Here is a 57,671-nt window from a genome sequence, read left to right as displayed (position 1 = left end):
CACCCGGCCCGCTCGCCGCAGGGCCGGATCCCCCCCCGGCGGGGGCCGATCCGGGGCTTTCCGGGGGCGTGGGCCGTCGCGGCCGTCTCGCGGGCGGGCCAGGCGATGTCGTCGACGGCGAGGAACGGCTCGCGGGCCACGCCCGCGGGGGTCGCCCCGGTGAGCGCCATGACGTCCCGGTGCAGGTGGGACTGGTCGGCGTAGCCGGTGGCGGCCGCGACCCGGGCCGCGCCCTCGCCCGCCACCAGGCGGTGGGCGGCGTGATCGAAACGGACCAGCTTCGCGGCGCGCTTGGGCGGCAGGCCGAGTTGTGACCGGAAGCGGGACCACAGCCGCTTCCGGCTCCACCCGACCTCGGTCGCGAGCCCGTCGATCCGTGCCAGGCCACGGCTGACGACGATCCGGTGCCACGCCCAGGCCACCTCCGGGTCGACCGCCGGCCCCGCCTCGTACCGGCGTGCCAGCAGCAGGTCCGCCAGCCCGAAGCGCTCCTGCCACGAGGAGGTCTCGGCGAGTCGCTCGCGGATCCGGGACGTCTCCCGACCCCACAGGCCGTCCAGCGGCACGACGGCACCGTCGAGGTCGGCGGGAGAGGCGCCCAGCACCGCGCCCGCGATCACCGGGGACAGGCGCACCTGCACGCACTCGACGTTCTCCCCCCGCACCCGGACCGCCCCTCCGGACCCGAGCCCGGGGCCCGCGACGAGGCTTCCCCGCTGCCGCCCCGCGGCACCGTCGAGGACGGGGGTCCCGTCGCCGAAGTCCAGGAGCAGCGTCACGGCCGGGTGCGGGACCATCCGGAGCGCGTCCAGGTCAGGGACGCGGAAGCCGGCCATGGTGACACCGGCGACCCGGCTGGGCCGCCGCGGGCACTCGACGTCCCACGCGGCCGCACCGTGCACGAACGTCTGCATGGGCCCATGATGCTACGCGGGCCGGCCGGGGGGAACATTCGTCCAATACGCCGGCGCGTGCCGGCGGAGACAGTGGGTCCATGACTGTTTTCGACAGGGACCCGTCCCTGAACGGCGCCGCCGGGGCCACCGAGGGTTCGCTCCTGCCGCTGGACGACGGCGACGTGTACGTGTGCCAGGACGGCCCCCGCGACGCCCCCGCCCTCCTGCTCGTCCACGGGTCAGCCTCCTCGACCCGCTCGTGGAACCCGATGGTCCCGCTGCTGACCGGAGCCCACCGCGTCATCCGGATCGACCTGCCCGGGCACGGGCGCTCGGCCGAACCGGCCGACCGCGGTTACGCGGTCCCGGACCAGGCACGCCGGGTCGGCGAGGCGCTGGACCGGCTCGGCGCCGAGCACGCCGTGGTCGTCGGCCATTCCAGCGGCGGCGCCGTCGCCACCGCCCTCGCCGAACACCGGCCCGACCTGGTGACCGCGCTCGCGCTCGTCAACACCGGCCCCGGCCTGGGCGCCTTCATCGCACCGCAGCCCGCCGCCACCGGCCCCTCGGGGTGGCCGCCGAGCGACGAGCAGCTCCGCCACTTCGCGAGCAGCGCGGTCGGCCGCGTCGGCTACCGGCTCCCGGATGAACTCCTGGACGACGTACGCGCCATGACCCCTCACGCGTTCACCGCGGCGACGCTGGCCACGCGTTCCTACCTGGAGCAGCGGACGCTGCCGGACCGGCTGGCGGTCCTGGACAAGCCGCTGCTCGTGCTCTTCGGCGAGGACGACCGCAGGTGGCGCTCCTCGTCCGCCTCCGACTACCGCGTCGTCCCGGGCGCGGAGGTCGAGCTGCTGCCCGGCCTCGGACACTCGCCCCTGCTGGAGGACCCGCCGCGGACCGCCGCCCGGCTGCTGGCCTTCACCACGATCCACGCCGTACGGGCGGACTGAGGGAAAGGAGGGGTGCCATGCGGATCCTCGTCTCCGGCGCCGGCATCGCCGGTCCGGTCCTGGCCCACTGGCTCACCAGGCACGGCTTCTCCGTCACCGTCGTCGAGCGCGCCCCGGCCCCGCGCACGACCGGCGGCCACGCGGTCGACCTCTTCCGGCCCGCGATGAACATCTCCGAGAAGATGGGCGTGCTCCCGCGCATCGAGGAGCGGGCCACCGGCACGCGCCGGATGACCGTCCATCAGGAGGGCTCACGGCGTCCCGTCCGGGTGGACCTCGCCAGGATCTTCGACGCCACCTCGGACCGGCACGTCGAGATCATGCGCGACGACCTGAGCGAGATCTACCACGACGCCGCTCGCGACGGCGTCGAGTACCTCTTCGGCGACTCGATCACCGAGGTCTCGCCCGACGGCGAGGTGCGGTTCGAGGACGCAGCGCCGCGCCGCTTCGACCTCGTCGTGGGGGCGGACGGACTGCACTCCCGAGTGCGCCGCCTCGTCTTCGGCGAGGAGTCCCGCTTCAGCGCCTTCATCGGGGCGCATTTCGGGGTGCTGACCCTGCCGAACGTCCCGGGCCTCGACGGCGAGCTCCGCATGCACGTCGGCGTCGGCCGCACCGCCGGCATGTACGGCGCGCGCCACCTCGGCGACGCGCGGGTGCTGTTCCTGTTCCGGAGCGAGCGCGAGCTCGACCACCACCGTGACGTGCCGCGGCAGAAGGAGCTGCTGCGCGGCGCGTTCGCGGGCATGCACGCCGACGTGGACCGCTGGCTGGACGAGCTCGACCGCACCCCGGCGTTCTACTTCGACTCGATCACCCAGCTGCGCATGGACACCTGGTCGCGGGGGAGGGTCACGCTCGTCGGCGACGCGGGCTACTGCCCCGGACCGGCCGTCGGCGGCAGCACCAGCCTGGCCGTCGTCGGCGCGTACGTCCTCGCCGGGGAACTGGCGCGGGCGGGCGGCGACCACGAACGCGCCTTCCCCGCCTACGAACGCGCGATGGCGGAGCACGTGAGGGGCAGCCGCGCGGGCGCGCTGAGCGCGGCGAGGACCCTGGTCCCCGCCTCCCGTCTCGGGGTGCGGGGACTGGCCCAGGGCGCCCGTCTGATCTCCTCCCTGCCCGCGGGCCCCGGCCGCGCCCTGCTCCGTCTCGCCGCCACGAGCGCACGCCGCCACGACTCCGTGACCGTCGACGACTACCCGCCGTCGCCCGCCGCACCGGGAAGCCGGCACGGCTTCTGACGCCTGAGACGGCGGGGGCCCGCGCCACCGTTCCCGGTGCCGCGGGCCCCCCGCTCGGGGGCCGGTGCTCAGCCGGCGATGCGGATGGCCTTCCGGTTCGCGGACCTGTCGACCTCGCGGCCCCGTCGACGCCGTGGCGGCCGGGCGCCCGGCCGAAGCCGGACCGCTCGACACCGCCGAACGGCAGCCCGCCGTTCCGCCGAGCCCCGTCCCGCCCGCGCCGAGTGGCCTGACGAGGGGGAGCCGTCCGTCGGGAGGCCGCCGACCGGATCTTCGGCCTCGCCTTCGAGAACTCCCGGGCCGGCGACGAGGACACGATCGAGGAGGCGCGCCGTCTCATGACCGCGTACCTCGGGACGTACGCCGCCGGGCGACGCCGCTGGGGGACCGACCGTGTCCGCGGCGGAGGGGCGCCTGAGGGGCCGGCCGCCGGCGACCGCCAACGGCCGCACGGTCCCCGAGCGGTTGCCGGACGCCGCCCGCGAGGTTTTCGCGGAGAAGGGCTTCGACGGGACGTCGGTCCAGGACGTGGTGCGCGCCACGGAGGTCACCAAGGGCGCCGTGTACCGCTGCTTCCCCTCCAAGGACGACCTGCTCCACGAGATCTGCCTGCGGGTGCTGCGGATGCAGAACGAGCGCCTCGACGCCGTGGTGACGACGGACCTGCCGGTGGCGGAGCGCGTCCACGCGGCGGTGGTGGACGTCGTGGGGACGACGCTCGAGAACCTTCGGAGCACCACGATCTTCTTCCGGCCGCTGCACCGGCTCGCCGAGGAGAACCAGCGACAGGTGCGACGGGAGCGCGGGCCCTACCGCGAGACCTTCCGGGCGCTCGTCGTCGGGGGGCAGCGCGAGGGCGTGTTCCGCGACGACGTCGGCGCCGAGCCGGCCGTCGACTACTGCTTCGGGTCGGTCCGCCACCTTCCGATGGGGTGGCGCTCCGAGGGCGGGGCCTCGGCCGACGAGGTCGCCCGCGCGTTCGCCGACCTCTTCCCCGCGGACATCGCGGGCATCGCGGCCCGCTGACCACGACCGGGGCGTCGCCGACCCCGCTGTCGACATGACATAAGTCATTCCGCCCCCTCCCTGGCGCCTGTTGACGGCCTTCCGCCGCCCGTTGCACAGTGGGCCACCGCGAGTAAGCAACCGCTTAGCATGTGAAGGGAGAGCCCCATGCCCGAAGCAGTGATCGTCTCGATCACCCGGTCCCCGATCGGCCGTGCCGGCAAGGGGTCCCTGAAGGACCTGCGCGCCGACGAGCTGACCGTGCAGATGGTCCGGGCGGCCCTGGCGAAGGTGCCCGAGCTCGACCCCCGCGAGATCACCGACCTGATGCTCGGCTGCGGTCTGCCCGGCGGAGAGCAGGGCTGGAACATGGGGCGCAACGTCGCCGTGCTCCTGGGGTACGACCACCTCCCCGGCACGACGATCACCCGGTACTGCTCGTCCTCGCTGCAGACCACCCGGATGGCGTTCCACGCGATCAAGGCCGGCGAGGGCCACGCGTACGTCTCCGCCGGCGTGGAGTCGGTCAGCCACTTCGACAACGGCACCAGCGACCACGTCCCGGGCCACGACATCCTCAACCCGGCCTTCGGCGACGCCGGCAAGCGCACCCACGAGCGCACGCAGGGCGGCGGGCCCGCGTGGACCGACCCCCGCGAGAGCGGCGCGCTGCCGGACGTCTACATGTCCATGGGCCAGACCGCCGAGAACGTGCAGCAGGTCCTCGGCATGTCGCGCGAGGAGCAGGACGCCTTCGCCGTCCGCAGCCAGAACCTCGCCGTCCAGCGTATCGAGGAGGGCTTCTGGGCCCGCGAGATCACCCCGGTCACGCGCCCCGACGGCAGCGTCGTCACCGCCGACGACGGCCCCCGCCCCGGCACCACGCTCGAAGGCGTCAGCGGGCTCAAGCCGGTCTTCCGCCCCGACGGCACCGTGACCGCCGGCAACGCCTGCCCGCTCAACGACGGCGCCGCCGCCCTGGTGATCATGAGCGACGTCCGGGCCAGGGAGCTGGGCCTCACCCCGCTCGCCCGGATCGTCTCCACGGCCGTCACCGGCCTCTCCCCGGAGATCATGGGCCTCGGTCCGGTCGAGGCGATCCCGGCCGCGCTGAGGAGCGCCGGCCTCGGCCTCGACGACATCGACCTCTACGAGATCAACGAGGCGTTCGCCGTGCAGTCGCTCGGCTCCGCCCAGCAGCTCGGCATCCCGCTGGAGAAGCTCAACGTCAACGGCGGCGCCATCGCCGTCGGCCACCCCTTCGGCATGACCGGCGCCCGCATCACCGCCACCCTCGTCAACTCGCTCCAGTGGCACGACAAGCAGTTCGGCGTCGAGTCCATGTGCGTCGGCGGCGGCATGGGCATGGCCATGGTCATCGAGCGCCTGAGCTGAGCACGGCCGAGCGATCACGTCCGAACGATCACGTCCGAGCGATCACGTCCGAGTCGAGAAGGAGTACGGAGAACATGAAGCGTTTCGAGGGAAAGACCGCGATCGTCACCGGCGCCAGCCGAGGGATCGGCCTGGCCGTCGCCGAGCGGCTCGTCGCCGAGGGGGCCCGGGTCGTCGTCACCGGCCGCACCAAGGACACGCTCGACCAGGCGGTCGCCGCCCTGGGCGGCCCCGTGCACGCGCTCGGCGTCGCCGGCAAGGCCGACGACCCCGCGCACCAGACCGACACCGTCCGCCGGGCGATCGAGGCGTTCGGGAGCGTGGACCTGCTGGTGAACAACACCGGCATCAACCCGGTGTACGGCCCGATGATCGAGCTCGACCTGGCGGCCGCGCGCAAGATCGTGGAGACCAACTGCCTCGCCGCGCTCTCCTGGACCCAGGCGGTCCACGGCGCGTGGATGAAGGAGCACGGCGGCGCCGTCGTCAACGTCTCCTCGGTCTCCGGCGTCCAGCCGGCGCCCATGATCGGCATGTACGGCGCCAGCAAGGCGATGCTGATCTCGATGACCGAGCTCCTGGCCGTCGAGCTGGGCCCGGACATCCGGGTCAACGCCATCGCGCCGGCCGTCGTCAAGACGAAGTTCGCCACCGCCCTGTACGAGGGCCGCGAGGAGGCGCTCGCGTCCCGCTACCCGCTCAAGCGGCTGGGCGAGCCCGAGGACATCGGCGGCGTCGTCGCGTTCCTGCTCTCCGAGGACGCCGCCTGGCTCACCGGCCAGACCGTCGTCGTCGACGGGGGCGTCACGCGCGTCGGAGCAGCCGAGTGACCGGCGCCCCGACGACCGCACCGGTCGAGGCCGTCGTCCTCGACTACGGCGGTGTGCTCACCGTGCCCGTGAGGGAGTCGATCGCGGCCTGGACCGAGGCCGACGGCATCGAGCCGGGGTCGTTCTCCCGGGCCCTCAAAACCTGGATGTCCCGCGACGCGCCCGCCGGCACCCCGGTCCACCGCCTGGAGACCGGCGAGCTGACCGTCGCGGAGTTCGACGCCCTCCTCGCCGCGGAGCTCACCACCGTCGACGGCCGGCCGGTCGACCCGGTCGGGGTGCTCTCCCGGCTCTTCGCCGGGATGCGGCCCGACCCGGCGATGTTCGCGCTCGTCGAGGAGCTTCGCGCGCTCGGCGTCCGGGTCGCCCTCCTGTCCAACAGCTGGGGCAACACCTATCCGCGCGAGCGGATCGACGGGCTGCTCGACCCCGTCGTCATCTCCGGCGAGGTCGGCCTGCGCAAGCCGGAGGCCCCGATCTACGAGCTGACCCTCGCGCGCCTCGGCGTCGCCGCCGGGAGCGCGGTCTTCGTCGACGACGCCGAGCCCAACGTGCTCGGCGCGCGAGCCGTCGGGATGCGGGCCCACCTGCACGTCGACGCCCCCTCCACCCGCGCGGCCCTCGCCGCGCTCGTCCCGGGGCTGCGCCCCACCCCGGACGGAGACCCCGCGTGACCGCCCCGGGAACGCTCGACGGCGTCGCCGAGCTGGAGAAGGCGGCCCGGGGCCCCTCGGCACCACCGTCGCGCACGGCCACCTCACGCTCAGCCCGATGCCGATCCCGATGCCGATCCCGATGCCGTGCCGGGAGGGGTACGAGCTGCGGGGCGTGCGCATGAGCGTGAACCAAGGGGCGAAGAAGGTCAGGTTCCCCGCGCCGAGGAGCGCGTCGCGGCCGTCGGCGGCGCCTGGCGGGGGAGGAGCGTAGGAGCGCGACGAGTCGCGCGTCAATATGAGCTATCCCCTTCGGACCGCCGGTGTCGTGAGGGGACCGCAGACCCCTAACGTGAGCCCGTCCTCGACCAGAGGGCTCCGGCGAGTCCGCCACGCCCGCGGAGCGGTCGCTCGCGATGGGTAGGTGGAGTGGTGTGGCATGGAGCACCGCCGGAACGCTTCCGGTCGAGGTGGGAGCGGCCCGATTCCGATGGGGACCAAACCCGGATCTGAGTCGAAGTAGAGAACAGTCGTCGACGGCAACTGCAGCGAACGGAGAACACTCGTGATTGTCGGAGTCCTCAAGGAGGCGCGGGCAGGTGAGAACCGCGTCTCGGCCACACCCGCCACGATCGAACCGATCCGCAAACTGGGGTACGACGTGGTCGTCGACTCCGGCGCGGGTGTCGCGGCGGGCTTCACCGACGGCGCCTACGAGGCCGCCGGCGCGCGCATCGGCGACGCGACGGCCGCCGACGTGGTCCTCGGGGTCAACGCCCCCAGCCCCGCTCAGCTGGACGGGGTACGGCCGGAGGCGACGGTGATCGCCCTGTTCGCCCCGGCGTTCGACCCCGCGATGGTCGAGGAGCTGGGCCGCAGGCCGTTCACGGCGCTGTCGATGGACGCCGTGCCGCGCATCAGCCGGGCGCAGTCGATGGACGTGCTGTCGTCGATGGCGAACATCGCCGGCTACCGGGCCGTGGTCGAGGCGGCGCACACCTTCGGCCGGTTCTTCACCGGCCAGGTGACGGCGGCGGGCAAGGTGCCGCCGGCGAAGGTGCTCGTGGCGGGCACGGGCGTCGCGGGCCTGGCCGCGATCGGCGCGGCGGGCTCGCTCGGCGCGATCGTACGGGCGACCGACCCCCGGCCCGAAGTGGCCGACCAGGTGCGGTCGCTGGGCGGCGAGTACCTGTCGATCGAGTCCCCGGAGGTCGAGGTCTCGAAGACGGGCTACGCCAAGGAGATGGGCGACGACTACAAGGCGCGCGAGGCCGAGCTCTACGCCGCGCAGTGCCGCGAGGCCGACATCGTCATCACCACCGCGCTGATCCCCGGCCGTCCCGCGCCGACGCTGATCACCGCGGAGATGGTGGCGAGCATGAAGCCGGGCTCCGTGATCGTCGACATGGCGGCCGCCAACGGCGGCAACGTCGTGGGCACCGTGAAGGGAGAGAAGGTCGTCACGGAGAACGGCGTGACGATCATCGGCTACACCGACCTGGCGGGCCGGCTGCCGGCCCAGGCCTCCCAGCTGTACGGCACGAACCTGGTGAACCTGCTGAAGCTGATGACGCCCGACAAGGACGGGCGGCTCGTCCTCGACTGGGACGACCCGGTGCAGCGCTCGATCACCGTCGTCCGCGAGGGCGAGTCGGCCTGGCCGCCCCCGCCGGTCCAGGTCTCGGCCGCCCCGGCCCCCGCGCCCGCGGCGGCGGAGACGAAGCCGTCGCCGAAGAAGGAGCCGATGACGCCGGCCCGGCGCTTCGGCGGGGTGGCCGTCGCCGCGCTGGCGCTGTTCCTCGCCGCCGGGTTCGCCCCGGCGGCCCTGCTGCCCCACGTGACCGTCTTCGTGCTCGCCATCGTGATCGGCTACTACGTGATCGGCCATGTGCACCACGCCCTGCACACGCCGCTCATGTCGGTGACCAACGCGATCTCCGGAATCATCGTCGTCGGCGCGCTGCTGCAGATCGGGCACTCGAGCACCGCGGTCACGGTGCTGTCGTCCGTGGCGATCCTCCTGGCCAGTATCAATGTCTTCGGCGGCTTCGCGGTGACGCGTCGCATGCTCGCCATGTTCAACCGGAGCTGACATGTCTGCGACCATCGCCGCACAGGCGGCCTACCTCGTTGCCGCGCTGCTGTTCATCCTCGCGCTGGCAGGACTCTCCAAGCACGAGTCCGCCCGGCTCGGCAACGCCTTCGGCATGCTCGGCATGGGCGTCGCGCTCGTCGCGACGATCGTGCTCGCGATCGACGGCGACATCAGCACCGCCGGCCTCGGGCTGATGGCCGTGGCCATGCTGATCGGCGCGCTGATCGGTCTGCAGCGCGCCCGTGGCGTCGAGATGACCGGCATGCCCGAACTGATCGCGCTGCTGCACTCCTTCGTCGGCCTCGCGGCCGTGCTGGTCAGCTGGAACGGCTTCCTGAACGTCGAGCACGAGCCCGACGGCCACGAGGCCGCGGCCCTGGACGCCCTCGGCACGCTGGGCATCCACCACGCCGAGGTCTTCATCGGGCTGTTCATCGGAGCGGTGACCTTCACCGGCTCCATCGTCGCCTACCTGAAGCTCTCGGCGAAGATCGACTCCAAGCCGCTCGTGCTGCCGGGCAAGAACGCGCTGAACCTCGGTGCCCTCGGTCTGTTCCTCGTCCTGACCGTGTGGTTCGTGATCACGCCGCAGCTGTGGCTGCTGATCACCGTGACGGTCCTGGCGCTCGCCCTCGGCTGGCACCTGGTGGCCTCGATCGGCGGCGGCGACATGCCGGTCGTGGTCTCGATGCTCAACAGCTACTCCGGCTGGGCCGCGGCGGCCTCCGGCTTCCTGCTCGGCAACGACCTGCTGATCATCACCGGCGCGCTGGTCGGCTCCTCGGGTGCCTACCTGTCCTACATCATGTGCAAGGCGATGAACCGCTCGTTCCTCTCCGTCATCGCCGGCGGCTTCGGCATCGAGGCGCCCTCGGCCTCGGACGTCGACTACGGCGAGCACCACGAGATCACCGCCCAGGCCGCCGCCGAACTCCTCGGCGCGGCCCGCTCGGTGGTCATCACGCCCGGCTACGGCATGGCCGTGGCGCAGGCGCAGTACCCGGTCGCGGAGCTCACCTCGAAGCTGCGGGCGAAGGGCGTCGACGTGCGGTTCGGCATCCACCCGGTCGCCGGCCGCCTGCCCGGCCACATGAACGTGCTCCTCGCCGAGGCCAAGGTGCCGTACGACATCGTGCTGGAGATGGACGAGATCAACGAGGACTTCGCCGACACCGACGTCGTCCTCGTGATCGGCGCCAACGACACGGTCAACCCGGCCGGCGCCGAGGACCCCGGCAGCCCGATCGCCGGCATGCCGGTCCTCACCGTCTGGGAGGCGAACAAGGTCATCGTCTTCAAGCGCTCGATGGCCTCCGGCTACGCGGGCGTGCAGAACCCGCTGTTCTTCCGCGAGAACACCTCGATGCTCTTCGGCGACGCGAAGGACCGGGTCGAGGACATCGTCGGCGCGCTCTGAGGGGCGCGGACGGAGGGCCGTCCTCCTCCACGGAGGACGGCCCTCCCCCCATGCGGCGGAAGACGGAGCCTAGGAAACCATCCCCTGCTCCTCCAGTTCGGTGAGGCGCACGGTGCACAGTCCGCCGCGCTCGGTCCTCACGTCCGTCACCTTCAGCTGGGTGCCCGGGGTCAGGATGTACTCCTCCTCGCCCGTGAACGCGGAGAACCGGCGGATCCCCACCGCGCGCGCCGGCGTCACCTCGAACAGGGTCCGCCGGCCGCGGCTCCCGAGGAAGGCCCGGGCCACGCTCGGCTCGGACGTGCACGACGAGACGCCCCACCACGTCACCGTGCGCCCCAGCGGATACTGGGACCGCAGGTCGAGCGCCACACCGCGCCACAGCGGCCGCGTCTGCGGCGGCAGCTCGGCGACGGCCGAGAACAGCAGGCGCAGGTACGGCAGGTACGGCACGAGCCGCTCCCGGTCCGGGGACCGCAGCACCGCGTTGATCTCGCGGTAGAACGCCGACTCGCACGTGTACAGGTACAGCGCCGAGATCGCGTCGGCGGACAGGCCGCCCGCGGCCTCCGGCTGCGCCGTCTTCGTCTCCGCGAACCGGGTCGACCGCTCGACGTACCCGTCCAGGTTCGCCAGCACCCGCGTCACCGGCTCCACGGCCTTCCGGAAGTCCATCAGCGGCGTGTCGAACACCCCGGTGATCGGCGGCAGGACGAGCCCCTCGTCCTTGACGCTCGTGAGCCGCTCCAGATAGAGCTGGTGCAGCTCCATCGTCGACGCGATGAACGCCCCCATGCGCTCCGAGCCGGCGGCGTCGGTCGTGTGCTGGTCCCAGCCCTTGCTCGGCAGCCAGTCGACCGGCTCCGCTCCCACCGCCGCCAGGGCGTCGTTCACCCGGGCGAAGTGGTCCCCCTCGCAGAAGAGGTCCCCCTGCGCCGCCGGGTTCGCGTGGTCCAGGTGCCGGACCTCCACCCCCGGGTACTTCTTCTCCAGCCGCTGGACGACCCGCTTCAGGCTCCGGGCGTGCGCGCCCCACCAGGCGAACACCACCCCGCGGTCCTCCTCCTCGGCGTCCTGCTTCGCCCGGAGGATCTCCTCGACGATCTGCTCGGCCACGGGCCGCCAGAAGGACGTGTGCTGCTCGGTCGGCACCGCCCCGTCCGCGCTCGCCGTGAGCGAGGCGTTCAGCAGGAGCACGCCCTGGGTGAGCATCGCCTGGAACCACTCCGGCGGCTGGACCGTGTCCTCCTTCTTCAGCAACGCCCGGACGTCGGCGATCGGCGTCTTCTTGGCGATGCCGTACTTCCACATCGCGGCCGCCTTGATGAGGCAGCGGATGCTGACCACCCGGCCGAACTGGCTGTCCTTCCAGTCGTGGAAGGTGTTGTCGAACATCGCGATGCCGGTCGCGCTCTCCGCCCGCGGATACGGGTTCTGCCCGAAGGCGACCACCTTCCACTTGTGCGGCGGATGCGGCTTCAGCGCCTGGAAGGTCAGCTCCCGCACCGGAACCACCTCCGGGCTCCGCTTCGGGCCGATGAAGGAGGCGGCCCCCGGCTGCGCCTCGATCACCGGGCCGAGCAGCGGCAGCCACGGCTCGCCACCGCCCTCGAACAGCTCGGCGAGACCCAGGGGGTCGTCCGAGGGCGCGGGGGAGGGCGTCGGGGCCGGCACCTTGATCCGCACCCGCTGCGCCGGGCCCGCGCCCTCGATGTCGGCGAGCTGTCCGAGCACCGCGGCCCGCAGCTCGTCGTAGTCCGTGAACCCGTGGTCGTGGAACAGCGTGTACCCCGTCCACATCAGATTGGCGCACACCTGCGCCGGCACCCGGCCCGTCCGCGCGCCCATCCCGACGAGCGCCACCGACCGGATGCTGCCGGGCTTCGCCAGGTTCTGCAGGTGCACCGCCTGGAACGCCGCCGCGCACGCCAGCGCCACGTTCATCGTGTCGCTGACGTTCTGCGAGGACTGCCGCATCGTCGGCGTCGAGATCAGATAGCGCGGCACGGACGCCCCCGAGGGGACGCAGACCGCGCTGCCCACCGGCAGGCTCCCGCCGAACCGCTCGCGGATCGCCCGCTGCACCCGCACCTGGACACCGGCACCGAGGTGCCGCTTGACGACGGCGTCGACCCCTCCGTCCATCCGGCCCTTCGCGTTCGTGGGGGAGACCCACGCGTCGACGTCCACGTCGAGGAGGGAGCCCCGCCGGATCTCGACCCCGGGCGTGTCCGCGAACGCGGACTTCCAGGCCGCCACCACCTCGTCGTTGACGTCGACGAGAACGACCTTCAACACACGCTCGACACCCATGAATTCCCCCTGTCGTGCCGTCTTCCGAACGATCTCGAAGCTATCGCCCACCACTGACAACGCCCGTGAGCCGTGTCTCACCGGCCCGCTCCGTCTTGCTATGCAACTCGTTGCATAGCAAGATCGGGCGCATGGCGCTCGACCACGCGATCCTCGTGTCCCTGCTGGAGAAGCCCGGATCCGGCTACGAGCTGGCCCGGCGCTTCGAGCGGTCCATCGGATACTTCTGGACCGCCACCCACCAGCAGATCTACCGCGTGCTCAAGCGCATGGAGAGCGACGGCTGGGTGGACGTCCGGGACGTCCCCCAGCAGGGGCGCCCGGACAAGAAGGAGTACTCCGTCGCCGGCCCCGGCCGGGACGCGCTCTCCGCGTGGCTGGCCGCACCGATCGAGCCCGAGAGCGTGCGGCACGACCTCGCGGTGAAGATCCGGGGCGCCGCCTTCGACGATCCGGCCGCGCTGATCGGCGAGGTCGAGCGGCACAGGCGGGCGCACACCGACCGCCTGGAGCACTATCTCGCGGGCGAGTCCCGGGACTTCCCGGCGTCCGGCGCCGACGGCCCGCTCGACGCCGAGCGGGAGCTCCAGCACGCCGTGCTGCGCGGCGGCATCGCGTACGAGCGGATGATGATCGCCTGGCTCGACGACGTCCTCGCCACGCTCGCCCGGTTCGAAGCCGAGCGCTGAACCGGGCCGCACCACCCACTCCCGAGCCCGTACCACCCACCCCTCGTCCCGAGCCGGAAAGGCGGACGTCATGGCCGACCCGCTGCTGTTCAACCCGCACACCTACGATCCCGCCCACTTCGACCCGGAGACCCGCCGGCTGCTGCGCGCCACCGTGGACTGGTTCGAGGCGCGCGGCAAGCGACGGATCATCGAGGACTACCGGACCCGGGCCTGGCTCGGCGACTTCCTCGCCTTCGCCGCGGAGGAAGGGCTCTTCGCGACCTTCCTGACGCCGTCCTCCGCCGCGGGCGAGGACGAGGGCGACAAGCGCTGGGACACCGCCCGCATCGCCGCCCTCAACGAGATCCTCGGTTTCTACGGCCTCGACTACTGGTACGCCTGGCAGGTCACCATCCTCGGCCTCGGCCCGGTCTGGCAGAGCGACAACGCCGCCGCCCGCGCCCGCGCCGCCGAACTCCTCGCGCAGGGGGAGGTGTTCGCCTTCGGCCTCTCCGAGAAGTCCCACGGCGCCGACATCTACTCCACCGACATGCTCCTGGAACCCGACGACGAGGGCGGCTTCCGCGCCACCGGCTCCAAGTACTACATCGGCAACGGCAACGCCGCCGGGCTCGTCTCCGTCTTCGGCCGCCGCACCGACGTCGAGGGCCCCGACGGCTACGTCTTCTTCGCCGCCGACAGCCGCCACCCGGCGTACCACCTCGTCAAGAACGTCGTCGACTCGTCGAAGTTCGTCAGCGAGTTCCGCCTGGAGGACTACCCCGTCGCCGCCGAGGACGTCCTGCACACCGGGCGCGCCGCCTTCGACGCCGCCCTCAACACCGTCAACGTCGGCAAGTTCAACCTCTGCACCGCCTCCATCGGCATCTGCGAGCACGCGATGTACGAGGCCGTCACGCACGCGCAGAACCGCGTCCTCTACGGCCGCCCGGTCACGGCCTTCCCGCACGTGCGGCGCGAGCTGACCGACGCCTACGTCCGGCTCGTCGGCATGAAGCTCTTCAGCGACCGCGCCGTCGACTACTTCCGCACCGCCGGTCCCGAGGACCGCCGCTACCTCCTCTTCAACCCGATGACGAAGATGAAGGTGACCACGGAGGGCGAGAAGGTCATCGACCTGATGTGGGACGTGATCGCCGCCAAGGGCTTCGAGAAGGACAACTACTTCGCGGAGGCCGCCGTGGAGATCCGCGGTCTGCCGAAGCTGGAGGGCACGGTCCACGTCAATCTGGCGCTGATCCTGAAGTTCATGCGCAACCACCTGCTCGACCCGGTCGCGTACGAGCCCGTCCCGACCCGTCTGGACGCGGCCGACGACGCGTTCCTCTTCCGGCAGGGCCCGGCGCGGGGGCTCGGCTCGGTCCGCTTCCACGACTGGCGGCCGGCCTACGAGGCGTACGCCCATGTGTCCAACGTGGCCCGCTTCCGCGAACAGGCCGACGCGCTCTGCGAGTTCGTGCTCAAGGCCGCGCCCGACGAGGAGCAGAGCCGTGACCTCGACCTGCTCCTGGCCGTCGGCCAGCTCTTCGCGCTCGTCGTCCACGGTCAGCTGGTCCTGGAGCAGGCCGCCCTGACCGGCCTCGACGAGGACGTGCTCGACGAGCTGTTCGCCGTCCTCGTCCGGGACTTCTCCGCGCACGCGGTCGAGCTGCACGGCAAGGACTCCGCGACCGAGCAGCAGCAGCTCTGGGCGCTCGGTGCCGTCCGGCGCCCCGTCGTCGACGAGGCGCGGTCGGAGCGCGTGTGGCAGCGCGTCGAGGCGCTGTCGGGCTCCTACGAGATGGCGCCCTGACGGCCGGTCAGTCCCGCACCACCCGGCCCTCGGCGTCGAAGACGGTCGTGGACCAGTGGCGGTCCCACTCGTCGTCGACCCACTCGGGCACCTGGCCCGCCGGGTAGCGGACCCAGCCCTCGGGCGGCTCCTGGCCGTCCGCCACGCAGTCGCCGCCGGTGGCGTTGCCGACGGCCTTGACCGGGTACTGGCCGGGGCTGCAGACCCGGTCGTGGATCTGGAACCCGCAGCCCGTCAGGAGGAGGGCCGAGGTCAGGCCCGCGGCGACGAGGCCGGGGAGGGAACGACGGGCGAACGCCCCGCCGGTCGTGCGGGGGCGTGGACGGGGTCGTCGGGTCTGCTGCGTGGTCACGGTCACGGGCCTCTCTCGCTGGTGGACACAGTCTCGGCGAGTCCGAGGTCTCCGTGATGAGTACGCGTACTCAATCGGCCGTGAGTGGGACGGCGCCTCCGCCGGCCGCCCGGACAGGGGCGGCCGGCGGAGACGGCCGGGGCGTTACGGCTTGGGCAGGGTGCAGCCCGGGCGGTTGAGGTCGATCACGTTGCCGGCGCCGATGCAGGGGACGATCGTGTACGTCTCCTGGGCGTAGTTGATGCCCTGGCGGACCGTGACGGCGCCGCTCTCGTCGATCTCGCACGGGTTGTTCACGGTGCAGCTCTCACCGCTCTCGTTGCCCGTGTTGTTGACGGCGACGACCTTGCCGGTGGTGGTGTCGATGACGGGCGAGCCGGAGGTGCCGCCGATCGTGTTGCACGCCGAGGTGTAGCGGACCGAGTCCTTCCAGGTCCAGTCGCCCTCCTTCATGCGGTACACGAAGCCGTCGACGTTGCAGCTGTAGATCCGCTTCCAGTAGCCGGAGACGACCTTGATCGACGAACCCTGGACCGGGTGGGCGTCGTTGAGGGTCAGGGCGCTGATGCCGTACGTGCTCTGGATCTGCGCGTACGTCTTGGTCAGCTGGTAGATCGAGATGTCCGTGTCGGTCATCGTGCCGTACGCGATCTTGCTCGCGCGCAGGGTGCCGACGCCGGTGCCGGCCGAGTTGAGCAGGGTGAACGAGCGGCTGGAGCGCCGGTCCTTGACGACCTGGCCGGGCCCCGGCATGCCGGTCTCCAGGCAGTGGCCGTTGGAGAGGACGAGCGCGGGGTCGCTCGGCAGGGAGCTCGGGGTGCGGACGACGGAGCCGGAACAGTTGCTGAGCGCGACCGTTCCCGCGAAGTCGACGGCGGTCACGGCCTGCGCCTGGGGTGCGGAGGCCGGGGCCGGGGCCTGTGCGACCGTCTCCCGGGGTGCGGAGGCCGCGGCCGGGACCGCTGTCGCGCCTGCCAGGAGCAGGGCGAGCAGGGCGCCGGCGAGAGGCTTCTTCATGTGGGGGTTCCCCTCTGATGGCTGTGCAACCGAAGATCCTTCGGTTGTCATGCACATTCTTTGAAGGAGGAACCCCAACTGGCAAGACCACGGCCAGGGTTGAGCCGAAACGCGTCAGGGCCGCTTCGGAACGGTCCGAAGCGGCCCCGGGGGCGTCGCGGCGATCAGGCGGCCGGCGGCCCCTCGGCGGGAGTCCCGCCGCCCGACAGGTGCGCGCCGGGGGAGAAGAGGATCTTCACGGCGCCGTCGCGCTTGGCCTGGAACATGTCGTAGGCCTCGGGCGCCGCGTCCAACGGCAGCCGGTGCGTGGCGAAGCCCTCCACGCCCAGGGGATCGTCGTCGGTGAGCAGGGGAAGCAGGTCGTCGACCCACCGCAGCACGTTGGCCTGCCCCATGTGGAGCCGGATCTGCTTGTCGAACATGGCGAACAACGGCATCGGGTCCGCGGCGCCCCCGTACACCCCGGAGAGCGACACGGTCCCGCCGCGCCTCACCAGCTCCACCGCCAGGTGGAGCGCGGACAACCGGTCCACGCCGAAGCGCCGCATCATGCGCCCGGCGAGCCCGTCCGGAAGCAGGGCGACCATCGTGTGCAGCCCCTTGGCCACCGGGGCGCCGTGCGCCTCCATGCCGACCGCGTCGATCACCGCGTCGGGGCCCCGCCCGTCCGTGAGGTCCCGCACCCGGTCGATCAGCTCGTCGGACAGGTCCAGGGCCCGCACCCCGCGGGCCGCCGCGCGGTCCCGCCGACCGGGCACGGGGTCGATGCCGACGACGAGGCCGGCGCCCCGCAGCAGGGCGATCCGCGACGCCATGTCGCCGATCGGACCGAGGCCCAGGACCGCGACCGAACCGCCCGGCGGGATCTCGGCGTACTCGACGGCCTGCCAGGCCGTCGGCAGCACGTCCGAGAGATAGACGAAGCGGTCGTCCGGCGGTCCGTCCGGCACCTGGATCGGCAGGGTGTCCCCGAACGGCACGCGCAGGTACTCGGCCTGGGCGCCCGGCACCTGCCCGTACAGCTTCGTGTAGCCGAACAGGGCGGCGCCCGTGTCGTACGCGTGCACCTGCGTGGTCTCGCACTGGGAGTGCAGCCCCCGCGAGCACATCGCGCAGGTGCCGCAGGACACGTTGAACGGCACCACGACCCGCGTGCCCGGCCGCAGCCGCCGCACGTCCGCGCCCACCTCCTCCACCACGCCCATCGGCTCGTGCCCGAGGACGTCGCCGGCGTCGAGGAACGGTCCGAGGACCTCGTACAGATGCAGGTCGGAACCGCACAGCCCGCTCGACGTGATCCGAACGATCACGTCCGTGGGCTTCCGCAGCACGGGGTCCGGCACCTGCTCCACCGAGACCTTCCGTCGGCCCTGCCACGTGACGGCCTTCATGGCGGCCACCTTCCCGTCCGTCCGGGACGAGGGACGCTCCCCCGGCCCGGGAGCTCGGCGATGTCGCTGCGGCGGCTACCCGGGGCGAGCGGGCCTACTCGCCCCGCCCCGGAGCGGCTCGTCGTCCGCGGGGACGACCGGCCACCGGCACCCGCCACGGCCGCCGCACGCACCACGCGGCGGCCCCGCCCGTGCCCACCGGCGCGGGGCCGGTGGGCACGGGCGGGGCCGGTGGTACGGAGCCGGTGGCCCGGCGCGGTGACGCGATGACACGAAGAGGCGGACCGTCTCAGCCCGGCACGGCCGGGCCGAGGACGAAGAGGCCCTCCGTGCCCGTGAGCTCCAGCAGCCGCACCATCTGATGGCTGGGCGCCGCGAGCCTGAGCGTGTGCCCCGAGACCCACGCCCGCTCCCTGGCGGCCAGCAGCGCGTTGAGCCCCGCGGAGTCGCAGAACGACGAGTTCCGCAGGTCGACGACGACCTCGGAACCGGGGGGTGTCCCTTCGACGGCCTTCAGGAGCGCGGCGCGCAGCTCCTCCGCACTGTTGAGGTCCATGTCGCCGATCACACGGATGACGTACGGATCGTCACGGACTGTCATCACAAGCCTCCTCGTACGTCCGGCACCTGCCCGCCACGGCCCGCTTCACGCCTCGCGCGGCCGGCCGCGCGGGACTCCCGCCCGACTCGTACGTATCGACGAGTGGATCACTCGTTGGTGAGTTCCGCCGCTCCGCCCGCCGCCCGGCCGTCACGCTGGGCGCGAAGGGTGACAGGGGACCGGGGAGTGGACGTGACGCGAGGATCGGGAGCCCGTGGGGGTCTGGACGAGCGGGCGGTGTTACTGGCGGCGGGGCTCGCGGATCTGGCGGTGAGCACCCTCGGCTCGGGGCTCGGGCTCGTGCGGGGGCTGCTGAGGCGGTCGGACGCCGCCGAGATGGCGGCCGAGGCCGAGCGGGACCTGGAGGCGCGCGGCCGTCTCGTGCTCGACCGGTACGTGTCCCCACCGCTGGCGCACCTGGAGGTTCTCGCCCGGCACGTGCTGGCGCGGCGGGCCGGCGATGGCGGCTGAGCGCTGGGACCCGGCCGCGTTCAAGGCGCGCGTCGACGAGGTGCTGCGGAGCCACGTCGCCCTGGAGGCAGAGGAGCTCACGGCGGTCGACCCGGCCCTGAGCCCGGTGGCGGACCAGCTGGAGGCGGCGGTCGCGGACGGCAAACGGCTGCGGGCCGCGTTCTGCTACTGGGGCTGGCGCGCGGCCGGGCAGCCCGACAGCGACGCGCTGGTGCGGGCGGCGGCGTCCATGGAGCTCGTGCACGCGGCCGCCGTCGTGCACGACGACCTGATCGACGACAGCCCGCTGCGGCACGGCCGGCCCACCGCGCACGTGGCCCTGCGCGGCGCGGTGGAACACCACCCGCGGCCCGCCGCGGGAGCCAGGTCGCTCGCGATGCTGGTCGGCGACCTGCTCATGTCGCTCGCCGGGCAGCTCTTCGTCACCAGCGGCCTGCCCGCCGCCTATCTCGGCCGGGCCCGACCGCTCTGGGCGGCGCTCGCCCGGGACCTCGTCGCGGGGGAGTCCCTGGAGATCCTGCGGACGGGCGCCGCCCCCGACACGACGGCCTCGCTGAAGGTGATCCGCTACAAGACCGCCAAGTACACCGTCGAGCAGCCCCTGCTGATCGGCGGCGCCCTGGCCGGGGCGGGCGGGCGCCTGCGCGAGGGCTGCTCCGCGTACGGGGTGCCGCTGGGCGAGGCGTTCCAGCTGAGGGACGACCTGCTCGGCCTGTTCGGGGATCCCGGCGCCACCGGCAAGGCCGACGCCGACGACGTGCGCGGACACCGGCCCACGACCCTGCTCGCCGAGACCTGGCGGCTCGCCGACGACGGGGAACGCGGACGGCTGCGCGAGCTGCTCGGCCGGCGCGAACCCGACGGGGACGCCCTGGAGGCCGTACGCGAGGTGATGCGGCGGCTGAAGGCGCCCGACCGGGTCGAGGCCATGATCGCCGAGCGGGTCGGGGAGGCCCTCCGCGTCCTCGACGAGCTGAACCTGCCCGCGGCCCCCGCCGCCGCGCTCACCGCCCTGGCGCACTCGGCCACGGTCCGCCGTTCCTGACGCAGAACAAGGAGCCCTGCCCATGACCCCCACCGAGGCGTCCATGGACGCCCTGCGGCACACCGGCGACGAACTCGCCGACGCCACGGTCGCCACCCTCTTCGAGCGGGGGGAGGTCGGCACGTTCAACACCCTCATGCGGTACGTCTCCACCGCCGGCTCCCCCCTGCCGGACGGGCTGCCCGAGGTCGCCCGGGAGTACCTCCACGCCACGAGCACCCCGCCGTCCTGGGTGGACTGGGGGGAGATGGAGAAGGCCCGGCTGTTCTTCGTCGACAACAACGTGCACATCTCCACCGCGCTCTCCTTCGCCTCCATGCCCGCCTGCTACCTCGTCCCGCACGTGGCGAGGCTGCTGTCGGCGACGCACGGTCTGAAGTACCCCTCCAAGCGGATGGCGGAGACCGGCCAGTTCACCGTCTACCTCATGCGGCCCGACGCCTTCGAGGCCGGTGGCCGTTTCGTCCCGGCCGCGCAGAAGGTCCGGCTGCTGCACGCCTCCATCCGGCACCACCTCCGGCGCGAGAACCGCTGGGACGTCGAGGCCTCGGGGGTGCCGATCTGTCAGGAGGACATGATCGGCGGGCAGATGTTCTTCTCGATGCTCGTCCTCGACAGCCTGCACCGCCTCGGCATCCACCTGTCCTCCGAGGGCGCCGACGCCTACTACTACGCCTGGCGCGTGGTCGGCGCGATGCTGGGCGTCGACCAGGACGCCGTCCCCAAGACCCTCGAAGAGGCCCGCCGCTTCCTCGACCTGTACATGATCCGCCACATGGGGCCGTCCCCCGAGGGCGTCCACCTGACCCGGCAGCTCATCGACCTCTACGAGGAGGTCGTCCCCGGCACCTTCTTCGACCCGATCGTCTCCGCGCTCATCCGCTACCTCGTCGGCGACACCTGCGGCGACTGGCTGGAGGTCCCCCGCACGCCCTGGGACACCGTCGTCAAGTCCGTCCCCCACCTCCTCGGCGTCCTGGAGACCATCGAGGACCGCTCCCCGCTCGGTGCCTGGGCCCTGGACCGCCTCGGCCACCTCACCACCGTCCTCGAACTGTCCTCCCTCACCCGCGGCCGCGTCATGCACTACGCCATCCCCGAGCACCTCAAGAAGGACTACGGCCTCCCGACGGGACCGCCGCGCACCCACCGCTGGACCCCGCCGCCCGCCACGGTCTCCCCCTGACACCCGCCCCGCCCCGCTGACCACCGGAAACGTGGGTGAAGAGCACCCCGAAGGCCTGGTAGATTGTTCTCTGTCGCCGCGGGGGAAGCCCCGGAGCGACAATCACCCGTCCGGGTGGCGGAATGGCAGACGCGCTAGCTTGAGGTGCTAGTGCCCTTTATCGGGCGTGGGGGTTCAAGTCCCCCCTCGGACACAAGAGAAGCACCACGTGGTGGTCGGGAATCCCGGCCACCACGTGGTGCTTCCGTGCGTCGGCACATGACAACGGGGGTGGCCGATGGGTCCGAGTGGTCCGCGCCGAACGGCGGTCGGGGTCCTGATGGCGCTGAGTCTGGTCGGCGGCTGCGGCGGCGCGACCGGACCACAGGCCCGTTCGGCCTCGCAGCGGCCTCCGGAGGCGGAGGTCAGGACGGACCGGGAACCGGTCGAGAGGCGGTTCCCGCAGTTCGGGAGGTTCACCGGCGTCGAGTGGGCGGCAGCGCCCCTCGGTCATGCGGATTCCCGCGTGCCCGGCCCCACCGACGTCCGGCTCTCCGGTGTGGCGACCCTCGCGAAGGCGGACGTGGAGCGGCTCCTGAAGGAGTACCGCTGGGTGCCCGCCGAAGAACCGCCGACCGTCCTGGGAGGCATCGCGCCCAGGGTGCCGGAGGGCGCGAAGTGGCGGACGAGCGAGGAGTTCACCTCCGAGGTCACCCGGAACGTGTACAGCGGCGAGTTCCACCTGGATGCCGCGGCGGGCCTCATGGTCTTCGACGCCGTCAACGCCACCGAACCCAAGGGGTCCTGACGGGCCGTGTGCCCCGACCGGACGGTCGGACGAAAATGCTTGGACCGCGAGGGCGCCCGCACGGGAGACTCCTTTTGCTCACCTTCGGTACGACAGCACAGGGTTGGGTATGGGATCACCTGAATCGCACGAAGGTCTACCGAACAAAGGCTCGGTACTCCTCGCGGTCCGCTTCTACGCACGGGAACTGGCCCGCCTCCGACGGCTGGCCGCTCCCGCCCTCCTCCTACCGGCACTCGGCAACATCGCCATCAACTACATCGCCCCTCTGATCGTCGCCAAGCTCGTCGGCCATCTCGCCGACGGCGGCACCGGCGGCCTCGGCCCGCTGCTCCCGTACGTCCTCGGCTTCGCCGGCGTCCTGCTGCTCGGAGAGGCCCTGTGGCGCGTCGGGCTGCACTGCCTGAACCGCGTCGACGCCCACGGCATCGAGAACCTGTACGTCATCGGCATGGACGAACTCTTCGCCAAGGACGCCGCGTTCTTCCACGACAACTTCGCCGGATCGCTCACCAAGCGCGTCCTCAGCTTCGCCTCCCGCTTCGAGGAGTGCGTCGACACCCTGACCTTCTCGGTCATGGGCAGCTTCGTGCCGCTCGTCTTCGCCTCGGTGGTGCTCTGGCGGTACGACCCGCTGCTCGTCGTCGGACTGCTGCTCCTCATCGCGGTCACCGGCGTGGGCGTGGTGCCGCTGGTCCGCCGTCGGCAGGCGCTCGTCGCCCGGCGCGAACAGGCGATCGCCCGGGTCTCGGGCCACGTCGCCGACAGCCTGACCAACATGGACACGGTCCGGTCCTTCGGCGCCGAGCGCCGCGAGGCCGCCGAGCACCGCTCCCGCGTCGCGGAGTCGCGGAAGCTCACCCTGCGCTCCTGGGACTACGGCAACCTGCGCATCGACACGCTCGTCGCGCCGATGTCCGTCCTGACCAACGTCCTCGGACTCGTCCTCGCCGTCGCCCTCGGCGGGGGAGACCACGGCGTGGAGGCCGTCATCGTCGCCTTCACGTACTACGCCAACGCCACCCGGATCATGTTCGAGTTCAACCAGATCTACCGGCGCCTGGAGAGTTCGATGACGGAGGCCGCGCAGTTCACCGAACTCCTCCTCGACGAGCCGACCGTCCTCGACCCGGAGACCCCGGAACCCCTCCGGCCCGCGGACGCCGAGGTCCGGTTCGAGAAGGTCACCTTCGCCCACGCGGGAGCCGAGCCGCTCTTCGAGGACCTCGACCTGGACGTGCCCAGCGGCGCGAAGATCGGATTCGTCGGCCGGTCCGGAGGCGGCAAGACCACCCTCACCCGGCTGCTCCTGCGGATGACGGACATCGACGGCGGCCGGATCACCATCGGCGGCCAGGACATCAGCCGGCTCCGGCAGGCCGAACTGCGCGGCATGATCGCGTACGTGCCGCAGGACCCCGCCATGTTCCACCGCACCCTGCGGGACAACATCGCCTTCGCCCGGCCGGAGGCCACCGAGGCCGAGATCCGGCGCGCGGCCGAGGCGGCACACGTCACGGAGTTCGCGGACGCCCTCCCCGAGGGCTTCGACACCATGGTCGGCGAGCGGGGCGTGAAGCTGTCCGGCGGCCAGCGCCAGCGGGTCGCCCTCGCCCGGGCGATCCTGCGCGACGCCCCGATCCTGCTGCTCGACGAGGCGACCAGCGCCCTGGACTCCGAGAGCGAGATGCTCGTGCAGGACGCGCTGTGGCGGCTCATGGAGGGACGGACGGCGCTCGTGGTCGCCCACCGGCTGAGCACGGTGGCCACGATGGACCGGCTCGTCGTCCTCGACCGCGGACGGATCGTCGAGCAGGGCACGCACCAGGAGCTGCTCACCGCCGAGGGCGCCTACGCGAAGCTGTGGCAGCACCAGTCGGGCGGCTTCATCGACGACGCCCCCGCGGGGGCCGGCGTGCGCTGACGCCGGCCCCTCGGGGGTTTTCCACAGGTTGCTCCGGGCCGGGCCGGGGTGTCGGCGCGGACGGATAGGCTTCAGAAATGGTCCTTCCCGACGCCTCTGCCGCTCCTGACGCTCCCGCCGCCCCCGACGCCTCCGCCGAGACCTCCGACGCCGCCCGGGTGCTGCACCGCGTCTTCGGCTACAGCTCCTTCCGCGGGGAGCAGCAGGAGATCATCGAGCAGGTCGTCGGCGGTGGCGACGCGCTCGTCCTGATGCCGACGGGCGGCGGCAAGTCGCTCTGCTACCAGATCCCGGCCCTCGTCAGAGCGGGCACGGGCGTCGTGATCTCGCCCCTCATCGCCCTGATGCAGGACCAGGTGGACGCGCTCAGAGCGCTCGGGGTGCGGGCCGGCTTCCTGAACTCGACGCAGGACCCGTACGAGCGGCAGGCCGTCGAGCAGGCGTTCCTCGCGGACGAGCTGGACCTGCTCTACCTCGCCCCCGAGCGGCTCCGCACCGAGGGCACCCAGCGGCTCCTCGACCGGGGCACGGTGTCGCTCTTCGCGATCGACGAGGCACACTGCGTCGCCCAGTGGGGCCACGACTTCCGGCCCGACTACCTCGCCCTCTCCATGCTCCACGAGCGGTGGCCGAAGGTGCCGCGGATCGCCCTGACGGCGACCGCCACCGAGGCCACCCACGCCGAGATCGCGAAGCGGCTGGGCCTGGAGGACGCCCGGCACTTCGTCGCCGGCTTCGACCGGCCGAACATCCAGTACCGCATCGTCCCGAAGAACAACCCCCTCAAGCAGCTCCTGGAGCTGATCAGGACCGAGCACGACGGGGACGCGGGCGTCGTCTACTGCCTCTCGCGGGCCTCGGTGGAGAAGACGGCCGCCGCCCTCGTGGAGCACGGCATCGACGCCGTGCCGTACCACGCGGGCATGGACGCCCGGACGCGCGCGGAGAACCAGGCCCGCTTCCTGCGGGAGGACGGGGTCGTCGTGGTGGCGACCATCGCCTTCGGCATGGGCATCGACAAGCCGGACGTGCGCTTCGTGGCCCACCTCGACCTGCCCAAGTCGGTCGAGGGCTACTACCAGGAGACCGGCCGCGCGGGCCGCGACGGGGAGCCGGCCACGGCATGGCTGGCGTACGGCCTCCAGGACGTCGTCCAGCAGCGCAAGCTCATCGACGGCTCCGAGGGCGACGAGACGCACCGCCGCTCCCTGGCCATGCACCTGGACGCCATGCTCGCCCTCTGCGAGACGGTCGACTGCCGCCGCGTGCGGCTCCTGGAGTACTTCGGGCAGACCGGCAAGCCCTGCGGCAACTGCGACACCTGCCTGACGCCGGGGGAGTCCTGGGACGGGACCGTCGCCGCGCAGAAGCTGCTGTCCACCGTGTGGCGGCTGGCGAAGGAACGGCGGCAGAAGTTCGGCGCCGGTCAGATCATCGACATCCTCCAGGGCAAGAGGACGGCCAAGGTCATCCAGTTCGACCACGACCAGCTGTCCGTCTTCGGCGTCGGGTCGGAGCTGGGCACCGCCGAGTGGCGCGGGGTCGTCCGCCAGCTCCTCGCGCAGCGGCTGCTCGCGGTGGAGGGCGACTACGGCACGCTCGTGCTCACCGAGGACAGCGGCGAGGTCCTCGGCGGACGCCGCCAGGTCCCGATGCGCAAGGAGAAGGCCCCCGCCCCCGCCCGCAAGGAGCCCGGGGCCCGCTCCGGCAAGGGCGCGCGCGTGCCGGTCGATCTGCCCGCGGCCGCCGTGCCGGTCTTCGAGGCCCTCCGCGCCTGGCGGGCCGCGACGGCGCGCGAGCAGGGCGTGCCGGCGTACGTCGTCTTCCACGACGCGACCCTCCGCGAGATCGCGACCCGCATGCCCGCCGGCGTCGAGGAGCTCGGCACCATCGGCGGCGTCGGCGAGGCCAAGCTCGCCAAGTACGCCGAGGGCGTCCTCGCCACCCTGGCGCAGTCCGGGGGCGCGGGGACGGACGGCGCGGGTCCCGGTGATGCCACCGCCTCCTCCGCGTCCGCCGGTCCGGCCGCGTCCGCGCCCGCCGCCGGGGCAGTCTCCGGTGCCACGGCCCCGGCCGCCTCCGTGCCGTCGGCGCGCAGGGCGGAGCCGGACCTTCCGCCCTCCTACGACGAGGAGCCGCCGTGGGACGAGGACGAGCTCGAACCGCCGTGGGACGAGGACGAGTAGCCCGGGGCGTCCCGCGCGCCGGAGGCCGTATGGAGACACCAGCTTCCGCCCCGACACCGGCTCGGGCAGCGGCCAGGTCGCCGGCGACAACGCGGCCTCCGCCTACGACTGGTACGACGGCTGCTCCGCCGACGTGTACCACGGCGCCGGCTACGAGGGCGCCTGCGACCACGTCGGCAGCCGGTCCGGCGTCTCCACGCCGGTGAACACCTGAACACCCGGAACGACAACCGGTCCGTCCGGTTCGGCGCCTCCTGGTGCTCGCTCACTCGGGCTGCGGCGTGAGGCGCCGCAGCCCCCTGCGGTCGTAGTAGTGGGTCATGGCGAAGCCGAACGCCAGGGCCCCCGCCGTGCCGACCGCGATCATGATCCAGCCGCGGGCGAGCCCCGCGTCGGCCTGGGCGTCGAAGTACAGGATGGACCGGACGCCCGAGCTGAGCTGGTGCATCGGCTCGAAGATCCCCAGGAACCGGTAGAAGGCGGGGGTGGCCTCCAGGGGGACGGTCGCCCCGGAGGAGGGGAGGGCCAGCGCGATGAAGACGAACATGGACACGAGCTGGCCGATGCCGCCGAAGGCCGCGTTGATGGCCTGGACGCCCAGGCCGACGGCGACCGTCGCGCAGTAGGAGAAGAGCCACAGCATCGGCAGGTGGTCGGCGTCCATGTCCAGGATCCCGATGGTGGCGACCATGACGAGCGTGGTGGTCAGGAGCGAGATCCCGGCGGTCATCAGCATCTTCAGGACGAGCGTCTGGGTGCGGCTGACGGGAACGGTGGGACGGCGGGTGTGCCAGGGGCCGATCTCGCTGTCGGCGTAGCCGAGCGCGGTGTCGACGCCGCTGTTGACGAGGTTGCCTCCGATGAAGCCGCCCAGGACGAGCAGCAGCGTGTAGTAGAAGGCGGTCAGGCCCAGGCCGCTGTGCCGGCCGATCGGATGGCCGACGCGGGTGACGACCGCGACGGGGTCGGACAGGAGCACCCGCGTGGTCGGCACGGCGGAGGTGGCCGCGAGCCGCTTGCCGATGGTCAGCGAGGCCTGGTGGGCCGCGCTCTGGTTGATCTGGGACGCCAGGGACGAGCCCAGGCTGCCGAGGCCGGGGTTGGTGAGCACGGTCAGCGTCGGACGGGTCGTCGCCCGGTTCGTGGTCAGGGCCGCGACGGACGCGGTGAAGTCCGCCGGGACGACCAGGGCGCCGAAGACCTTGCCGGAGGCCAGCGCGTCCTGGGCGGCGGCGCTGCCGAGGCGGCGCCAGTCGATGGTGGTCTTCGAGGAGCCCACCGCGGCGACCGAGTCGGTGATCTGCTTCCCCAGGTTCTCCCGCTGCCCCGGCAGCGGGCGGCCCTCGTCCTCGTCGACCAGGGCGATGGGCAGCCGGTCCAGGTGGTCGCTCGGGCTGAGGATGCCGCCCATGTAGAGGAGCGACAGCAGCAGCGACACCAGGGCGCACAGGACGGTCGGCACGAGCCACAGCCTGGCGTTCCGCACGAGCGCGGAGGCGCGGACCTGGGGCCCGGGGGCCGGGTCCGGTCCGGGGGCCGGGTCCGGAGGATTCGGGGGGAGCGCGGAGGTCATGGGGCCATCGTCGGCGGACAGAGCCGCGATCGGGGCATTTCGGGCGTCCGTACGGGGGGGCGTGTCGGCTCCGCACGGGGTGGCGGGCCGGCTTCCGTACGGGGCGGGAGTGTCGGCATGCCGCCGACCGCTCCGATTGCGGAGCGGTCGGCGTCGGGTTTGAGTGGGGAGGCCCCTCTTTCGCCTCCTCAGGAGCAGCCATGTCGATGGCGTTCGGTTCACCCTTCGGTTCGTCGGATCCGTTCAGCGACCTGTTCAACCGGTTCTTCGGCATGTCGCCGGCCTCGTCGCCCCCGGCAGTGCAGCGCGTGCCCATCGGGCGGTTGCTGACCGAGTCCTCCCACGAACTGCTGAACACGGCCGCGCGCAAGGCCGACGAGGACGGCAGCTCCGACCTCGACACCGAACACCTCCTGTGGGCGGCGACCCAGATCGAGCCGACCCGCCGGCTCCTCTCCGAAGGCGGGGTGAACCCCGACCAGCTCGCCGAGCAGCTCGCCCAGGTCCTTCCCCGGGAGTCCGCCGAACCGTCCGCCGAGCCCGGCCTCACCCCGGCCGCCAAGCGGACCCTCGCCCTCGCCCACGCCACCTCGCAGGCGTCCGGCGTCTCGTACATCGGCCCCGAGCACATCCTCAGCGCACTCCTCGGCGACGCCGGCTCCGGCGCCTCCCGCTTCCTGCGGGCCGAGGACCTGGACGTGAAGAAGCTGCGCGGCCTCACCGACCAGGCGGCCCGCCCCGAGCAGGGCGCCGCCCCCGCCGCCGCGAAGCAGCCGGCCACGACCCTCGACGAGTACGGCCGGGACCTGACGGAGGAGGCCAGGGCGGGGAAGCTCGACCCCGTCGTCGGCCGGGCCGACGAGATCGAGCAGACCGTCGAGATCCTCTCCCGCCGCTCCAAGAACAACCCCGTGCTCATCGGCGAGCCCGGCGTCGGCAAGACCGCGATCGTGGAGGGCCTCGCCCAGCGCATCGTCGCGGACGAGGTCCCCGACACCCTGAAGGGCAAGCGGGTCGTCTCCCTGGACCTGTCCGGCATGGTGGCCGGGGCGCAGTACCGGGGACAGTTCGAGGAACGCCTCAAGAAGGTCATCGAGGACGTCCAGGAGGCGAGCGGCGACATCATCCTCTTCATCGACGAACTGCACACCGTCGTCGGCGCCGGCGCCACCGGCGAGGGCTCGATGGACGCGGGCAACATGCTCAAGCCCGCCCTCGCGCGCGGCGAACTGCACGTCGTGGGCGCCACCACCATCGACGAGTACCGCAAGCACATCGAGAAGGACGCCGCCCTCGAACGCCGCTTCCAGCCCGTCCTGATCCCGGAACCCACCGTCGAGGAGACCGTGCAGATCCTCGAAGGACTGCGGGACGCCTACGAGGCCCACCACCAGGTCCGCTTCGCCGACGGCGCCCTCGCCGCGGCGGCCGAGCTCTCCGACCGCTACATCAGCGACCGCTTCCTGCCCGACAAGGCCATCGACCTGATGGACCAGGCCGGTGCGAGGGTACGGCTCCGCAGCGGCGGCCGCTCCACCGAGGTCGTCAGCCGCCAGGACAGGCTCGCCAGGCTGGGGCGCGAGAAGGACCAGGCCGTCGCCCGCGAGGACTTCGAGAAGGCCAAGGAGCTCAAGGAGCAGATGGCCGAGATCGAGGGCGAGCTCGCCGGGATCGAGGAGCGCCGCGAGGGCGTCGTCTCGGTCACGGCCTCCGACATCGCCGACATCGTCTCCCGCCGCACCGGCATCCCCGTCTCGCAGCTCACCGCCAGCGAGAAGGAGAAGCTCCTCCGGCTGGAGGAGGAGATGCACGCCCGGATCGTCGGCCAGGACGAGGCGGTCACCGCCGTCTCCGAGGCCGTGCGCCGCAACCGGGCCGGCATGGGCGACCCGAACCGGCCCGTCGGCTCCTTCCTCTTCCTCGGCCCCACGGGCGTCGGCAAGACCGAACTCGCCAAGACCCTCGCCGAGCTGCTCTTCGGCGCCGAGGACCGCATGATCCGATTCGACATGAGCGAATTCCAGGAGAAGCACACGGTCGCCCGGCTCGTCGGCGCGCCCCCCGGATACGTCGGCTACGAGGAGGCCGGCCAGCTCACCGAGAAGGTGCGCCGCCAGCCGTACAGCGTCGTGCTCTTCGACGAGGTCGAGAAGGGGCACCCCGACGTCTTCAACACGCTGCTCCAGATCCTCGACGACGGGCGCCTCACGGACGGACAGGGCCGCACGGTCGACTTCCGCCACTGCGTCGTCATCATGACGTCCAACATCGGCGCCCACCGCATCCTCGCCCACGAGGGCGACGCCGCCGAGCTCAAGGACGAGCTGATGGAGGACCTGCGGGCCCGCTTCCTGCCCGAGTTCCTCAACCGCATCGACGACATCATCGTCTTCCACAGCCTCACCGAGAAGGACCTGTCGGAGATCGTCGACCACCTCCTCGACCGGAGCAAGCGCCGCGTCCACGCCCAGGGCATGACGCTGGAGGTCACCGAGGCGGCGAAGAAGCTGCTCGTCGCCCACGGCTACCAGCCGGCCTTCGGCGCCCGGCCGCTGCGCCGCACGATCCAGGCGGAGCTCGACAACAGGATCGCCACCCTCCTCCTCGGCGGCGAGGCGGAGCCCGGCGACACGATCGTCGCGGACGTCGTCGACGACTCGCTGCACTGCACGGTCCGCAAGCACGAGGAGGCGGGGAGCACCGCCGTGGCCTGACGGCCACCGCGCGAGAGCCGGGCACGGGGCCGTCCCGAGCGGCCCCGTGCCCCCGTCTCACCTCGGTACGGAGTCCCCCGGGAGGCGGTCCAGCGTGCCGGCGACATCGGTGCGGCCCGCGACCTCCCTGAGCGCGCGGGCCATCACGGACTCCGGCTCCCGGACGACCGTCACCAGGCCGACCGGCACCGAACGCGCCGGCTCCGTCATCGGCACCGCCCGCATGCCGTGCGGCACCCCGAAGACGTGCAGCCAGGTGTGCGGCACGATGCCGGCCCACCGGCCGGTCCGCACATGGGCGAAGAGCGGCCGGCCGGAGACGTAGAAGAGGGCCTCGTCGGGGGAGTCGAGCGCCGTGAGTGCGTCGGCGAGCAGCCCGAGCGCCTCGTCCCAGCCGATCGGCTCGTAGTGCGTCGCACCGGGCCGCTTCACCATCGGCTCGGTGAGCCGGCCCTGCTGGTTCAGCCAGTAGTCGGACATGCCGTCGAGCTCCGCGATCGAGTGCTCGCGGAAGAAGTCCCGCGTGACGCGCCGCGAGGCGGCCTCGTCGTTGATGTGCTTGGCGCCGTTCTCGCAGTACTCGTTCCGGTGCCGCTCGCCCGGCGCCGGCTCCGGCCAGGCGCAGCCCGGGCAGTCGATGCCCTTCGGCTGGTTGATGTTCAGCAGCGTCAGCGCGGTGCGCCGCGGGGACGTCTGGCCCAGGGAGTACTCCAGCGCGTGAGCCACCGCGGGCAGCCCCGTCGCCCAGGTCTTCGGCGGGGTGACCTTCAGGTCGTCGACCGGGTCCTCGATGCCGCTCATGCTCTGGCCCGCCTCATTTCCTCGCGAATACCGGATTTCTGGCCGCAGAGCAGATTCGGCCCGTCCCCGAGCGAAGTCAAAGAGAAGTTTTCGATGAGCCGACAGGTGCGGCCTATCGCTTGTCCTTTCTTGCCTCGGAGCGGCTCGGACCAGCGCGGACAGGGGATGTGGATGACGTCATCGGAAATGCCTCTTTGACTTGCGAAGGGAATTCGCCGAGGGTGATCGGGTCATGAATTCCTGTCGCCGGCGCCCGTCGGACGGACCGCGGCGCGCCGTCGCCCGTCTGGGGAGCGCGCTCTCCCCGAGGGGCGCGCTCGCCCTGCAGAGCGTGGACGGCTCCCTGTCCTTCGCCCTGCGCGCCGCGCTCGCCATGGCGCTGCCCGCCCTGCCGATGGCGCTCGCGGGGCGGGCCGACCAGGCCGTCTACGCGATGCTGGGATCCTTCACCACCACCTTCGGCCGCGACCTGCCCTACGCGCGCCGCGCCCGTGTGCTCGCCGTCGTCGCCGTGGCGATGACCGCGTGCGTCGGCTGCGGGGCGGCGCTCGCGGCCTGGGCCCGTCCCCGGGACGGGGGAGCGGGCGCCGCGGTGACGGTCGCGGCCACGGCCCTGGTCGCCGGTCTGGCGAAGTTCGCCTGCGACGCGGCCCGGCTGAGCGGTCTCGGCGCGGTGCTGCTGCTGTTCTCCTTCGCGGTCGCCGCCAACGGCGCCTCGTCCCCCGCCGACGTCCTGCCCCGGGCCGGCCTGGCCGCGTGCGGAGCGGCCGTCGCCTGGACCCTCGCCGTGGCGGGTTTCCTCGTGCACCCGGACCGTCCGCGGCGGCTCGCCGTCGCCGCCGCCCTCCGCGAGCTCGCGGACCTGTGGGAGGCGGGCGGCGAGACCGGGGCCGTGCGGCACCGGGCGACCGCCGCCGTCCTCCAGGCGTACCGCACGCTCGGCGTCCTGCCCCCGTCGGGCGCCGAACGGCGCGGCCGGGGCGACCTCTGCGTACGCCTCGCCGATCTGTCCTGGTCGCTGCTCGTCGGCTCCGCCCGTCGGCCGCCGAACGACCCGGCCGGCCTGGCCCGCGCCCTGCGCCGCCAGGCCGGACTGCTCGCCGGCCGCCGTCGGCGGGCCCCACGGCTCCTGCCCGAGTTGACGCTCCCCCTCCTGATCGCCCGGGCCGGCCCGCCCGCCCGGCCCGGCCCGGGCGGCGAGCCGTCCGGAACCGGGACGCCCGCCCCTGGACCCGCTCAGGGGGCCGGATCCGGCCCCGCCCCTCGACTAGGCCTCGCATCCGGACCCGCTGCCGCCCCTGGACCCGCTGCCGCCCCCGGGCCCGCTGCCGCCTCCGGGCCCGGACCGGGCCCGAGGCCCGGACCGGTGCCGGCCGGTCCGACCACCCTGCGCGCCGCCGAACTCCGCGCCGCCGCCCTGGTGGCGGGGCCGGCGCACGGCCGCGCGGCGGTCCTCCTCGTGCCGGCCCTGCGGATGGTCCTCGGCACCGGCCTCGCGGGCGGGGCGGCCCTCCTCCTGGGACTCGGGCACGGCTACTGGGCGGCGATCTCCGCCGCCGCCGTCCTCCACTCGGTCAACGTGCGGACGGCGGCCCAGCGGGCCGTCCAGCGCACCCTCGGCACGATCGCGGGCCTGCTGCTCGCCCTCGGCGTCCTCGCCCTGGGGCCCGGGCCCGTGGCGCTCGTCCTCGTGATCGTGCTCCTGGAGTTCCTCCTGGAGTACGTCGTCGCCCGCAACTACGGCCTCGGCGTCGTCTTCCTCACCCCGCTGGCGCTGCTCCTGACCGATCTGGCCGCGCCCGCCCCGCCCGGGGCCCTCGTGCAGGACCGGGCGCTGAGCAGCGTGCTCGGGATCGGCATCGCGCTCGGCTGCGCGCTGATCGTGGTCCACGACCGGGCGGCGGTACGGGCGGAGCGCGCGCTCGCCGCCTGCACGGCGGCGTCGGAGCGGGCCGAACGGGCCCTGGGGGAAGGGGCCGTGCGGTCGTTCCCGCTCGTGCAGACGCGGCTCGCGGCGGCCGCGGTGGAGCTGCGGGAGGCCGACGACGCCGCGGCGGGCGAGCTGTGGCCGGCCGAGATCGACCCCACCGAGCTCGCCGCCGCCGAGCGGCGCGCGTACCTCCTCCTGGGCCGGCTGGCCCGCCGGGGGTGACCGGTCGTCAGGAGGCCGGCTCGATCGTCACCTTGACGTGCTTCATGATCGGCTGGTCGCTCTGGGTGCTGTAGTCGCCCAGGGCGCACAGCACGTTCATCTCCGGCATGTAGCCGGCCGCGCAGCCGCGCGGGATGTCGTACGGGACGGCGAGGTAGCCGTTCAGATGCCGTCGGCTGCCGTCCTTGGCGGTGCTCGTGATGTCGACGGGGGCCATGTCGGCGATCCCGCGCTCGCGCATGTCCGCCCGGTTCATGAAGACCAGCGTGCGGAGGTTCCTGATGCCCCGGTAGCGGTCGTTGTCGGAGTAGATCGTGGTGTTCCACTGGTCGTGGGAGCGCATGGTGCCCAGGGCCAGGACGCCGGGTTCCGGAAGGACGTCCGGCAGGGGCGGGCTCGCGAACTCGGCCTTGCCGGACGGTGTGAGGAAGACCAGCTCGCGGGCGGGCTGCTTGATGCGGAAGCCGAGGGGCAGCCGTACGCGCCGGTTGAAGTCCTCGAAGCCGTCGAGGGCCTTCGCCATGGTGTCCCGGATGCGGTCGTAGTCCTCGACGTACCACTCCCAGGGCGTGGCGCTGTCGGGCAGCGCGGCCCTCGCCATGCCCGCGATGATCGCCGGTTCGGAGAGCAGGTGCGGCGAGGCGGGCCGCTTCATGCCGATCGACATGTGGACCATGCTCATCGAGTCCTCGACCGAGGTGCTCTGGATCCCCTTGCGCTGGTGGTCCTTCTCGGTCCGGCCGAGGCAGGGCAGGATGAGGGCCCGGCGGCCGTGCACGACGTGGCTGCGGTTCAGCTTGGTGCTGACCTGGACGGTGAGCTCGCACCTGCGCAGCGCCTCGTAGGTGTACGGGGTGTCGGGGGCGGCGAGCGCGAAGTTGCCGCCCATGCCGACGAACACCTTCACGTCGCCGTCGTGCATCGCCTTGATGGTGCCGACGGTGTCCAGACCGTGCGCCCGGGGCGGCTCGATCGCGCAGACCTCGGCGAGCCGGTCGAGGAACTCCTCGCCGGGGCGGTGGTCGATGCCGCAGGTGCGGTTGCCCTGGACGTTGCTGTGGCCGCGCACGGGGGAGGGGCCCGCGCCCTCCCGGCCCAGATTGCCGCGGAGCAGCAGCAGGTTGACGATCTCCCGCACGGTGTCGACGCCGTGCTCGTGCTGGGTGATGCCCAGGCACCAGCTGATGATCGAACGGTCGGCCTCGCGGTAGACCCGCGTGGCCTCGAGGACGTCCGCGCGGCTCAGGCCGGACTGCGCCTCGATCTCCTCCCACGAGGTCGCCTCGCACGCCGCCCTGTACTCCTCGAAGCCGGTCGTGTGCCGTTCGACGAACTCCTGGTCCAGGGCCTTGGGGTCGGTGGCCGACTGCTCCAGGATCGCCTTGGCCATCCCGCGGACGAGCGCCATGTCGCCGCCGACGCGCACCTGGAGGTTGAGCGTGGACGTCTTCGTGGCGTGGAAGGTCGCCATGTCCTTGAAGTCGTGCGGGATGATCGCCCGTCTGGCGGCGGCCTCGACGAGCGGGTTGACGTGCACGATCCGCGCGCCCCGGGCGTGGGCCTCGGTGAGGGCGGTGAGCATGCGGGGGGCGTTGGAGGCGGCGTTGACCCCCATGATGAACAGCGCGTCGGCGGTCTCCCAGTCGGCCAGGTCGACGGTGCCCTTGCCGGTGCCGAGCGACGCCTGCAGGGCCCTGCCGCTGGCCTCGTGGCACATGTTGGAACAGTCGGGAAGGTTGTTCGTCCCCAGCTCGCGGGCCATCAGCTGGTAGAGGAAGGTGGCCTCGTTGCCGAGCCGGCCCGAGGTGTAGAACGAGGCCTGGTTCGGATCCTCCAGCTCGCGCAGGGTGCGGCCGACGAGTTCGAAGGCGTCCTTCCAGCTGATGGGGACGTAGTGGTCCGACCCGGGGTCGTAGACCATCGGCTCGGTCAGCCGGCCCTCGTTCTCCAGGTCGTAGTCCGTCCATTTCGCCAGCTCGGTCACGGAGTGGGCGGCGAAGAACTCGCGCCCGACCCGTCTGCGGGTCATCTCCCAGGTGACGTGCTTGATGCCGTTCTCGCAGATGTCCAGGTGCAGGCCCTTGGTGTCGTCCGGCCAGGCGCACCCGGGGCAGTCGAAGCCCGTGTTCTCGTGGTTCATCTTCATGATCGCGCGCGGGCCGTCCACCGGGAGGGCGCCCTCGCGCACCATGAACCGGGTCACGCTCTTCGCGGCACCCCAGCCGGCGGCCGGGTGGTGGTACGGACGGAACGCGGGCTCGCCGTCGGGCTCCGGGCCCACCCGGTGCTCCAGGGGTGCTCGCTCGTCCGGGGCGGTGTTCTCGTCCCGGGTGGGGCTCTCGTCCTGGTCGGTGCTCAAGGTGCTTCACCCTCTCGCCCTGCGGTCGCATGGGCATGATGGAACAAAAGGACCCCTTCGGGCAGGCTAAGGCCGCCACCAGGCGCCTGCCACCCCACGCCCGAAGGGGTGTCCGGGCTGCGTACCGGATCATGCGCCCCTAGGCTGACGCTGTCCCTTTCCTCCGCTTTTCGCCGACCTCTCGTGGGAGCGCCATGGTCGTACCCCAGTCCGTCGTCGCCCCGCCCTCGCAGGCGGCCGTCTTCCTGGTGGCCACCGTCAACCCGGGCGGTGAGACCGCGGTGCGGGAGGCGCTCCGGGACCTGACGGGACTGACCCGTTCGGTGGCGTTCCGCGCCCCCGACTCGTACCTCACCTGCGTCGCCGGCATCGGATCCGAGGGATGGGACCGGCTCGTCGGGGGCCCCCGCCCGCGCGAGCTGCATCCCTTTCCGGCGCTCCGGGGCCCCCGCCACCGCGCCCCGGCCACCCCCGGCGACCTGCTCTTCCACCTGCGAGCCCGGCGCCTGGACCTCTGCTTCGAACTGGCCAGGCACATCGTGGCCGCCCTGGGCGCCGCCGTGACCGTCGTCGACGAGGTGCACGGCTTCGCGTACTTCGACGACCGCGACCTGCTCGGCTTCGTCGACGGCAGCGAGAACCCCGAGGGCACGACGGCCGCCGACGCGGTCCACATCGGCGACGAGGACCCGGACTTCCGGGGCGGCAGCTACGTGATGGTCCAGAAGTACGTGCACGACATGGCGGCCTGGGACGCGCTCACCGTCGAGCAGCAGGAGCACGTCATCGGACGCGCCAAGGGCTCCAACATCGAGCTGTCCGACGACGCCAAGCCCGCCGACTCGCACGTCACGCTGAACACGATCACCGACGAGGACGGCGTCCAGCAGCAGATCTTCCGCGCCAACATGCCGTTCGGCCAGGTCGGCACCGGCGAGTTCGGCACCTACTTCATCGGCTACGCGCGGACGCCCGCCGTGACCGAGCGGATGCTGCGCAACATGTTCCTCGGCGATCCCCCCGGCACCACGGACCGCATCCTCGACTTCTCCCGGGCCGTGACCGGCGGCCTCTTCTTCGTGCCGAGCGCCGACCTCCTCGACGACCTCCCCGCCCCGCCGGCCGCCGCAGCCCCGGGGGAGACCCTGGGCATCGGCAGCCTGAAAGGAGCCCTCGCCCCATGACGTCCCCCGAGTCCACCAGCAACCTCCACCGCGAACTCGCCCCGATCACCGCGGCCGCCTGGGCCGAGATCGAGGAGGAGGCCCGCCGCACCTTCCGCCGCAACGTCGCGGGCCGCCGCGTCGTCGACGTCCCCGACCCGGCCGGACCGGAGCTCTCGGCCGTCGGCACGGGCCACCTCTCCGACCTGGCGGCGCCCGCGCCCGGCGTCACGGCACGGCTGCGCGAGGCGCGGCCCCTCGTCGAGGTCCGGGTGCCGTTCACCGTCGACCGGGCCGCCGTCGACGACGTCGAGCGCGGCTCCAAGGACTCCGACTGGCAGCCCGTCAAGGACGCGGCCCGCGCCCTGGCGCTCATCGAGGACCGCACGGTCTTCGAGGGGTACGAGGCCGCCGGGGTCGAAGGGCTGCGCGGCCGCAGCTCCAACCCGGTGCTGCGGCTGCCGACCGAAGCGCGCGACTACCCCGACGCGGTCAGCCGGGCCCTCACCGCCCTGCGGCTCGCCGGCGTCGACGGACCGTACGCCCTGCTGCTCGGCGCCGACCAGTACCGGGCGGTCAGCGAGACCTCCGACCACGGCTACCCGATCGCGGCCCACCTCGCCCGGATGCTCGACGGCTCCCCGATCTGGGCGCCCGCCCTCGACGGCGGCCTCGTCCTCTCCACCCGGGGCGGCGACTTCGAACTGCGCATCGGCCAGGACGTGGCGATCGGCTACACCGCGCACGACGCGGCCGGCGTGGAGCTGTACCTCCAGGAGACGCTGACCTTCCTGGTCTACACGGACGAGGCCGTCGTCGTCCTGGAGTCCTGAGCCGATGGACCCGCGCCTCCTCGGCGCCGTGCCCCGGCTCGCCGTCTCGGCGCTCGCCGGGGCGGCGGCCGGCGCGGCCGTCGCCGTGACCGACACGCCGCTGGGCGTCCTCGCCGGCATCGCCACGGCCGAGACCCTCTTCGTCGTCAGCGGCTGGATCTCCCTGTGGCCCATGGACGCCGCCACGACCCACCGGAACGTCCGGCGCGAGGAGTTCCGGCCCGTCGTCGAGGAACTCCTCGTCGTCGCGACCTCCCTGGCCGGACTCGTCGCCATCGTCGTGCTGCTCCTGGTCGGCCACACGGCCCTGAGCCACGCGGCCGCCGCGACCGCGCTCTGCGGCGTCTTCATGGCCTGGGCGGCGCTCCACCTGACGTACGCCACCCGGTACGCGTACCTCTACTACGCCCTGAAGCCCGGCGGCGGGATCGACTTCAACTCCCCGGCCCCGCCGAAGTACAGCGACTTCCTGTACTTCAGCTTCAACCTCGGCATGACCTACCAGGTCTCCGACACGAACGTCTCCAGCCCCACGGTCCGGTCGGTCGTCCTGCGGCACTGTCTGCTGTCGTACGTCTTCGGGGCGAGCATCCTGGCCACCACCATCAACCTCGTCACCGGGATCGTCACGGGCTGACCGGCGCGGCCGTCGGCGACGCCGCCACGGCTCGCGCGGCGCCGTCAGCCGAGCGAGAGCACGACCGCGGTCGTCCGGCCCTCGGGCGTCTCGTACGTGACGGTGTCGCCGGCGCCGTGGCCGAGCAGGGCCCGGCCGAGCGGGCTGTCGGCGGTGACCAGGTTCGCGTCCAGGGCGTTCGCGAGCTCGCCGATCTGTACCGTCGACTCGGTGCCGTCCTCGAACCGCAAGGTCACGCTGCTGCCCACCCCGACCGCCTCGGAGGACGGGGGCGCCGCGACGGACCCCTCCCGGAGCCGCCCCTCGATCTCCCGGATGTCGCCGTCCAGTCGGTCGAGGTCGTCGGCGCGCTGCAGTTCGTCGGCCTGGTCGGCCCGGTCGCCGACCTCGTCGCCACCGCCGTCCCGCAGGGTGGCGGCGACGGCCTCGCGCTCGGTGCGCAGCTGGGCGAGCTCGCGTTCGAGCTCCTCGCGGGCGACGGCGCTGATGGGCTCGGGTCCACCGGTCATTGCTGCTCCCGACTCTGCGGCGGCACGGACGACCGCCGAGGGATCATTCAGGACGAAGAGGAGGTTAACAGGCGGGTGGTCGCGGGACGGGGGGACGCGCGTCAGCTTCCGCTCGGACTCGGCTTGGCTTCCGTGGCCGGGATGTCGAAGACGTGGTCCGGGGTCACGATCCGGGTGATGGCCTGGCCGAAGAGCGTGCTGGGCTCGTTGTTGTCGTGCAGGACGTCGGTGTTGAGGAGGACGACCAGCGTGGCCTTGGCCTCCGGAAGGTAGATCGTGAGCGATTCGTAGCCCGGCAGGGAGCCGTTGTGGCCGATCCAGCCCTGGACGTCGAAGATGCCGAGGCCGTAACCGGCGCCGGGGACGCCCGAGGGGTACGTCTTCAGCCGCTCGGCCTGTGTCCTCGGCGTCAGCAGGGTCCCGGTCGCGACCACCCGGGCCCAGGTGCGCAGGTCCTGGAGGTCGGAGATCATCGCACCGGCCGCCCAGCCCCAGGAGGGGTTCCAGTCGGTGGAGTCCTCCAGCTTCCCCGAGGCGGTCTGCACGGTGTAGCCGTGGGCGTGCGGGCTCGGGAACGCGGCGTCCGTCGGGAAGACCGTGTGGCGCAGCCCCGCCGGCTCGACCACGTTCTTCTGGACGAACTCGTGCAGGGGCGTCCCGCTGACCTTCTCCACCACGAGCCCCAGCAGGATCAGGTTCGTGTTGCAGTAGTCGAACTCGGCGCCCGGCTGGAACTGGACCGGGTGCTTGAAGGAGTAGGAGAGCAGCTCCTGCGGGGTGAAGGGGCGGTAGGGATCGGACGTGAGCGCCTTGTAGAAGCCCTCGTCCGCCGAGTAGTTGAAGAGGCCGCTGCGCATGGAGGCGAGGTTGCGCAGGGTGATCCTGTCGCCGTTCGGCACCCCGTCCACGTACTTCGAGATCGGGTCGTCCACGCTCACCTTGCCCTGGTCGACCAGTTCGAGCAGGGCGGTCACGGTGAACGTCTTGGTCTCGCTGCCGATCCGCATGTAGAGCCCGGGGTTCATGGGCTGCCCGGTGGCCTTGTCGGCGGTCCCGAAGGAGCGGATGTACGTGCCCTTGCCGGGCGCCGAGAGGCCGACGGTGACGCCCGGGACGCCCGTCTCCTTCATCACGTCCTGGACCGCCCGGTCCAGGCGGGCGGCGACGGCCGGGGTGAGCTGCGGGAAGCCCGCGTCCGCCGAGGGGGAGGGGGCCGCCGCCACGAGGGCGGCGGGGCCGGGCGGTTCCTCGGCGAAGGCCGCGCCCGCGCCGACGGGGACGACGAGGATCCCCAGGGCCGCGAACGTCACGCAGACGCGCCGGATTCGAGTGGGCGAGCACCTCACGGAGGGCCTCCTGCCGGCCGGGGACAACACTCCACCTCCAGGCTAGGACGGCGTGGACACGCCCGCATCGCGGCCCGTTCCCGTCTGTTAGGTTGCGGTTCTTTGCCACCAGGCTTCTACGCCCCGGGGTCCTCCGCCCCGGGCCCAGAGGGAGATGCGCACGATGGCCGTCATCCACCACACCACGATGCAGCCCACCAAGCTGGAACTGCTCGCCTCCTGGCTGCCCACCCGCGCCTGGTACGCCGGTGCGGCCGGGGAGCCGCGCCCGGCCAAGGCGGGCGGCTTCCGGCTGGACGACCCCGCCGGCGAGGTGGGCATCGAGTTCATGGCCGTCACCGACGGCACCGGGCCGGACGCGGTCGCCTACCTGGTCCCGATGACCTACCGGGGCGCGCCCCTGGAGGGCGCCGGGCACGCCCTCATCGGCACCTCCGAACACGGCGTCCTCGGCACGCGCTGGATCTACGACGGCGCCCACGACCCGGTGCTCGTCGCCCAGTTGTACGCCCTGCTCGCCGGCCGGGCCGAGGCGCAGCACCAGTCCGTCGACGACACGGTCGACCCCACCGTCGCCGCCTCGCTCGCCCCCGCCGGCACCGGCGCGGAGCTCGTACGGGTCACGGAAGGCCCCGACCACACCGACGTGGAGGTGCGGGAGACCGACACGGCCGCGCCGCTGACGCTCCGGCTCCGGCGCGTCCTGCGCCCCGGCGCGGACGGCGCCCCGGCCCGGGGCCGGGTCACGGCCGAGTGGCGCCTTCCCGACGGGACCGCCGCCCGCGGCACGTACGCCGTCGCGCTCGCCGGGTAGGGCCGGTTCAGACCCAGTTGACCTCCGCCTTCTCGAGCAGCGGGTCCTCCACCAGCTCCCAGAGCGGCACGGCGAAGTTGCCCGTGCGGTAGCGGCCGCCGAAGTGCAGCCCGAGGACCCGGTGGTCGGCGAGGTCGAACACCGGGGAGCCGCTGTTGCCGCCGAGCGTCGAGCAGTCGTGCTTCATCACCAGGCCGCCCGGCGTGAACTCGGTGGCCGCGCCCGGCTGGAGCCGCTTCACGTTGTAGACGTCCATGAAGATCCGGCGCATCGACTCGGGCTCGTTGCGCCGGCCGTCCCAGGCCGGGTAGCCGACCACGTACACCGGGCGGCCCGGCAGGCTCGCCGGCGCGTCCGCCGCGACCGCCAGCGGTGTCGGCAGGCCGTCCTCGGTCGCGGGCTCGACGCGGAGCAGGGCCATGTCGACGTCGGGGTGGATGCCGATGACGTCGGTGATCTCGTACGGCACCGAGGGCCCGGGCGGCTCGCCCTCGACGGGCAGCTCCTCCCCCGGGTCGACCCGCGCCGACATGCCGAACTCCAGCGTCCAGCGTTCGTCCTCCAGGCGGCTGAACTCCGCCGCCACGTGGCGGTTCGTCATCACCGTGCGCGGACCGACCAGGAACGCCGTGCCGATCCAGTCCAGGCTGGGATGCCCGGTGACCTCGACCCGGCCGACCCGCGCGAGCGACTCCCGGATCGCGGGCCGCTGCGGTTCGAGCACCGACCACTCGTCGTGCTGCGGGGCGAAGTCCTGGCGCTGGACCAGGATCGCGGGGCGGCCCTCCAGGAGGACGATCGCCTCCACCCCGAAGACCTCGCTCTCGTCGAGCTCGTCCTCGCGGTGCCCGGCCAGCTTCTCCAGACCGCTGACCCCCGCCTCCAGGACGCGGGCCCGCTCGTCACGGGCGAAGCGGGAGATCTCGGCCGCCGGCGCGGCGTCGGCGGGCAGTTCGAGCGCGGACTCGGCGATCTCCGCCTCCAGCTCCGCGCGCACCCGCGCGGCCACCTCCCGCAGATCACCGAAGATCCGCTCGGCACCGGTCGCCACCGGCGACACGCTTCGTGGTCCGTTCGGCATGGTCGCTCACCTCGGCTTCGCGTTCGCTTCCCCCCGGACGGGCCGCCCCGACTGGGCCGCCATGATCTCCTCGTGCAACTCGGGCCGGACATCCCGCAGATGGGCCAGGATGCCGCTCATCTGGGTGCCCACGTTCACGAACCGCGTCCGGGCGCCCTGGAACTCGACCTCGTCCACCTTCCGCGTCCCCCGGTGCAGCCCCACGACCGTCCAGTCGTCGAGGCAGACCGGGGAGCCGGAGGAACCGCCCCGGGTGTCGGTGAAGTACAGGAGGTCCTGCTCGTCCGCCCGGTAGACCAGGTTGTTGCGCAGCGCGACCCGCTTCGGGAGACCGCCCGGGTGCTGGATGATGTTGACCGGGACGCGCTGCCGCTCCCGGACGAGCAGCGGCCGGGTGGCGATCCGGAGCGTCGGCCGCTCCTCCTGGCCGCCGGAGAGCCGCACGATCGCGTAGTCGAGCGCCTCGTCCCAGGCCTCGAGCTCGCCGGCCGTCGCCTCCGGCGCGCCCGCCGCGTCCTCGACGAAGTCGAAGCGGGAGCGCGACATCAGCGCCTGGAGCCGCAGGTCCTCGTCGCTCACGTACGGCCGGACGCCCGACTCCCACGAACGGGCCATCACCACGTGGTGGTTGGTGATCAGCAGCCCGGGGGCGATCATCCAGCCGGTGCCGCCGTGCGGGTACGAGGGGAGGAGCGGCGCGCCCGACTCGTACGGCGGGATCCGCAGCAGCGCGACGGAGGAGCCGGCCCGGATGCCGCCGTGCAGGAACCCGTACGGCACCGTGTCGTCCTGGAGGACGATCTCCTCCTTCATCTCCCCGGGCATCATCTCCGCCGGGAGCTCCGCCTCGCCGGTGATCGCGTGGGCCACGGCGTCCAGGGCGCCCTGGAGCACGGCGCGCGGGCCCGGCTCGTGGGTCTGCTCGACCGCGTTGTGCAGCCAGATCTCCAGCGGCACCAGACCGTCGAGGAGCCGCTCCACCTGGTTCATCGCGTCGAGGTCGGCGTGCGTCTGCTCCCGGGGGTCCTCCAGCGGTTCGAGCGTGGCCGTGAAGTAGCCCGGGATGCCCTTGAGCAGCGTCGGGCGCAGGGCCCGGTCGGCGAGCCCCGCCTCCAGGGCGGCGTTGCGGACCCGGACCAGCTCCGCCTGCGGCAGGAACGGCACCTTCCGGAGCGCGGCCCCGGCGGCGTTCGGCGGCGGCCGGGTCCACAGGCCCGTGCCTCCCTGGCCGGGGCGCGGACCGGTGTGCCCCGGCAGGAGGCGCGCTCCGGTGCCCCGCTCGGCGCCGTGTCCGTCGACGGCCGCTCCGGGCGGGGGCGGCAGGGGAGCGCCGGCGCCGCCCGGGGCCGGGCCCGCGTCCATCGCCGAGGCCACCCCGAAGAGCAGGGATCCGCTGTCGTCCCGGAGCGTGAGCACCTGCCGGGCGACGCTGTCCAGGGTGCCGCGCCCCCGCGCCTCCCGCAGGGCCCGCTCGATGCCCTCCAGGTCCGGGCGGTCCTCGTCGAGGAAGGTCTCGGAGCCGGCGGCGGACTCCAGGACGCGGGTCAGCGGTCCGCGCAGGCCGGGCTCGTCGGTGAGGGTGGCGTCGATCCAGCGGGCCAGCTCGGTCACCACCGCCTCCTCGTCGGCCGGGAGCCCCACCAGCCGCAGCGTGTGCTCCAGGAGCCGGGGGTCCGCCCGGTACGCCGCGGCCGCGGCCGTACGGGCCAGGGAGGGCTGCCGGGCCAGGTCCGCGTCCGGCATCCCGCGCAGCGTCCGGGCCAGGCGCTCCTCCGCCGGGGCGGCGTCCACGTCCGCGAGCGCCGCGAGGCGCGACCGGGCCACCAGCACCCCCAGCGACTCGTAGCGCAGCCCGAGACCCGCGGCGACCTCCTCCGCCTCCTGGAGGTCACGGTCCGCCTCCGCGAAGTCGCCCGAGTCCTGGGCGAGCCGGGCCGACAGCTGGAGCAGTTCGAGCTGGGTCTCCGCGCACCCGGCCTCCTCCGCCCGGTCCACGGCCCGCTCGGCGCCCTCGCGGGCCTCCGCCGTCCGCCCCGAGCGGGCGAGCGTCTCGGCGAGCAGCGCGTGCAGCCTGCTGCACGGCGTCCACGGCCGCCGCTCCGAGAGCCGTTGTTCGGCGGCCTCCACGTACCCCTGGGTGAGCAGGTCCTCGACCTCGCGCGCCGCGATCCGCTCCCAGTCCTCCTGGTCGGCCTCGGTCATGATCTGGTCGGGCACGTGGCCGCCGATCCGGCCGAGGAGGAACGCCGCCGAGCGGTGCGCCATCTCCCGGTACGTCGAGCCGCCCAGGTAGGGCGCGACGCCCGGCTCCCAACGGTCCTCCACCGTGCGGGGGTTCTCGCCGAGCCGGAGCCGGTGGTAGATCTCCTCGGCGCGCTCCCGGGACCCCTCGCGGGCCGCGTAGTACGCGACGGCCCTCCGGTCCACCGCCCGCATCAGATCGGTCCGCGCCTTGTCCGACAGGCGCAGCATGATCGCCCGCAGATCGGTCCGGTGCCGGATGGCCTCCGGTCCCGCCGACTCCATCAGGTCCACCCGGGAGGTGAGCAGCCCGTAGAGCCTGCGGGCCTCCCCGCCGCTCTCCACCACGAGCCCCGCCGGCTTCGCCAGCACCTCCCGGATCAGGTCGGGGGTGATGAAGCGGAGGGCGAGTCCCGCCTGCACGAGGACCCGGACGTCGTCCTCCGCGATGTGCTTGAGCAGCCGGTCGTACAGCGTGCCCTGGATGAGCATCTGGTCGACCTGGCGGTCGAAGTAGCGGCGTCGGGAGGGCAGCCCGCGCAGCAGTTCGCCGAGCGCGGGGGAGTCCACGCCCAGGGCGACCGCCGTCCGCGCCGCGAGCTTGAGGCTCAGCGGATGGCCGCCGATGCGGTCGGCGAGGTCCTCGGCGAGCGGCTCGTCGGTCACCCCGGAGGACATCAGCAGGTCCACGGAGGCCTCGCGGTCCAGCTCGGTCAGCTCCATCGTGCGCGGGGTCAGGACCCGGGCCGGATGGTCGATCGGCGCGCGCCCGGAGACGATGAACCGGAGCCGGGAGTAGGCCGCCCGCAGGGCCGTCCAGACGGCCCACATGCGGGCGATGACGGGCGAGCCCCGGTACTGGGCCTCCTCGAAGGAGTCGACGACCACGACCAGCGGCGGCGGCGCCTCGCCCGGCTCGGGCCGGACGGCCTCGGCGACCAGGGACGCGACCCGGTGGGCGAGCTCCTGCTCGCGGGCGCTGGCCCGGGCGTGGAAGTCGGACGAGTAGTCGCGGCCGAGCGTCGCCCGGGTGCCGGCCAGCCGGTGGAGCTCGTCGAGCTCGTTGCGCTCGCCGCGCTGGAGCGACGCCGTCCGCTCGCACTCGTCGGCGAGCTCCTCGAAGGCCGCGCGGTGGGCCGGATGGTGGACGCCCAGCTGCCGGGCCATCTCGGCGAGCACGGTGGCGGGTTCGTGGATGGAGAGCGTCGGGCGCGCGAAGTCGATGTGGGCGAAGGGGAATCCGGCGGGGCCCGCGGCGGCGAGCGCGTCGATCAGGAACTTGGCGAGCAGGGTGCTCTTGCCGATGCCGCCGACGCCGTGCAGGAGGACGGGGGGCTCCGCCGGCTCCTCGGGCAGCGCGAGATAGGCGTGCAGGGCGTCGAGTTCGGCGGTGCGACCGTGGAAGGTCCCCCGCACGAGACGGCGCATCGGCTGGAGGAGCCGGGCCCGCTCCAGGCGGTGCTGCACCTCGTCGACCTCGGGCAGTCCGGTCACGCCCGGGACCCGGCTCAGCCAGAGCGTGGCCTGCAGCGCGTCGGAGAGCACCTCGACCTCGTCGTGGGAGTCGGTGCCCGGGTCCGCAGGCTCCGTCCCGGCCGGCTCCGTCCCCGCGGGCGGCAGGCCCGCGCCCGTCAGCAGGGCGAGGGCCGTCCGCTCCGGGCCGGGGCCCTCGGGCCGGAGGCCGATGTTGGCCCGCAGGGCGCGCAGGGCGGCGCCGGGGCCCGCGAGGCCGGCCAGCGCCGCGTCGCGGATCTCGGGCTTGAGCGTCCACGCGGTGGCGCCGGCCGCCGGCAGGGCCGTGCAGTCGTCGACGAGCTCCAGGGCGGCCCGCCCCGTGGCCCGCTCCTCGCCGGCGAGCCGGAGCCGCGCGGGGTCGAACTCCTGGAGCAGGCAGGCGGCCTCGCGGTAGGAGCTGCGCAGACCGGGCAGTGCGGCGGCGGGGGCGGCGAGACCGGTGCGCAGCGCGTCCCGCAGCACGTGACCGGCCTCGCCCGGCGGCGGTGACGTCGGCGGGAGCGCCCGGTGGAGCCGTACGACGTCCTCCACGGCCGTGCACAGCCGCCGCATGTAGCTGTCTTCCGTCGAGGGCGACTCGACGGCCCGCAGCACCTCGGCCACGGCCGTCTCCGTGAGCTCGTGGACGGTCTCCTCCTGTCCGGCGGGGGCGGCGTCGGCGAAGAACTCACGGAAGAACGACCGCAGATCGTTCTCGTCGGCGAGGCGCGTCGTGTCCCGGCACTCGTTCTTGCGGACCTCGTACGGGAGCTGGCGCATGGTCGGCGCGTACCCGAGCAGGACGAGGCGGGGCACGGTCTCGGCACGGACCGGGGTGTGCTCGTAGATCGCCCGCGCGAGGACGCCGATGCAGTCCCACACGTCCGAGTGCGGGTCGAGCCGGTCGCAGTCGTCGAGGACCAGCCAGAAGCCCTCCTCGGCGGCGGTCGCCCGGGCGACGATCCGGTGCGCGGCGTCCTCGAAGCAGGGCAGTGGATCGTTCAACCGTGTGGGGTCCAGCGGGACCCGGTCGCCCTGCGGGCCCGCCACGAAGGCCGAGAGCCGCTCCATCAGCCGCGCCGCCGTGGACGTCCGGGAGAGCGTGACCCGGACCGGACGGAAGTCGCAGTGCTGGCCGAGGTGGCGGATCAGCTCGTACGTGTAGGAGCGGCCGCTGTCCGGGGGCCCGTCGACGACGAACACCGTCTGCTCCGGGTCGGCCAGGAAGGCCCGGAGCTTCTCGCGCAGCTCGCCCCGGTCCAGGAACACCTCGGTGCCGTGCTTCAGGAGCGTGCTGTGGAAGGGGTCCCGGGGGGAACGGCGCAGCCGCTCGTCCTCCCGCAGCCGGGTCAGCAGGTTCCGGGCCTCGGCGCCCTGCTCGAAGCCGTGCGGATCGTCGATCGCGGCCAGCGCGTCGAGACCCGCGAGCACGGAGAGCAGCCGGCGCTGGTGGGCGATGTCCCGGCGGGCCGCCGCGACCACGAGCAGGGCGTTCCGGCCGGGGTCCGGGGTGAGCGGCAGGTCCTCGACGAAGTCGGCCGGAAGGCCCGCGCGCAGCAGCCGGCCCCGTGGCTCGGGGGTGTCGAGGAGATGGTCCCGTACCCAGCCGGCGACGAGCCCCCACTCGGTCTCCGTGAGCGGCATACCGCACCTGCCCGGCGCTCTCAGCGCAGCGCCGGTCGCTCCGGCGCCGGACCTGACGAGATCGGTCGTGACCGGTCGTGACCGGTCGAGGCCAGACGAACTGGCTGATCCCTCTCATCGTTTCACCGGGCGGGAAGGGCCGCAATCGCTGCTCGCGGCCCCGCCGGAGTCAGGGGTGCAGCACCATGTCCCCGTACGACTCCAGGCGCCGCCAGCGCTCCTCCGGGGCGCGGAAGACCGGCATCACGTCCACGTCCGGCAGCGGCCCGAACTCCAGCTCGGTGATCTCCGCGACGTCCGAGACGGGCACCTGGTACGTGCGGAACGGGCCCAGCGGCGGCGGCGCGCCGGCCGTCGCCCCCGCCAGGGCCCGCTCCGCGTCCCGGCTGAGGTCGGGGCTCTGGTCGAGGACGTACGCGGCGGCGGCGAGCGCCCCGTCCTGCATGAACGCGGCCACCTTCCAGAACCGCAGCGGCACCTGCAGGCCCCGGTACGGCGGGTCGGAGTCCTGGAGCACCGGGCCGGTGAGGACCGTCAGCTTCCGGTCGTACTCGGCGGCGTGGTCGAGCAGGTAGTTCTCCAGGCCCTGCCAGAGCTCCTTGCCCTGGTTGAAGACGTCCGCCTGGGGAGCGGCGTTGGTGAAGTGGAAGGTGTCCGTGTTGGCCAGGGCCGCCACGGCGGGGGCGCCCCAGACCGGATCGAGCCGGCGGACCAGATGGCCCCGGTCGAGGCTGTTGTTCCGGTAGATCTCGTTGCCGGCCTGCTGCTCCTCCGGCAGCCGGGGGTCGAACTCCCAGACGTCCTCCCGGGGCACGTCCTCCAGGAGGCTCCCGCCCTCGATGCAGACCGCGGTCGAGGCCGCGAGCCGCCGGTCGGGCCGGAAGACCACGGTGAAGTGGGTGTACGGCAGGATCACCGTCTCGACCGTGTCCCGGACCGGGAGCGCCAGCGGGACGACGGGGCCGAGGAAGGTCTCGTCGTAGCCGGTCCGGCCGGCGAGGGCGGCGCGGCGGGCGTCGGCTCCGGCGACGACGGGCGAAGCGGGAGGGGGCGGAGGGTCGGAAGGGTTCATACGATGTAAGTACCGCGTGGAGGGGTCGTCCTCGGCGCAGGGCCACAGGCCACTCGATCAGCCGCCCCGGCGGCACCGGGCCTCCGGCATCCCCGGCTCCCCGGCCCGCCCGGAGGCCCCGCCCCCGGCGTCCCCCTCGGCCCCGGCGTTCCCCGCCCCCGCGTTCCCGGTTCCCCGAGCTCCTGGTTCCCCCGCACTCCCCGCCCCGGCTCTCCCGCCCCGGCGACCCCCCGCTCCGCACGAGGAGGCACCCCATGGCCACCGGACTCTCCCTGCACGTCGGACTGAACCGCGTCGACCCCGCCCGATACGAGGGCTGGGACGGCACCCTGGTCGCCTGCGAGAACGACGCCCGCGACATGGCACGGCTGGCCAGGACCGCCGGCTTCGAGACCACCACCCTGCTCACCCCGGACGGCACGGTCGCCAACGTCACCTCCGTGCTCCGCGACGCCGCCGCCCGGCTGGTCCCCGGCGACATCCTGCTCTTCACCTACTCGGGCCACGGCGGCCAGGTCCCCGACGTCACGGGCCCCGACGACGAGCCCGACGCCCTCGACGAGACCCTCGTGTTCTACGACCGCCAGTTCCTCGACGACGAGGTCGCGCAGGCCTTCCGCGCCTTCGCCGACGACGTACGGATCGTCGCCCTCCTCGACTGCTGCCACAGCGGCAGCAGCATCGAACTCCCCGGCGGCGGACCGGACGACAGCACGGGCCGCTACATGCCGGAGCCGCGCCAGCGGCAGCTCTACGAGCGCGACCGGTCCTACCTCGAAGAGCTCCAGCGGACCCTGGCGAAGGACGCCTCCGCCGAGGGGACGGGCCACGACGCCCTTCTCGTCTCGGCCTGCCAGGACAACCAGGTCGCCGCCGACGGCGACGTCAACGGCGCCTTCACCGAGGCCCTGCTCCAGGTGTGGGACGGAGGCGCCTTCCGGGGCGACTACCGCACCTTCCACCGGCACATCCAGCGCCGGCTGCCCCCGACCCAGAGCCCGAACCTCCATCTGACCGGCACGCCGGACCCGGACTTCCTGAACCAGCGCCCCTTCACGGTCTGAGCGGCCGGGCGGCGAAGGGCCGGAAAACGCAGAAAGGCAAGGAGGGACGCCCTCTCCTTGCCACTCTCAAGGTATAGCGCACAGGGGGCCTTGCGGCAAGGCCCCCGTCGTGCCGCAGAATCTCCGTTCCGAGCAAGCGACTGTGGAAACGGGGATGACCGATGATCGACGTGATCGTGGTCGGCGGTGGACCGACCGGTCTGATGCTGGCGAGCGAACTGCGGCTGCACGACGTGCGGGTGGTCGTCCTGGAGAAGCTGGCCGAGCCGACCCGGGAGTCCCGCGGACAGGGCCTGCACGCGCGCAGCGTCGAGATGATGGACCAGCGGGGCCTTTTGGAACGGTTCGCCGCGGTCAGCGAGAGGTTCCAGGCCGGCGGCCTCTTCGGCGGCGTGATCAAGCCGTGGCCCGAGCGGCTCGACACGGCCCACCCGTACGGCCTCGCCACGCCGCAGCCGGTCAGCGAGCGGCTGCTGAACGAGCGCGCGCTCGAACTCGGCACGGAGATCCGGCGGGGCACCGAGGTGGTCGGCCTCGTTCAGGACGAGGACGGGGTGACCGTCGAGCTCGCGGACGGAACCGACCTGCGCGCCCGCTACGTCGCCGCGTGCGACGGGGGCCGCAGCACGGTGCGCAGGCTGCTCGGCGTCGGCTTCCCCGGCGAGCCCGCCACCGTCGAGACGCTCATCGGCGACATGGAGGTGACCGCGGACCCGGAGACCATCGCCGCCCTCACCGCGGAGGTCCAGAAGACCCAGCTGCGGTTCGGCCTCAAGCCCCTCGGGGACGGCGCATGCCGTGTCGTCGTGCCCGCCGACGGCGTGGCCGAGGACCGCACGACCCCGCCGACCCTCGACGACTTCAAGACCCGGCTGCGGGCCTTCGCCGGCACCGACTTCGGCGTGCACTCGCCCCGCTGGCTGTCCCGCTTCGGCGACGCCACCCGGCAGGCCGAGCGCTACCGGGTCGGCCGGGTGTTCCTGGCCGGCGACGCGGCGCACATCCACCCGCCGACCGGCGGCCAGGGCATGAACCTCGGCATCCAGGACGCCTTCAACCTCGGCTGGAAGCTGGCCGGCGCGGTCGCCGGCTGGGCACCGGAGGGGCTGCTCGACACGTACGAGGCCGAACGGCACCCCGTCGGCGCCCGCGTCGTGAAGAACACCCGCGCTCAGATGACCCTGCTCGGCAGTGACCCCGGGGCCACCGCGCTGCGGGAGCTGTTCTCGGAGCTGATGGACTTCGAGGAGGTCAACCGGTACGTGACCGGCATGATCACCGCCGTCGACGTCCGCTACGACCTCGGCGAGGGCCATGAACTCCTCGGCCGGCGGCTGCGGGACGTGGCGCTGAAGCGGGGGCGGCTGTACGAGCTGACGCACGGCGGCCGCGGACTGCTGCTCGACCAGACCGGCCGGCTCTCGGCGGAGGGCTGGGCGGACCGCGTCGACCACGTCGTCGACGTCAGCGAGGAACTGGACGCCCCCGCCGTGCTGCTGCGGCCGGACGGCCACGTCGTGTGGGTCGGCGAGGACCAGGAGGACCTCCGCGGCAGCCTGCGCGAGTGGTTCGGCGCCGCGAAGGCCTGAACCACGTGACGGCGCCGGGGGCGGATCCGGTCTCCCGGCCCCGCCCCGGGGCTTCGGCGCGGGCCCGTCGTGGGGCGGGCCGCGGTGGGGTGCGGGGTGGGGGTGCTCGGGGGTGGGGCCGGTCGTGCGGGGTGTGGGGCGCCGGGTGCCGGGGGCGGCGTACCGTCACCGCCCGGAGACGTCACGGGCGCAGGGCCGTCGCCAGCTGCGCGCGGGAGCGGACGTCGAGCTTCTGGTAGATGCGGGTCAGCCGCGCCTCCACCGTCTTCACGCTCAGGTACAGCTTCGCCGCCGCCTCCTGGTTGCTCGCCCCCTGGCCCACCAGCCGGGCCAGCCGCAGCTCCGCCTCCGTCAGCGACGAGAGCGCGGGCACCGACTCCTCGCCGCCGGCCCCGGGACCGGCGCCCTCGCCCGCCGGCGTCTCGCTCGCCAGGGCCAGCCACGGAGCCGCCCCGGCCCGCTCGAACACCGAGGCCGCCTCGTGCAGGGCCGTCTGCGCCGCCGACCGGCGCCGGCGACGGCGCTCGACCCGCGCCAGGGCGATCAGCGCGCGCCCCCGCTCCAACGGCAGCCCGGCCCGGCCGAAGCTCTCGGCCGTACGGGTGAGCAGCTCGGCCGCCTCGTCCGTACGCCCCTCCGCCGCCAGGCACAGCGCGTACGCCCGGTCGCAGCCCAGCAGGACCGTGGACCGGCCCAGACGCTCCGCCACCGGCCGCACCTCCGCCAGGAGCGCCAGGGCCTCGTCGGCCGCGTCCTGGGCGAGCAGCGCCTCGGCCAGCTCCTCGTGCCAGCGCAGCATCGAGGGGTCCACCGTCGACTGGGCGCGCTCGTCGGCCTGGACCCGCCGCAGCGTCTCCAGGGCGGTGGCGACGTCGCCGGTGATCAGCTGGACGCGGCCGAGCGCGTACCGGCTGCGGGAGAGGAAGACGCGGTCGCCCTCCTCCTCCGAGGCCTGCACGCTGCGGCGGGCATAGCTCGCGGCCCGCGCGAAGCTGCCGCCGGCCGTCTCCGCCAGCGCCAGCGTGTACCAGGCGGGGCCGGGGGAGAGGCCCGCCTCCAGGGTGAGCGCGAGCGACTGCCCCGCGTGCGAGAGCGCGGCCGCGCAGGCGCCCCGGCGGGACTCGATCGCGGCCAGCGTGGAGAACAGCTCGATCGTGTCCTCCACCGAGCCGCGCCGCTGGACCAGGGGCAGGAGCGCGTTCAGCTCGTCCCGGGCGTCGTTCAGCCGGTCGTCGAAGAGGGCGTGACGGATCGTCAGGATCTGGGCGGCGTTCCGGATGCCGAGCGGACGCTCGGCCCGCTCCAGACCACGGGCCTGCGCGAGCACGGCCTCGGCGTCCGGGGCCCCGAGGGCCCGCTCCATCCGCGCCTGCACGGTCAGGGCCTGCGCCGCGAGCCGGGGATCGCCCATCGAGGAGGCCAGCGCGGCCGATTCGACCGCCGCCGTCCGCGAGCGCTCCGGATCGCCGTCCGCCAGCACGTACTTGACGGCGAGCCGCAGCTGCACGGCGGCCCGCAGGGCGGTGTCCCCCTCGGAGTCCTCCATGGCGTGGACGTACATCTCGTCGAGCCCGGTGAGCCCCTGACCGGCCGTGTCGAGCACGGCGAGCCGCGCCCTGACCCGGTCGGACGGCCCCGCGTCCCGGGCGAGCAGATCGGTGGCGGCCCGCATCGCGAGGTCGGCGCGGGCGGCGCGGGCGGCCTCCTCGGCGGCGTCGACGAGCCGCGTGATCCGCCGCGTCCCGTGCCGGCCCGGGGTCGACTCGGCGGCGAGCATCGCCAGTTCGGCGGCGAGCGCGCTGTTCCCGCGCCGCCGGGCGACCTCGGCGGCGGCCGCGACCTCGGCGGCGAGCTCCTCGTCCGGCCGCTCGGTGGCCAGCGCCCGGTGCCGCACCGCCTCGACGGGGTCGTCCACGACCTCCGCGAGCGCCGCGTGCCCGGCGCTCCGCTCGGACCAACAGGCGTCGTGCACCAGGGTGGAGGGCAGCAGTCCGGCGGTGAACGTCACCGAGCCGTCCTCGGACAGCGACACCAGGTCGGCCCGCTCGGCGGCGGCGAGGTCCGCCTCCGCGCTGGGCCGCCCGGCCCGCCGCACCAGCGTGGCGGAGGGGCGCAGCGCGAGCGCCGCGAGCAGCAGGGTCTCGCGTACGGCGGGGGGCGCGGCGCCCAGGAGCTGACGGGCCAGGTCGCGGGCGCGTCCGGAGAGCGTCAGCGCCTCCGCGTGGTGCACCGGGGTCCGCGCGTCGGCGAGGGAGCGGCCGACGGCGAGCGCGAGGCGCGGATTGCCGCCGCTGGCGCGGTGGATGCGGCCGGCCATCCGGGAGGGCAGCCGGTGGTGGATGAGGAGTTCGGCGATCTCGTCGGCCTGCAGCGGCGGGACGCGCAGCACGTCCGCCTCGGACGGCACCCAGAGGTGCGCGGCGTGCGGGTCCTCGGGGCGGTGGCTCTCGCGGTACGGCTCATGGGTCTCGGCGTACGGCTCGGGGGTCTCCACCGCCACCACCCGCAGTGCGGGCGGCGCCAGGTGGAGGGCGAACCGGAGCAGGTCCGCGCTGTCCGCGTCGATGTGCTGCACCCCGTCGACGACGAGCAGGACGGGGCCGCGGCAGGTCAGGGCGCGCAGGATCCGGGCGATGCCGAGGCGCAGTGCGATCGGGTCCCAGCCGCCGGCGTCGATCGGCGCCTCGCGGCAGAGCATGGCGACGGCGGTGCGCTGGGGGCCCGGCAGCTGGTCGAAGACGCCGGAGGAGAAGATCCCGGAGTTCAGCACGCCGGAGGTGAGGATCCCGGAGGCGAGCGTGCCGGGGGAGAGGGGCCCGGCGGCGAGCGCGCCCGCGGCGGCCGGGTCGGCTCCGGGCGCGCCGGCCCCTCCGGCACCGTACGGCTCGGTGGCGTGGGCGTGCGGGCCGGGCGGTTCGGGGCGGCTGGTGCCGAGCCCCGGCCAGGTGACGGTCGCCGCCACCGAGGCCACGAGCGCCGCGGCCGCGGCCCCGGGTATCTCACGGTCCGACGGCAGCGTCGCGAGCCACAGCACGGTCTCGCCGCGCGCCTCCGCGCGGGCCGCCTCGGCGAGCGCCACCTCGGTCTTGCCGACACCGGCGGGGCCGGTGAGCAGGGCGCGGCCCCGGGTGTGGAGGGCGCGCTCCAGGCGGGTGAGGAGTTCCTCCCGGCCCACCGGGGCAGGGTTCTGCGGAGCTGTCGTCACTGTCCACCACCTCCGGCCCCTCGGGGTCCGGCCCATGGACCCCGTGCGCAGAGGATACGGAGCGGACCGGCACAGTCCAGGCCCCTTGTCCGGCATACGGACAGGGGGCCTGGCGTGGCCGCGCTCCCACAACGCCAGAACGCGCCAGTGGTGTAGACCACGGGCGCGTCGCTGACCAGCAATGATGCTGATGTGGGGGGTGGTTCAGAGGTGGTGCGGGCGGTGCGTCAGAAAGTGAGGCTCCACGAGTCGATGTAGCCGGTGTCACCCGAGGCCACATCGCGGACCTGGAGCTTCCAGGTGCCGTTGGCGACCTCGCTCGACGCGTCGACCGTGTAGGTGGTCTGGACGTTGTCGGCGCTGTCCGAGGAGGACGAGGTCTTCAGGTTGCGCACCGTGCCGTCGGGGGCGACCAGGTCGACGACCAGGTCACCGCGCCAGGTGTGCTTGATGTCCACGCCGACCTTGAGGGTGGCGGGGGCGTTGCCGGTGCGGCCGGTGACGGCGATCGAGGACGACACGGTGGTGTTGTCGGGGATCGCCACGTCCGTCGAGTTGGTGAAGACGGTGCCGGTCGGCGGGGTGGTGTTGAGGACCGAGTCCACGGCCTTCGCGGCGTCGGCGATGCCGGTGCCGCAGCCGCCGGTGCAGGTGCCGGGCAGCGGACGGGCGGTGTTCTTGATCGCGGACTCGATGTCGGCCGGGGTGAGCGTGCTCTTGGCCGACTTCAGCAGGGCGGCCAGACCGGCGATGTGCGGCGCGGCCATCGAGGTGCCCTGGTAGGGCTTGTACGTCTCGGTCGACTGGGTCGTCAGGCCCGAGTTCAGCGTGGAGTAGATCGCGTTCTCGGGGGTGGTGACGGTGCCGGGCGTGTCGGTGGCGTTGCGGGTCTCGCCGCCGGGTGCGGCCACGTCCACGATGGTGCCGTAGTTGGAGTAGTACGACCGGGCGCCCGCGCGGTTGGTCGAGGCGACGGTGATGACGCCGGAGCAGTTCGCGGGGGTGAAGCCGGAGGCGTTGGCGTTGCTGTTGCCCGCGGCGACGACGACCGTGGTGCCGCGCGAGACGGCGCCGTTGATCGCGGTCTGGTAGACGCTCGGGCAGGTGGAGCTCGCGCCGCCCAGGCTCATGTTGATGACCTTGGCCGGGTTCGGGTTGGCCGGGACGCCCGGCACGGTGCCGCCGGAGGCCCAGGTGATGGCGTCGGCGATGTCGGAGGACGAGCCGCCGCACTTGCCGAGCACGCGCACGGGCTGGATCTTCGCGTTGTACGCGATGCCCGCGATGCCCTTGGTGTTGTTCGTGACCGCGGCGATGGTGCCGGCCACGTGGGTGCCGTGCCAGGAGGAGTTGGAGGCCGTGGAGCCGGTGCCGCACTCGCCGGCGGTGGCGTTCCAGTCGCCCTCGTCCTTGGCGTCCGCGTCGCGGCCGTTGCCGTCGCGGGCGTCGGCGGAGGTCGAGATGAAGTCGTACCCGGCGATGACGTTGGACGCCAGGTCCGAGTGGGCCGCGTAGCCGGTGTCGATGACGGCGACGGTGACGCCGGAGCCGGTCGTCTTGTCCCAGGCGGTGGGAACGTTCATGCCGCCGGTGGGCTCGAAGAGGTCCCACTGCTTGGCGTAGTCGGTGTCGTCCGGGGTGACCGCCATCGCGTAGGCGCGGATGTCGGGCTCGACCGAGGCGACGGACGGGTCGGCGCGGAAGGCGGCCATGACCTCGTTCACGTCCTGCTTGGTCGCCTTGCCGCCCAGGTCCACCAGGGCGGCGCCGCCGGCGAGGCGGCGCTCGAAGGAGAGCTTCTCGCCCGTCTTCGCGGCCTTCTCGGCCGTGTCGCTCTTCGCGGCGGTGTTGGAACCGGCCTCGGCGGTCCGGCTCTTGTAGGTGACGATCACCTTCTCGACGGGGGCGTTGGGAAGCGCCCGCATCGTCTGCGAAGCCGGAACCGGCTTCGGGGTGGCAGCGACCGGGGTGGCGGCGAACGCCCCGGAAGTCATGGCAGCGGCACCGAGGATCGCGGCGCTCGCGACCACGGATATGACTCTCCGCCTGGAACCGTTCAAGGTGTGGCCCTTTCGAGTACGACGTAACTGCGGAGCAGTGGCGGCGGCGCGGGGACGCACGGGGCGAAGTGGGGTCGCTTCCGAGGTTCCCTGGGCTTGGGGGGCCCGTGCGCCGCCACCGGCGCGACGGCCCGGGTCAAGGCCGCCACCGGCGGACAGCACCCTCCGCATGCACCTGTCATGGTGCGCTCGGGGGATGATATCTGCCGGTGCGGAGGACAGTAGGGAACGGGGGGGTGAACCCGATACGGGGAAAACCCTTGTCACCCCTCAGGGGGCGGCGGGGGTCCGGGGAGGGGAGGGGACGAGGAGGGGACGAGGAGGGCGCCGCGGGGGCCGGGGACGGGGCCCCGCGGGGAGGCCGCGGAGGCCGTGGGCGCCGTCGGCCGGTGCAGGGAGGCCGTCGGCCCGGGACCGATCCCTTCCCTCCTCCCCTCCCCTCTCCTTCCCTGCCCCGCCCCGCCGGTGCGGAGGGAGCGGGGTCAGCCGAGTTCGAGCGTGGTGACGCCGAAGACGCGCTCCCGCGCCACGGGGCGGACCGGGCCCGTGTACATCCGGGCCGTCTCGAACGTCGGCTCCAGACCGCGGTCCTGGGCCAGCCGGGCCGCCGCCGGATTGGCCTCCGGCATGTCGACCGCGACACGGGCCGCGCCGAACTCCCGCGCCTCGGCGGCGAGACCGTCGAGCAGGGCCGCCGCGTCCGCCGGGGTGTCCGCGAACAGCGGCCCCACCCGGGCCTCGTCCTCGGCGGGACGGACCACGCCGTATCCGGTCAGCCGGCCGTCGGTCACGCGGGCCAGCGCCCGATGGCCGGGGGTGGTCAGCCAGGTGCTCAGGAACCGGGGCCGGTCCGCGTGGTGGCAGACGCCGTCGTACGCGGCGAGGGTGGCCGGATCGATCCGCTCGGCGGCCACGAGGCCGGCCGCGGGGCGATCGGGGGCCGGGACCTCGCCCACGTACCGCGCGGTGCGGTACGCCGTGGTGAAGCCGGAGCGGCGGTAGTTGTCCTGCTGGTCCGGCACCCCGTCGAGCCCGACGGTCCGGCCGCCGGCGTGGACGAGCGCGGCCC

39 protein-coding genes, 1 tRNA gene and 2 pseudogenes (1 of these 42 only partly in view) are annotated in these 57,671 nt (G+C 73.2%); 25 read left to right on the top strand and 17 right to left on the bottom strand.

All coding sequences use genetic code 11. From position 1 onward, the window contains the following. Positions 1 to 65 precede the first annotated feature (65 nt). Positions 66 to 914 (bottom strand): annotated as a pseudogene (locus tag ACFYUZ_RS19340) (helix-turn-helix domain-containing protein); the annotation flags it as partial. 80 nt (positions 915 to 994) lie between these two features. On the opposite strand from ACFYUZ_RS19340, the gene ACFYUZ_RS19335 reads away from it, so the two are divergent. From ACFYUZ_RS19335 to pntB, 8 genes are all read left to right on the top strand, one after another. Then, complete coding sequence (locus tag ACFYUZ_RS19335; protein ID WP_389310749.1) at positions 995 to 1,852, top strand: alpha/beta fold hydrolase; 858 nt, start codon at positions 995 to 997, stop codon at positions 1,850 to 1,852. Between the two features lie 17 nt (positions 1,853 to 1,869). After that, positions 1,870 to 3,099, top strand: coding sequence for an FAD-dependent monooxygenase (locus ACFYUZ_RS19330; RefSeq protein ID WP_389310747.1), 1,230 nt, complete (start codon positions 1,870 to 1,872; stop codon positions 3,097 to 3,099). Between the two features lie 393 nt (positions 3,100 to 3,492). After that, positions 3,493 to 4,125 carry a TetR/AcrR family transcriptional regulator gene (locus tag ACFYUZ_RS19325; RefSeq protein WP_389310745.1) on the top strand — a complete coding sequence of 211 codons (633 nt, stop codon included), beginning with the start codon at positions 3,493 to 3,495 and terminating at the stop codon, positions 4,123 to 4,125. Positions 4,126 to 4,272: 147 nt separating this feature from the next. Next, positions 4,273 to 5,499, top strand: a complete 1,227-nt coding sequence (locus tag ACFYUZ_RS19320) for an acetyl-CoA C-acetyltransferase (protein WP_389310743.1) — start codon at positions 4,273 to 4,275, stop codon at positions 5,497 to 5,499. A gap of 74 nt (positions 5,500 to 5,573) precedes the next feature. Further along, positions 5,574 to 6,329, top strand: a complete 756-nt coding sequence (locus tag ACFYUZ_RS19315) for an SDR family oxidoreductase (RefSeq protein WP_389310741.1) — start codon at positions 5,574 to 5,576, stop codon at positions 6,327 to 6,329. Further along, a complete protein-coding gene (locus ACFYUZ_RS19310) occupies positions 6,326 to 7,003 on the top strand; it encodes an HAD family hydrolase (RefSeq protein ID WP_389310739.1) in 678 nt (225 codons plus the stop codon). The genes ACFYUZ_RS19315 and ACFYUZ_RS19310 overlap by 4 nt, the downstream gene beginning before the upstream one ends. 544 nt (positions 7,004 to 7,547) lie before the next feature. After that, positions 7,548 to 9,074, top strand: a complete 1,527-nt coding sequence (locus tag ACFYUZ_RS19305) for a Re/Si-specific NAD(P)(+) transhydrogenase subunit alpha (RefSeq protein ID WP_389310737.1) — start codon at positions 7,548 to 7,550, stop codon at positions 9,072 to 9,074. 1 nt (position 9,075) lies between these two features. Further along, positions 9,076 to 10,494, top strand: a complete 1,419-nt coding sequence (gene pntB, locus ACFYUZ_RS19300; protein WP_389310735.1) for a Re/Si-specific NAD(P)(+) transhydrogenase subunit beta — start codon at positions 9,076 to 9,078, stop codon at positions 10,492 to 10,494. 69 nt (positions 10,495 to 10,563) lie between these two features. Here the strand turns inward: pntB and ACFYUZ_RS19295 are convergent, their stop codons facing one another. After that, positions 10,564 to 12,807: an ADP-ribosyltransferase domain-containing protein gene (locus ACFYUZ_RS19295; RefSeq protein ID WP_389310733.1), complete on the bottom strand. Its 2,244-nt coding sequence runs from the start codon at positions 12,805 to 12,807 to the stop codon at positions 10,564 to 10,566. A gap of 131 nt (positions 12,808 to 12,938) precedes the next feature. On the opposite strand from ACFYUZ_RS19295, the gene ACFYUZ_RS19290 reads away from it, so the two are divergent. Together ACFYUZ_RS19290 and ACFYUZ_RS19285 are read left to right on the top strand one after the other, a co-directional pair. Further along, entirely contained in the window at positions 12,939 to 13,496 is a 558-nt protein-coding gene (locus ACFYUZ_RS19290) for a PadR family transcriptional regulator (protein WP_389310731.1), read from the top strand. 70 nt (positions 13,497 to 13,566) lie between these two features. Then, the gene (locus tag ACFYUZ_RS19285) at positions 13,567 to 15,291 is read left to right on the top strand and encodes an acyl-CoA dehydrogenase family protein (protein WP_389310729.1); all 1,725 of its coding nucleotides are present in this window, start codon (positions 13,567 to 13,569) and stop codon (positions 15,289 to 15,291) included. A gap of 7 nt (positions 15,292 to 15,298) precedes the next feature. Here the strand turns inward: ACFYUZ_RS19285 and ACFYUZ_RS19280 are convergent, their stop codons facing one another. The 4 genes from ACFYUZ_RS19280 to ACFYUZ_RS19265 form a co-directional block, all read right to left on the bottom strand. Continuing rightward, a complete protein-coding gene (locus ACFYUZ_RS19280; protein ID WP_389310727.1) occupies positions 15,299 to 15,643 on the bottom strand; it encodes an SCO0607 family lipoprotein in 345 nt (114 codons plus the stop codon). 144 nt (positions 15,644 to 15,787) lie between these two features. Next, on the bottom strand, positions 15,788 to 16,660 hold the full coding sequence (locus tag ACFYUZ_RS19275; RefSeq protein ID WP_389310725.1) for a serine protease: 873 nt from the start codon (positions 16,658 to 16,660) through the stop codon (positions 15,788 to 15,790). Between the two features lie 164 nt (positions 16,661 to 16,824). Continuing rightward, entirely contained in the window at positions 16,825 to 18,051 is a 1,227-nt protein-coding gene (locus tag ACFYUZ_RS19270; RefSeq protein WP_389310723.1) for an alcohol dehydrogenase catalytic domain-containing protein, read from the bottom strand. Between the two features lie 289 nt (positions 18,052 to 18,340). Continuing rightward, entirely contained in the window at positions 18,341 to 18,652 is a 312-nt protein-coding gene (locus ACFYUZ_RS19265) for an STAS domain-containing protein (protein ID WP_389310721.1), read from the bottom strand. 192 nt (positions 18,653 to 18,844) lie between these two features. Here ACFYUZ_RS19265 and ACFYUZ_RS19260 point away from each other — a divergent pair, with 192 nt between their 5' ends. The 7 genes from ACFYUZ_RS19260 (at position 18,845) to recQ (ending at position 26,251) form a co-directional block, all read left to right on the top strand. After that, the gene (locus tag ACFYUZ_RS19260) at positions 18,845 to 19,123 is read left to right on the top strand and encodes a polyprenyl synthetase (RefSeq protein ID WP_389310719.1); all 279 of its coding nucleotides are present in this window, start codon (positions 18,845 to 18,847) and stop codon (positions 19,121 to 19,123) included. Beyond that, positions 19,113 to 20,168 carry a polyprenyl synthetase family protein gene (locus ACFYUZ_RS19255; protein ID WP_389310717.1) on the top strand — a complete coding sequence of 352 codons (1,056 nt, stop codon included), beginning with the start codon at positions 19,113 to 19,115 and terminating at the stop codon, positions 20,166 to 20,168. Before ACFYUZ_RS19260 ends, ACFYUZ_RS19255 begins: the two co-directional genes overlap by 11 nt. 22 nt (positions 20,169 to 20,190) lie before the next feature. Then, the gene (locus ACFYUZ_RS19250; RefSeq protein WP_389310715.1) at positions 20,191 to 21,354 is read left to right on the top strand and encodes an oxygenase MpaB family protein; all 1,164 of its coding nucleotides are present in this window, start codon (positions 20,191 to 20,193) and stop codon (positions 21,352 to 21,354) included. 108 nt (positions 21,355 to 21,462) lie between these two features. Continuing rightward, positions 21,463 to 21,547, top strand: a tRNA-Leu gene (locus tag ACFYUZ_RS19245). Between the two features lie 126 nt (positions 21,548 to 21,673). Continuing rightward, positions 21,674 to 22,141: a hypothetical protein gene (locus ACFYUZ_RS19240; RefSeq protein WP_389310713.1), complete on the top strand. Its 468-nt coding sequence runs from the start codon at positions 21,674 to 21,676 to the stop codon at positions 22,139 to 22,141. A gap of 109 nt (positions 22,142 to 22,250) precedes the next feature. Next, complete coding sequence (locus ACFYUZ_RS19235) at positions 22,251 to 24,065, top strand: ABC transporter ATP-binding protein (protein WP_389310711.1); 1,815 nt, start codon at positions 22,251 to 22,253, stop codon at positions 24,063 to 24,065. 77 nt (positions 24,066 to 24,142) lie between these two features. Continuing rightward, positions 24,143 to 26,251 (top strand): DNA helicase RecQ, encoded by a 2,109-nt coding sequence (gene recQ / locus ACFYUZ_RS19230; protein ID WP_389310709.1) that lies wholly within the window; start codon positions 24,143 to 24,145, stop codon positions 26,249 to 26,251. A gap of 265 nt (positions 26,252 to 26,516) precedes the next feature. Here the strand turns inward: recQ and ACFYUZ_RS19225 are convergent, their stop codons facing one another. After that, positions 26,517 to 27,824: a YhgE/Pip domain-containing protein gene (locus tag ACFYUZ_RS19225; RefSeq protein ID WP_389310707.1), complete on the bottom strand. Its 1,308-nt coding sequence runs from the start codon at positions 27,822 to 27,824 to the stop codon at positions 26,517 to 26,519. 200 nt (positions 27,825 to 28,024) lie between these two features. Here ACFYUZ_RS19225 and ACFYUZ_RS19220 point away from each other — a divergent pair, with 200 nt between their 5' ends. Then, positions 28,025 to 30,538 (top strand): ATP-dependent Clp protease ATP-binding subunit, encoded by a 2,514-nt coding sequence (locus tag ACFYUZ_RS19220; RefSeq protein WP_389310705.1) that lies wholly within the window; start codon positions 28,025 to 28,027, stop codon positions 30,536 to 30,538. A gap of 309 nt (positions 30,539 to 30,847) precedes the next feature. On the opposite strand, the pseudogene ACFYUZ_RS19215 reads toward ACFYUZ_RS19220, so the two are convergent. Next, positions 30,848 to 31,339 (bottom strand): annotated as a pseudogene (locus ACFYUZ_RS19215) (hypothetical protein); the annotation flags it as partial. A gap of 232 nt (positions 31,340 to 31,571) precedes the next feature. Here ACFYUZ_RS19215 and ACFYUZ_RS19210 point away from each other — a divergent pair. Beyond that, positions 31,572 to 33,491: an FUSC family protein gene (locus ACFYUZ_RS19210; RefSeq protein ID WP_389310704.1), complete on the top strand. Its 1,920-nt coding sequence runs from the start codon at positions 31,572 to 31,574 to the stop codon at positions 33,489 to 33,491. A 7-nt stretch (positions 33,492 to 33,498) separates the two neighbouring features. Here ACFYUZ_RS19210 and ACFYUZ_RS19205 read toward each other — a convergent pair whose 3' ends face one another. Next, entirely contained in the window at positions 33,499 to 35,784 is a 2,286-nt protein-coding gene (locus ACFYUZ_RS19205; protein ID WP_389311007.1) for an FdhF/YdeP family oxidoreductase, read from the bottom strand. A 260-nt stretch (positions 35,785 to 36,044) separates the two neighbouring features. Between ACFYUZ_RS19205 and ACFYUZ_RS19200 the strand changes: the two genes are divergently transcribed. Genes ACFYUZ_RS19200 through ACFYUZ_RS19190 form a run of 3 tightly spaced genes read left to right on the top strand, consistent with a single transcriptional unit; the run spans position 36,045 to position 38,483 of the window. Beyond that, a complete protein-coding gene (locus ACFYUZ_RS19200; protein ID WP_389310702.1) occupies positions 36,045 to 37,034 on the top strand; it encodes a Dyp-type peroxidase in 990 nt (329 codons plus the stop codon). Beyond that, on the top strand, positions 37,031 to 37,846 hold the full coding sequence (locus ACFYUZ_RS19195) for a family 1 encapsulin nanocompartment shell protein (protein WP_389310700.1): 816 nt from the start codon (positions 37,031 to 37,033) through the stop codon (positions 37,844 to 37,846). The genes ACFYUZ_RS19200 and ACFYUZ_RS19195 overlap by 4 nt, the downstream gene beginning before the upstream one ends. Before the next feature lie 4 nt (positions 37,847 to 37,850). Next, positions 37,851 to 38,483 (top strand): DUF1345 domain-containing protein, encoded by a 633-nt coding sequence (locus ACFYUZ_RS19190; protein WP_389310698.1) that lies wholly within the window; start codon positions 37,851 to 37,853, stop codon positions 38,481 to 38,483. A gap of 44 nt (positions 38,484 to 38,527) precedes the next feature. On the opposite strand, the gene ACFYUZ_RS19185 is transcribed toward ACFYUZ_RS19190, so the two are convergent. Both ACFYUZ_RS19185 and ACFYUZ_RS19180 read right to left on the bottom strand, forming a co-directional pair. Beyond that, the gene (locus ACFYUZ_RS19185; RefSeq protein WP_389310696.1) at positions 38,528 to 38,992 is read right to left on the bottom strand and encodes a GreA/GreB family elongation factor; all 465 of its coding nucleotides are present in this window, start codon (positions 38,990 to 38,992) and stop codon (positions 38,528 to 38,530) included. A gap of 101 nt (positions 38,993 to 39,093) precedes the next feature. Beyond that, complete coding sequence (locus ACFYUZ_RS19180) at positions 39,094 to 40,302, bottom strand: serine hydrolase domain-containing protein (protein ID WP_389310694.1); 1,209 nt, start codon at positions 40,300 to 40,302, stop codon at positions 39,094 to 39,096. Positions 40,303 to 40,501: 199 nt separating this feature from the next. Between ACFYUZ_RS19180 and ACFYUZ_RS19175 the strand changes: the two genes are divergently transcribed. After that, complete coding sequence (locus tag ACFYUZ_RS19175; protein WP_389310692.1) at positions 40,502 to 41,152, top strand: 1,4-alpha-glucan branching protein; 651 nt, start codon at positions 40,502 to 40,504, stop codon at positions 41,150 to 41,152. Positions 41,153 to 41,159: 7 nt separating this feature from the next. On the opposite strand, the gene ACFYUZ_RS19170 is transcribed toward ACFYUZ_RS19175, so the two are convergent. From ACFYUZ_RS19170 to ACFYUZ_RS19160, 3 genes are all read right to left on the bottom strand, one after another. Further along, complete coding sequence (locus ACFYUZ_RS19170; protein WP_389310690.1) at positions 41,160 to 42,233, bottom strand: trypsin-like serine peptidase; 1,074 nt, start codon at positions 42,231 to 42,233, stop codon at positions 41,160 to 41,162. A gap of 6 nt (positions 42,234 to 42,239) precedes the next feature. Continuing rightward, on the bottom strand, positions 42,240 to 47,612 hold the full coding sequence (locus ACFYUZ_RS19165) for a trypsin-like peptidase domain-containing protein (protein ID WP_389310688.1): 5,373 nt from the start codon (positions 47,610 to 47,612) through the stop codon (positions 42,240 to 42,242). A 169-nt stretch (positions 47,613 to 47,781) separates the two neighbouring features. Continuing rightward, a complete protein-coding gene (locus ACFYUZ_RS19160) occupies positions 47,782 to 48,684 on the bottom strand; it encodes a DNA/RNA non-specific endonuclease (RefSeq protein ID WP_389310686.1) in 903 nt (300 codons plus the stop codon). 254 nt (positions 48,685 to 48,938) lie between these two features. Between ACFYUZ_RS19160 and ACFYUZ_RS19155 the strand changes: the two genes are divergently transcribed. Then, positions 48,939 to 49,748 (top strand): caspase domain-containing protein, encoded by an 810-nt coding sequence (locus tag ACFYUZ_RS19155; protein ID WP_389310684.1) that lies wholly within the window; start codon positions 48,939 to 48,941, stop codon positions 49,746 to 49,748. A gap of 161 nt (positions 49,749 to 49,909) precedes the next feature. Further along, the gene (rox, locus tag ACFYUZ_RS19150) at positions 49,910 to 51,337 is read left to right on the top strand and encodes a rifampin monooxygenase (RefSeq protein ID WP_389310682.1); all 1,428 of its coding nucleotides are present in this window, start codon (positions 49,910 to 49,912) and stop codon (positions 51,335 to 51,337) included. A 181-nt stretch (positions 51,338 to 51,518) separates the two neighbouring features. On the opposite strand, the gene ACFYUZ_RS19145 is transcribed toward rox, so the two are convergent. From ACFYUZ_RS19145 to ACFYUZ_RS19135, 3 genes are all read right to left on the bottom strand, one after another. Next, a complete protein-coding gene (locus tag ACFYUZ_RS19145; RefSeq protein ID WP_389310680.1) occupies positions 51,519 to 54,542 on the bottom strand; it encodes an AAA family ATPase in 3,024 nt (1,007 codons plus the stop codon). A gap of 227 nt (positions 54,543 to 54,769) precedes the next feature. Continuing rightward, positions 54,770 to 56,536 carry a S8 family serine peptidase gene (locus ACFYUZ_RS19140; RefSeq protein ID WP_389310678.1) on the bottom strand — a complete coding sequence of 589 codons (1,767 nt, stop codon included), beginning with the start codon at positions 56,534 to 56,536 and terminating at the stop codon, positions 54,770 to 54,772. Between the two features lie 548 nt (positions 56,537 to 57,084). After that, positions 57,085 to 57,671 carry the 3' portion of a GNAT family N-acetyltransferase gene (locus ACFYUZ_RS19135; protein WP_389310676.1) on the bottom strand. The gene runs 280 nt beyond the window's last position, so the window shows 587 of its 867 coding nt (coding positions 281-867); its start codon lies off the right edge, out of view; the stop codon is at positions 57,085 to 57,087.

This window comes from Streptomyces sp. NPDC004266, assembly GCF_042874095.1.
Classification (GTDB): domain Bacteria; phylum Actinomycetota; class Actinomycetes; order Streptomycetales; family Streptomycetaceae; genus Streptomyces.
The sequence above is the reverse complement of the archived record's forward strand: the minus strand, read 5'-3'. Positions and strand labels throughout refer to the sequence as shown.

Bases quoted from the DNA above. Each gene is read 5' to 3' on its own strand.
- ACFYUZ_RS19335 (WP_389310749.1), top strand. From the start codon at position 995: ATGACTGTTTTCGACAGGGACCCGTCCCTGAACGGCGCCGCCGGGGCC.
- ACFYUZ_RS19330 (WP_389310747.1), top strand. From the start codon at position 1,870: ATGCGGATCCTCGTCTCCGGCGCCGGCATCGCCGGTCCGGTCCTGGCC.
- ACFYUZ_RS19320 (WP_389310743.1), top strand. From the start codon at position 4,273: ATGCCCGAAGCAGTGATCGTCTCGATCACCCGGTCCCCGATCGGCCGT.
- ACFYUZ_RS19315 (WP_389310741.1), top strand. From the start codon at position 5,574: ATGAAGCGTTTCGAGGGAAAGACCGCGATCGTCACCGGCGCCAGCCGA.
- pntB (WP_389310735.1), top strand. From the start codon at position 9,076: ATGTCTGCGACCATCGCCGCACAGGCGGCCTACCTCGTTGCCGCGCTG.
- ACFYUZ_RS19295 (WP_389310733.1), bottom strand. From the start codon at position 12,807: ATGGGTGTCGAGCGTGTGTTGAAGGTCGTTCTCGTCGACGTCAACGAC.
- ACFYUZ_RS19290 (WP_389310731.1), top strand. From the start codon at position 12,939: ATGGCGCTCGACCACGCGATCCTCGTGTCCCTGCTGGAGAAGCCCGGA.
- ACFYUZ_RS19285 (WP_389310729.1), top strand. From the start codon at position 13,567: ATGGCCGACCCGCTGCTGTTCAACCCGCACACCTACGATCCCGCCCAC.
- ACFYUZ_RS19275 (WP_389310725.1), bottom strand. From the start codon at position 16,660: ATGAAGAAGCCTCTCGCCGGCGCCCTGCTCGCCCTGCTCCTGGCAGGC.
- ACFYUZ_RS19270 (WP_389310723.1), bottom strand. From the start codon at position 18,051: ATGAAGGCCGTCACGTGGCAGGGCCGACGGAAGGTCTCGGTGGAGCAG.
- ACFYUZ_RS19265 (WP_389310721.1), bottom strand. From the start codon at position 18,652: ATGACAGTCCGTGACGATCCGTACGTCATCCGTGTGATCGGCGACATG.
- ACFYUZ_RS19255 (WP_389310717.1), top strand. From the start codon at position 19,113: ATGGCGGCTGAGCGCTGGGACCCGGCCGCGTTCAAGGCGCGCGTCGAC.
- ACFYUZ_RS19250 (WP_389310715.1), top strand. From the start codon at position 20,191: ATGACCCCCACCGAGGCGTCCATGGACGCCCTGCGGCACACCGGCGAC.
- ACFYUZ_RS19240 (WP_389310713.1), top strand. From the start codon at position 21,674: ATGGCGCTGAGTCTGGTCGGCGGCTGCGGCGGCGCGACCGGACCACAG.
- ACFYUZ_RS19235 (WP_389310711.1), top strand. From the start codon at position 22,251: ATGGGATCACCTGAATCGCACGAAGGTCTACCGAACAAAGGCTCGGTA.
- recQ (WP_389310709.1), top strand. From the start codon at position 24,143: ATGGTCCTTCCCGACGCCTCTGCCGCTCCTGACGCTCCCGCCGCCCCC.
- ACFYUZ_RS19225 (WP_389310707.1), bottom strand. From the start codon at position 27,824: ATGACCTCCGCGCTCCCCCCGAATCCTCCGGACCCGGCCCCCGGACCG.
- ACFYUZ_RS19220 (WP_389310705.1), top strand. From the start codon at position 28,025: ATGTCGATGGCGTTCGGTTCACCCTTCGGTTCGTCGGATCCGTTCAGC.
- ACFYUZ_RS19210 (WP_389310704.1), top strand. From the start codon at position 31,572: ATGAATTCCTGTCGCCGGCGCCCGTCGGACGGACCGCGGCGCGCCGTC.
- ACFYUZ_RS19200 (WP_389310702.1), top strand. From the start codon at position 36,045: ATGGTCGTACCCCAGTCCGTCGTCGCCCCGCCCTCGCAGGCGGCCGTC.
- ACFYUZ_RS19195 (WP_389310700.1), top strand. From the start codon at position 37,031: ATGACGTCCCCCGAGTCCACCAGCAACCTCCACCGCGAACTCGCCCCG.
- ACFYUZ_RS19190 (WP_389310698.1), top strand. From the start codon at position 37,851: ATGGACCCGCGCCTCCTCGGCGCCGTGCCCCGGCTCGCCGTCTCGGCG.
- ACFYUZ_RS19185 (WP_389310696.1), bottom strand. From the start codon at position 38,992: ATGACCGGTGGACCCGAGCCCATCAGCGCCGTCGCCCGCGAGGAGCTC.
- ACFYUZ_RS19175 (WP_389310692.1), top strand. From the start codon at position 40,502: ATGGCCGTCATCCACCACACCACGATGCAGCCCACCAAGCTGGAACTG.
- ACFYUZ_RS19170 (WP_389310690.1), bottom strand. From the start codon at position 42,233: ATGCCGAACGGACCACGAAGCGTGTCGCCGGTGGCGACCGGTGCCGAG.
- ACFYUZ_RS19165 (WP_389310688.1), bottom strand. From the start codon at position 47,612: ATGCCGCTCACGGAGACCGAGTGGGGGCTCGTCGCCGGCTGGGTACGG.
- ACFYUZ_RS19160 (WP_389310686.1), bottom strand. From the start codon at position 48,684: ATGAACCCTTCCGACCCTCCGCCCCCTCCCGCTTCGCCCGTCGTCGCC.
- ACFYUZ_RS19155 (WP_389310684.1), top strand. From the start codon at position 48,939: ATGGCCACCGGACTCTCCCTGCACGTCGGACTGAACCGCGTCGACCCC.
- rox (WP_389310682.1), top strand. From the start codon at position 49,910: ATGATCGACGTGATCGTGGTCGGCGGTGGACCGACCGGTCTGATGCTG.
- ACFYUZ_RS19140 (WP_389310678.1), bottom strand. From the start codon at position 56,536: ATGACTTCCGGGGCGTTCGCCGCCACCCCGGTCGCTGCCACCCCGAAG.